Source organism: Clostridium sp. CAG:221 (assembly GCA_000435835.1).
Taxonomy (GTDB): Bacteria; Bacillota; Clostridia; order Clostridiales; family Clostridiaceae; genus Clostridium.
Genome location: FR883428.1, coordinates 53288 through 107884, shown reverse-complemented (window position 1 = coordinate 107884; position 54597 = coordinate 53288). Strand labels below are relative to the sequence as shown.

The 54597-nt window shown below is 30.0% G+C and carries 82 protein-coding genes (1 of these 82 running past the window's edge); 3 read left to right on the top strand and 79 right to left on the bottom strand.

Annotated elements, in window-relative coordinates; all coding sequences use genetic code 11:
• Nucleotides 1-117, bottom strand: partial view of a hypothetical protein gene (locus tag Q5O44_RS14340; RefSeq protein ID WP_022169141.1) — the 5' portion only. It extends 66 nt beyond the left edge of the window; the window shows 117 of its 183 coding nt (coding positions 1-117); the start codon lies at nucleotides 115-117; the stop codon falls past the left edge of the window.
• Nucleotides 118-126: 9 nt separating this feature from the next.
• A complete protein-coding gene (locus Q5O44_RS14335; RefSeq protein WP_022169140.1) occupies nucleotides 127-249 on the bottom strand; it encodes a hypothetical protein in 123 nt (40 codons plus the stop codon).
• Nucleotides 250-381: 132 nt separating this feature from the next.
• On the opposite strand from Q5O44_RS14335, the gene Q5O44_RS14330 reads away from it, so the two are divergent.
• Nucleotides 382-585: a helix-turn-helix transcriptional regulator gene (locus tag Q5O44_RS14330; protein WP_022169139.1), complete on the top strand. Its 204-nt coding sequence runs from the start codon at nucleotides 382-384 to the stop codon at nucleotides 583-585.
• Nucleotides 586-606: 21 nt separating this feature from the next.
• Here the strand turns inward: Q5O44_RS14330 and Q5O44_RS14325 are convergent, their stop codons facing one another.
• The 77 genes from Q5O44_RS14325 to Q5O44_RS13945 form a co-directional block, all read right to left on the bottom strand.
• Nucleotides 607-1569: an N-acetylmuramoyl-L-alanine amidase family protein gene (locus tag Q5O44_RS14325; RefSeq protein ID WP_022169138.1), complete on the bottom strand. Its 963-nt coding sequence runs from the start codon at nucleotides 1567-1569 to the stop codon at nucleotides 607-609.
• A 49-nt stretch (nucleotides 1570-1618) separates the two neighbouring features.
• Nucleotides 1619-1861 (bottom strand): phage holin, encoded by a 243-nt coding sequence (locus tag Q5O44_RS14320; protein ID WP_022169137.1) that lies wholly within the window; start codon nucleotides 1859-1861, stop codon nucleotides 1619-1621.
• 17 nt (nucleotides 1862-1878) lie between these two features.
• Complete coding sequence (locus Q5O44_RS14315; protein WP_022169136.1) at nucleotides 1879-2118, bottom strand: hemolysin XhlA family protein; 240 nt, start codon at nucleotides 2116-2118, stop codon at nucleotides 1879-1881.
• Nucleotides 2119-2247: 129 nt separating this feature from the next.
• Nucleotides 2248-2430, bottom strand: a complete 183-nt coding sequence (locus Q5O44_RS14310; protein WP_022169135.1) for a hypothetical protein — start codon at nucleotides 2428-2430, stop codon at nucleotides 2248-2250.
• 41 nt (nucleotides 2431-2471) lie between these two features.
• On the bottom strand, nucleotides 2472-2780 hold the full coding sequence (locus Q5O44_RS14305; RefSeq protein ID WP_022169134.1) for a hypothetical protein: 309 nt from the start codon (nucleotides 2778-2780) through the stop codon (nucleotides 2472-2474).
• 13 nt (nucleotides 2781-2793) lie between these two features.
• A complete protein-coding gene (locus Q5O44_RS14300) occupies nucleotides 2794-9519 on the bottom strand; it encodes a CotH kinase family protein (protein WP_022169133.1) in 6726 nt (2241 codons plus the stop codon).
• 59 nt (nucleotides 9520-9578) lie between these two features.
• Nucleotides 9579-12029 carry a metallophosphoesterase gene (locus Q5O44_RS14295; protein ID WP_022169132.1) on the bottom strand — a complete coding sequence of 817 codons (2451 nt, stop codon included), beginning with the start codon at nucleotides 12027-12029 and terminating at the stop codon, nucleotides 9579-9581.
• A gap of 4 nt (nucleotides 12030-12033) precedes the next feature.
• A complete protein-coding gene (locus Q5O44_RS14290) occupies nucleotides 12034-12756 on the bottom strand; it encodes a hypothetical protein (RefSeq protein ID WP_022169131.1) in 723 nt (240 codons plus the stop codon).
• 8 nt (nucleotides 12757-12764) lie between these two features.
• Entirely contained in the window at nucleotides 12765-13916 is a 1152-nt protein-coding gene (locus Q5O44_RS14285) for a hypothetical protein (protein WP_022169130.1), read from the bottom strand.
• Nucleotides 13913-14299, bottom strand: coding sequence for a hypothetical protein (locus Q5O44_RS14280; RefSeq protein WP_022169129.1), 387 nt, complete (start codon nucleotides 14297-14299; stop codon nucleotides 13913-13915). The genes Q5O44_RS14285 and Q5O44_RS14280 overlap by 4 nt, the downstream gene beginning before the upstream one ends.
• A 125-nt stretch (nucleotides 14300-14424) precedes the next feature.
• Nucleotides 14425-14820: a putative ABC transporter permease gene (locus tag Q5O44_RS14275; RefSeq protein WP_370545580.1), complete on the bottom strand. Its 396-nt coding sequence runs from the start codon at nucleotides 14818-14820 to the stop codon at nucleotides 14425-14427.
• Nucleotides 14795-15340 (bottom strand): hypothetical protein, encoded by a 546-nt coding sequence (locus tag Q5O44_RS14270; protein ID WP_022169127.1) that lies wholly within the window; start codon nucleotides 15338-15340, stop codon nucleotides 14795-14797. The genes Q5O44_RS14275 and Q5O44_RS14270 overlap by 26 nt, the downstream gene beginning before the upstream one ends.
• A gap of 10 nt (nucleotides 15341-15350) precedes the next feature.
• Nucleotides 15351-16268 carry a hypothetical protein gene (locus Q5O44_RS14265; protein WP_022169126.1) on the bottom strand — a complete coding sequence of 306 codons (918 nt, stop codon included), beginning with the start codon at nucleotides 16266-16268 and terminating at the stop codon, nucleotides 15351-15353.
• Nucleotides 16269-16280: 12 nt separating this feature from the next.
• The gene (locus Q5O44_RS14260; protein WP_022169125.1) at nucleotides 16281-17336 is read right to left on the bottom strand and encodes a hypothetical protein; all 1056 of its coding nucleotides are present in this window, start codon (nucleotides 17334-17336) and stop codon (nucleotides 16281-16283) included.
• A gap of 2 nt (nucleotides 17337-17338) precedes the next feature.
• Nucleotides 17339-18154 carry a hypothetical protein gene (locus tag Q5O44_RS14255; RefSeq protein ID WP_022169124.1) on the bottom strand — a complete coding sequence of 272 codons (816 nt, stop codon included), beginning with the start codon at nucleotides 18152-18154 and terminating at the stop codon, nucleotides 17339-17341.
• A gap of 14 nt (nucleotides 18155-18168) precedes the next feature.
• A complete protein-coding gene (locus Q5O44_RS14250) occupies nucleotides 18169-21465 on the bottom strand; it encodes a phage tail tape measure protein (protein WP_022169123.1) in 3297 nt (1098 codons plus the stop codon).
• A 75-nt stretch (nucleotides 21466-21540) separates the two neighbouring features.
• Nucleotides 21541-22146, bottom strand: a complete 606-nt coding sequence (locus tag Q5O44_RS14245; protein WP_022169122.1) for a hypothetical protein — start codon at nucleotides 22144-22146, stop codon at nucleotides 21541-21543.
• A gap of 62 nt (nucleotides 22147-22208) precedes the next feature.
• Entirely contained in the window at nucleotides 22209-22430 is a 222-nt protein-coding gene (locus Q5O44_RS14240; protein WP_022169121.1) for a hypothetical protein, read from the bottom strand.
• Between the two features lie 19 nt (nucleotides 22431-22449).
• Nucleotides 22450-22866, bottom strand: coding sequence for a hypothetical protein (locus tag Q5O44_RS14235; protein ID WP_022169120.1), 417 nt, complete (start codon nucleotides 22864-22866; stop codon nucleotides 22450-22452).
• Between the two features lie 14 nt (nucleotides 22867-22880).
• Nucleotides 22881-23435, bottom strand: coding sequence for a hypothetical protein (locus Q5O44_RS14230; RefSeq protein ID WP_022169119.1), 555 nt, complete (start codon nucleotides 23433-23435; stop codon nucleotides 22881-22883).
• An 11-nt stretch (nucleotides 23436-23446) separates the two neighbouring features.
• Nucleotides 23447-23785: a hypothetical protein gene (locus Q5O44_RS14225; protein ID WP_022169118.1), complete on the bottom strand. Its 339-nt coding sequence runs from the start codon at nucleotides 23783-23785 to the stop codon at nucleotides 23447-23449.
• Nucleotides 23782-24123, bottom strand: coding sequence for a hypothetical protein (locus Q5O44_RS14220; RefSeq protein WP_022169117.1), 342 nt, complete (start codon nucleotides 24121-24123; stop codon nucleotides 23782-23784). Before Q5O44_RS14220 ends, Q5O44_RS14225 begins: the two co-directional genes overlap by 4 nt.
• The gene (locus tag Q5O44_RS14215; protein ID WP_022169116.1) at nucleotides 24120-24542 is read right to left on the bottom strand and encodes a hypothetical protein; all 423 of its coding nucleotides are present in this window, start codon (nucleotides 24540-24542) and stop codon (nucleotides 24120-24122) included. Before Q5O44_RS14215 ends, Q5O44_RS14220 begins: the two co-directional genes overlap by 4 nt.
• Before the next feature lies 1 nt (nucleotide 24543).
• Nucleotides 24544-24849: a hypothetical protein gene (locus Q5O44_RS14210; protein ID WP_022169115.1), complete on the bottom strand. Its 306-nt coding sequence runs from the start codon at nucleotides 24847-24849 to the stop codon at nucleotides 24544-24546.
• A 42-nt stretch (nucleotides 24850-24891) separates the two neighbouring features.
• Nucleotides 24892-25947 carry a major capsid protein gene (locus Q5O44_RS14205; protein ID WP_022169114.1) on the bottom strand — a complete coding sequence of 352 codons (1056 nt, stop codon included), beginning with the start codon at nucleotides 25945-25947 and terminating at the stop codon, nucleotides 24892-24894.
• An 18-nt stretch (nucleotides 25948-25965) separates the two neighbouring features.
• On the bottom strand, nucleotides 25966-26334 hold the full coding sequence (locus Q5O44_RS14200; RefSeq protein WP_022169113.1) for a hypothetical protein: 369 nt from the start codon (nucleotides 26332-26334) through the stop codon (nucleotides 25966-25968).
• A 12-nt stretch (nucleotides 26335-26346) separates the two neighbouring features.
• Entirely contained in the window at nucleotides 26347-26955 is a 609-nt protein-coding gene (locus Q5O44_RS14195; RefSeq protein ID WP_022169112.1) for a phage scaffolding protein, read from the bottom strand.
• A 108-nt stretch (nucleotides 26956-27063) separates the two neighbouring features.
• Nucleotides 27064-27255: a hypothetical protein gene (locus Q5O44_RS14190; protein ID WP_022169111.1), complete on the bottom strand. Its 192-nt coding sequence runs from the start codon at nucleotides 27253-27255 to the stop codon at nucleotides 27064-27066.
• Nucleotides 27256-27272: 17 nt separating this feature from the next.
• Nucleotides 27273-27584 carry a hypothetical protein gene (locus Q5O44_RS14185; RefSeq protein ID WP_022169110.1) on the bottom strand — a complete coding sequence of 104 codons (312 nt, stop codon included), beginning with the start codon at nucleotides 27582-27584 and terminating at the stop codon, nucleotides 27273-27275.
• Nucleotides 27584-28528: a hypothetical protein gene (locus Q5O44_RS14180; RefSeq protein ID WP_302638232.1), complete on the bottom strand. Its 945-nt coding sequence runs from the start codon at nucleotides 28526-28528 to the stop codon at nucleotides 27584-27586. The genes Q5O44_RS14185 and Q5O44_RS14180 overlap by 1 nt, the downstream gene beginning before the upstream one ends.
• Nucleotides 28521-30071, bottom strand: coding sequence for a phage portal protein (locus Q5O44_RS14175; RefSeq protein WP_022169108.1), 1551 nt, complete (start codon nucleotides 30069-30071; stop codon nucleotides 28521-28523). The genes Q5O44_RS14180 and Q5O44_RS14175 overlap by 8 nt, the downstream gene beginning before the upstream one ends.
• Nucleotides 30071-31411 (bottom strand): PBSX family phage terminase large subunit, encoded by a 1341-nt coding sequence (locus tag Q5O44_RS14170; protein ID WP_022169107.1) that lies wholly within the window; start codon nucleotides 31409-31411, stop codon nucleotides 30071-30073. The genes Q5O44_RS14175 and Q5O44_RS14170 overlap by 1 nt, the downstream gene beginning before the upstream one ends.
• 2 nt (nucleotides 31412-31413) lie before the next feature.
• Nucleotides 31414-32283: a terminase small subunit gene (locus Q5O44_RS14165; RefSeq protein WP_022169106.1), complete on the bottom strand. Its 870-nt coding sequence runs from the start codon at nucleotides 32281-32283 to the stop codon at nucleotides 31414-31416.
• Nucleotides 32284-32439: 156 nt separating this feature from the next.
• The gene (locus tag Q5O44_RS14160; protein ID WP_022169104.1) at nucleotides 32440-32649 is read right to left on the bottom strand and encodes a hypothetical protein; all 210 of its coding nucleotides are present in this window, start codon (nucleotides 32647-32649) and stop codon (nucleotides 32440-32442) included.
• 257 nt (nucleotides 32650-32906) lie between these two features.
• Nucleotides 32907-33482, bottom strand: a complete 576-nt coding sequence (locus tag Q5O44_RS14155) for a sigma-70 family RNA polymerase sigma factor (protein ID WP_022169103.1) — start codon at nucleotides 33480-33482, stop codon at nucleotides 32907-32909.
• Nucleotides 33466-33618 (bottom strand): hypothetical protein, encoded by a 153-nt coding sequence (locus tag Q5O44_RS14150; RefSeq protein ID WP_022169102.1) that lies wholly within the window; start codon nucleotides 33616-33618, stop codon nucleotides 33466-33468. The genes Q5O44_RS14155 and Q5O44_RS14150 overlap by 17 nt, the downstream gene beginning before the upstream one ends.
• Nucleotides 33619-33647: 29 nt before the next feature.
• Complete coding sequence (locus tag Q5O44_RS14145; protein WP_022169101.1) at nucleotides 33648-33968, bottom strand: hypothetical protein; 321 nt, start codon at nucleotides 33966-33968, stop codon at nucleotides 33648-33650.
• 43 nt (nucleotides 33969-34011) lie between these two features.
• Nucleotides 34012-34329 (bottom strand): hypothetical protein, encoded by a 318-nt coding sequence (locus Q5O44_RS14140; RefSeq protein WP_022169100.1) that lies wholly within the window; start codon nucleotides 34327-34329, stop codon nucleotides 34012-34014.
• Complete coding sequence (locus Q5O44_RS14135; RefSeq protein ID WP_022169099.1) at nucleotides 34329-34772, bottom strand: single-stranded DNA-binding protein; 444 nt, start codon at nucleotides 34770-34772, stop codon at nucleotides 34329-34331. The genes Q5O44_RS14140 and Q5O44_RS14135 overlap by 1 nt, the downstream gene beginning before the upstream one ends.
• 22 nt (nucleotides 34773-34794) lie before the next feature.
• Nucleotides 34795-34932 (bottom strand): hypothetical protein, encoded by a 138-nt coding sequence (locus Q5O44_RS14130; protein WP_022169098.1) that lies wholly within the window; start codon nucleotides 34930-34932, stop codon nucleotides 34795-34797.
• Between the two features lie 39 nt (nucleotides 34933-34971).
• Nucleotides 34972-35241, bottom strand: coding sequence for a hypothetical protein (locus Q5O44_RS14125; protein ID WP_022169097.1), 270 nt, complete (start codon nucleotides 35239-35241; stop codon nucleotides 34972-34974).
• A gap of 50 nt (nucleotides 35242-35291) precedes the next feature.
• Nucleotides 35292-35465 carry a hypothetical protein gene (locus tag Q5O44_RS14120; protein WP_022169096.1) on the bottom strand — a complete coding sequence of 58 codons (174 nt, stop codon included), beginning with the start codon at nucleotides 35463-35465 and terminating at the stop codon, nucleotides 35292-35294.
• Nucleotides 35466-35505: 40 nt separating this feature from the next.
• Nucleotides 35506-35688, bottom strand: a complete 183-nt coding sequence (locus tag Q5O44_RS14115) for a hypothetical protein (protein WP_022169095.1) — start codon at nucleotides 35686-35688, stop codon at nucleotides 35506-35508.
• A gap of 37 nt (nucleotides 35689-35725) precedes the next feature.
• Entirely contained in the window at nucleotides 35726-35881 is a 156-nt protein-coding gene (locus Q5O44_RS14110; RefSeq protein ID WP_022169094.1) for a hypothetical protein, read from the bottom strand.
• Nucleotides 35882-35907: 26 nt separating this feature from the next.
• On the bottom strand, nucleotides 35908-36168 hold the full coding sequence (locus Q5O44_RS14105) for a DUF1653 domain-containing protein (protein WP_022169093.1): 261 nt from the start codon (nucleotides 36166-36168) through the stop codon (nucleotides 35908-35910).
• 1 nt (nucleotide 36169) lies between these two features.
• Nucleotides 36170-36790: an HNH endonuclease signature motif containing protein gene (locus tag Q5O44_RS14100; protein WP_022169092.1), complete on the bottom strand. Its 621-nt coding sequence runs from the start codon at nucleotides 36788-36790 to the stop codon at nucleotides 36170-36172.
• Between the two features lie 5 nt (nucleotides 36791-36795).
• Entirely contained in the window at nucleotides 36796-37026 is a 231-nt protein-coding gene (locus Q5O44_RS14095; RefSeq protein ID WP_022169091.1) for a phage protein, read from the bottom strand.
• 21 nt (nucleotides 37027-37047) lie between these two features.
• Nucleotides 37048-37797 (bottom strand): Rha family transcriptional regulator, encoded by a 750-nt coding sequence (locus Q5O44_RS14090; RefSeq protein ID WP_022169090.1) that lies wholly within the window; start codon nucleotides 37795-37797, stop codon nucleotides 37048-37050.
• A 12-nt stretch (nucleotides 37798-37809) separates the two neighbouring features.
• The gene (locus tag Q5O44_RS14085; protein WP_022169089.1) at nucleotides 37810-37995 is read right to left on the bottom strand and encodes a hypothetical protein; all 186 of its coding nucleotides are present in this window, start codon (nucleotides 37993-37995) and stop codon (nucleotides 37810-37812) included.
• Between the two features lie 14 nt (nucleotides 37996-38009).
• Nucleotides 38010-38282, bottom strand: coding sequence for a hypothetical protein (locus Q5O44_RS14080; protein ID WP_022169088.1), 273 nt, complete (start codon nucleotides 38280-38282; stop codon nucleotides 38010-38012).
• A gap of 95 nt (nucleotides 38283-38377) precedes the next feature.
• Entirely contained in the window at nucleotides 38378-38728 is a 351-nt protein-coding gene (locus Q5O44_RS14075; protein WP_022169087.1) for a hypothetical protein, read from the bottom strand.
• A 95-nt stretch (nucleotides 38729-38823) separates the two neighbouring features.
• Nucleotides 38824-39210, bottom strand: a complete 387-nt coding sequence (locus Q5O44_RS14070) for a hypothetical protein (protein ID WP_022169086.1) — start codon at nucleotides 39208-39210, stop codon at nucleotides 38824-38826.
• A 133-nt stretch (nucleotides 39211-39343) separates the two neighbouring features.
• Nucleotides 39344-39517: a hypothetical protein gene (locus Q5O44_RS14065; RefSeq protein WP_022169085.1), complete on the bottom strand. Its 174-nt coding sequence runs from the start codon at nucleotides 39515-39517 to the stop codon at nucleotides 39344-39346.
• Between the two features lie 31 nt (nucleotides 39518-39548).
• The gene (locus Q5O44_RS14060) at nucleotides 39549-39686 is read right to left on the bottom strand and encodes a hypothetical protein (protein WP_022169084.1); all 138 of its coding nucleotides are present in this window, start codon (nucleotides 39684-39686) and stop codon (nucleotides 39549-39551) included.
• Nucleotides 39686-40534, bottom strand: a complete 849-nt coding sequence (locus Q5O44_RS14055) for a DUF3310 domain-containing protein (protein WP_022169083.1) — start codon at nucleotides 40532-40534, stop codon at nucleotides 39686-39688. Before Q5O44_RS14055 ends, Q5O44_RS14060 begins: the two co-directional genes overlap by 1 nt.
• Nucleotides 40524-40772, bottom strand: a complete 249-nt coding sequence (locus Q5O44_RS14050) for a hypothetical protein (RefSeq protein ID WP_022169082.1) — start codon at nucleotides 40770-40772, stop codon at nucleotides 40524-40526. The genes Q5O44_RS14055 and Q5O44_RS14050 overlap by 11 nt, the downstream gene beginning before the upstream one ends.
• Nucleotides 40773-40834: 62 nt before the next feature.
• A complete protein-coding gene (locus Q5O44_RS14045; RefSeq protein WP_022169081.1) occupies nucleotides 40835-41776 on the bottom strand; it encodes a hypothetical protein in 942 nt (313 codons plus the stop codon).
• 113 nt (nucleotides 41777-41889) lie between these two features.
• Nucleotides 41890-42399, bottom strand: a complete 510-nt coding sequence (locus tag Q5O44_RS14040; protein WP_022169079.1) for a hypothetical protein — start codon at nucleotides 42397-42399, stop codon at nucleotides 41890-41892.
• Nucleotides 42396-42524 (bottom strand): hypothetical protein, encoded by a 129-nt coding sequence (locus Q5O44_RS14035; protein ID WP_022169078.1) that lies wholly within the window; start codon nucleotides 42522-42524, stop codon nucleotides 42396-42398. Before Q5O44_RS14035 ends, Q5O44_RS14040 begins: the two co-directional genes overlap by 4 nt.
• Before the next feature lie 2 nt (nucleotides 42525-42526).
• Entirely contained in the window at nucleotides 42527-42814 is a 288-nt protein-coding gene (locus Q5O44_RS14030; protein ID WP_022169077.1) for an AbrB/MazE/SpoVT family DNA-binding domain-containing protein, read from the bottom strand.
• 2 nt (nucleotides 42815-42816) lie between these two features.
• A complete protein-coding gene (locus Q5O44_RS14025) occupies nucleotides 42817-43671 on the bottom strand; it encodes an alpha-amylase family glycosyl hydrolase (RefSeq protein ID WP_022169076.1) in 855 nt (284 codons plus the stop codon).
• A gap of 11 nt (nucleotides 43672-43682) precedes the next feature.
• Complete coding sequence (locus Q5O44_RS14020; protein ID WP_022169075.1) at nucleotides 43683-43868, bottom strand: hypothetical protein; 186 nt, start codon at nucleotides 43866-43868, stop codon at nucleotides 43683-43685.
• Nucleotides 43869-43904: 36 nt separating this feature from the next.
• Nucleotides 43905-44228: a Spo0E family sporulation regulatory protein-aspartic acid phosphatase gene (locus tag Q5O44_RS14015; RefSeq protein ID WP_022169074.1), complete on the bottom strand. Its 324-nt coding sequence runs from the start codon at nucleotides 44226-44228 to the stop codon at nucleotides 43905-43907.
• 121 nt (nucleotides 44229-44349) lie between these two features.
• A complete protein-coding gene (locus Q5O44_RS14010; protein ID WP_302638217.1) occupies nucleotides 44350-44532 on the bottom strand; it encodes a hypothetical protein in 183 nt (60 codons plus the stop codon).
• A 24-nt stretch (nucleotides 44533-44556) separates the two neighbouring features.
• Nucleotides 44557-45297: an ATP-binding protein gene (locus Q5O44_RS14005; protein ID WP_022169072.1), complete on the bottom strand. Its 741-nt coding sequence runs from the start codon at nucleotides 45295-45297 to the stop codon at nucleotides 44557-44559.
• Entirely contained in the window at nucleotides 45269-46147 is an 879-nt protein-coding gene (locus tag Q5O44_RS14000) for a replication initiation protein (RefSeq protein ID WP_022169071.1), read from the bottom strand. Before Q5O44_RS14000 ends, Q5O44_RS14005 begins: the two co-directional genes overlap by 29 nt.
• Before the next feature lie 44 nt (nucleotides 46148-46191).
• Nucleotides 46192-47091 carry a recombinase RecT gene (locus tag Q5O44_RS13995; RefSeq protein ID WP_022169070.1) on the bottom strand — a complete coding sequence of 300 codons (900 nt, stop codon included), beginning with the start codon at nucleotides 47089-47091 and terminating at the stop codon, nucleotides 46192-46194.
• Between the two features lie 14 nt (nucleotides 47092-47105).
• On the bottom strand, nucleotides 47106-48155 hold the full coding sequence (locus tag Q5O44_RS13990) for a YqaJ viral recombinase family protein (RefSeq protein ID WP_022169069.1): 1050 nt from the start codon (nucleotides 48153-48155) through the stop codon (nucleotides 47106-47108).
• On the bottom strand, nucleotides 48156-48641 hold the full coding sequence (locus Q5O44_RS13985; protein ID WP_022169068.1) for a helix-turn-helix transcriptional regulator: 486 nt from the start codon (nucleotides 48639-48641) through the stop codon (nucleotides 48156-48158).
• A complete protein-coding gene (locus Q5O44_RS13980) occupies nucleotides 48641-50290 on the bottom strand; it encodes an AAA family ATPase (protein WP_022169067.1) in 1650 nt (549 codons plus the stop codon). Before Q5O44_RS13980 ends, Q5O44_RS13985 begins: the two co-directional genes overlap by 1 nt.
• A gap of 3 nt (nucleotides 50291-50293) precedes the next feature.
• Nucleotides 50294-50485, bottom strand: a complete 192-nt coding sequence (locus Q5O44_RS13975; protein WP_022169066.1) for a hypothetical protein — start codon at nucleotides 50483-50485, stop codon at nucleotides 50294-50296.
• A 3-nt stretch (nucleotides 50486-50488) separates the two neighbouring features.
• Nucleotides 50489-50698 (bottom strand): helix-turn-helix domain-containing protein, encoded by a 210-nt coding sequence (locus tag Q5O44_RS13970; RefSeq protein WP_022169065.1) that lies wholly within the window; start codon nucleotides 50696-50698, stop codon nucleotides 50489-50491.
• A complete protein-coding gene (locus Q5O44_RS13965; RefSeq protein ID WP_022169064.1) occupies nucleotides 50688-51254 on the bottom strand; it encodes a helix-turn-helix domain-containing protein in 567 nt (188 codons plus the stop codon). Before Q5O44_RS13965 ends, Q5O44_RS13970 begins: the two co-directional genes overlap by 11 nt.
• Nucleotides 51255-51265: 11 nt before the next feature.
• The gene (locus tag Q5O44_RS13960) at nucleotides 51266-51445 is read right to left on the bottom strand and encodes a hypothetical protein (protein ID WP_022169063.1); all 180 of its coding nucleotides are present in this window, start codon (nucleotides 51443-51445) and stop codon (nucleotides 51266-51268) included.
• A 101-nt stretch (nucleotides 51446-51546) separates the two neighbouring features.
• Entirely contained in the window at nucleotides 51547-51858 is a 312-nt protein-coding gene (locus tag Q5O44_RS13955; RefSeq protein WP_022169062.1) for a hypothetical protein, read from the bottom strand.
• A 1-nt stretch (nucleotide 51859) separates the two neighbouring features.
• Complete coding sequence (locus Q5O44_RS13950) at nucleotides 51860-52087, bottom strand: helix-turn-helix domain-containing protein (RefSeq protein ID WP_022169061.1); 228 nt, start codon at nucleotides 52085-52087, stop codon at nucleotides 51860-51862.
• A 27-nt stretch (nucleotides 52088-52114) separates the two neighbouring features.
• Nucleotides 52115-52348 carry a helix-turn-helix transcriptional regulator gene (locus Q5O44_RS13945; protein ID WP_022169060.1) on the bottom strand — a complete coding sequence of 78 codons (234 nt, stop codon included), beginning with the start codon at nucleotides 52346-52348 and terminating at the stop codon, nucleotides 52115-52117.
• Nucleotides 52349-52498: 150 nt separating this feature from the next.
• On the opposite strand from Q5O44_RS13945, the gene Q5O44_RS13940 reads away from it, so the two are divergent.
• Complete coding sequence (locus tag Q5O44_RS13940) at nucleotides 52499-52888, top strand: helix-turn-helix domain-containing protein (RefSeq protein WP_022169059.1); 390 nt, start codon at nucleotides 52499-52501, stop codon at nucleotides 52886-52888.
• 453 nt (nucleotides 52889-53341) lie between these two features.
• A complete protein-coding gene (locus tag Q5O44_RS13935; protein ID WP_022169058.1) occupies nucleotides 53342-54433 on the top strand; it encodes a site-specific integrase in 1092 nt (363 codons plus the stop codon).
• The last annotated feature ends 164 nt before the right edge of the window (nucleotides 54434-54597 follow it).

Sequence of the window (54597 nt, the reverse complement as noted above, 5' to 3'; positions counted from 1 at the left end):
TTTATCAAAGTCATTAGTGTCTGTCTTAATTACATTCTTTAATGCTTTGATAGTCCTTTCAATCTTAGCAATATCATCTGGAACGCATACTTTTAATTTACCATTCTTATTTTTCATAACATCCTCCTAATATCTTAACTCTAATCTTTTTTTACTTCTTATATTAATCACAACCATATCATCTTTAGTTTTATAGATTAATTTGTAATCCACTGGATTAAGTCCATAAAATCTTAATACCCTTTCCATTTATCCACCTTCTAATTAAATTATTTAATTGTATTTTACAATTATTTATTTGTTAAGTCAATATTTATACAAATATTTATTTGTATAAATTAATGTTTTATTTTATAATATCAATTAAAAGGGGGCGGTATATTGGATATTGCTAAAGAAATAAAAAAGATATTAATAGATAAAGATATGACATTAACAGATCTTGCCGAAAAATTAGGTGTTACTCAGCAAAATGTTAGTGCAAAATTGAAAAAAAATGATATGAGAATATCTGAAATTGAAAAAATAGCATCTTTACTTGATTACGATGTTGATATTAAATTTAAGCAAAAAAATAAAGGCTAAGGAATTACCCTTAGCCTTTTTTTATCCTAATCTAATTTTTAATGCATTAAGTGGTGCACCTTGAGTATTTTGACATTGTGCAACTCCATAATTAGTTTTACAAGCATTTTCCCACCATTTATAACCAGAAACATCTCCTGGAGAAGATACCCAGTAATATACTTTTTTATTATCATGCTTAATTTTAATTGCAGTTATTGGAGAATCAAAAATTATTTTGCCACTTCCCTTTTTAGTTATCCATTCTCCAGCTGATTGAACTGACCATGTTAAAGGCTCATCTGTATATATTTCAACTCCATAGATATTTTTATAATCATTAGTAGTACTTTCATCCATGTTATACCATTCACTTGTCACTGATGCCTTACCATCTCTATACATTGTTCTTAAATTAATTTTACCTTTCATATCATACACCCCTTCAATATATTCAATATTTTCTTGCATTTCTTTATAAGTACCATTGTAGTATTCAATTACCCACTCTTTAAATTGCTTCCAATTCTCTTCACCTTTAACATATGGATTATTAGGTGACATATCCAAAGGACATTGTTTATAAGTAGCATCGTAATGTCTTACAACTCTTTCAATTGGAACATTATATTGTTTCATATAGTAAGCTACTATTTCGGCAGTATTTTTTTTAGTTTTTTCTGACACATTTAAAGATTCATCACAACAACACATTTCAATATTTAATGAATTATAATTAGTTATTCCATTAGGATATACTCCATAACCTTGATTATCTCCAACTGCCCATGCTCCATGGCAATGATCTATTGATAAATACCATTCAGAATCATTTACAAATTCATGTGCTGAACCAGCTTTTGATAAATCATTATTTTTTTGATTTAATGCAAAGTTCTTTATTGGTGCAAAATAACCTGTATAGTGAACAACTATATATTTAACTTCATTAGAATTAGGATAAAAATTCTTATTAGTCTTTAAACTATCATTCCTTAGTAACATTTAAATTCTCCTTTCTGCATAAAAAAAGACTTAGATATAAACCTAAGTCTTACTCTTTATTAATTAATTTATCACTTACACCAGGAATGTAAGCTTTAGTGTTCTCTGTAGGATCGTTTAGTAATCCAAGCAAGATTAATATGCTGCATATAGTTTGTACAATTCCGATAATCTTATCAGAATCTATATCAAATCCAAACTGACATAATAAACTAACAATTAATGCAGTCAATGAAATAATTGTACCTTTATTATTTAATCTTATTGCAATTGATTTTAATACTTTTGACATTTTACATCTCTCCCTTATCATTTAAATAATGAAACTAGCATTGTTATTACTGCGCCTATAATTGCACATACAAACCATTTCTGGTTGCTTTCTAAGTCTGATATTCTGTTATTTGCCACTTTTAATTTTTCTTCGAATGTCTCCATCTTTAAGTCACTTCTCATACTTATATTTTCAAGCATCCCCTTCATTTCAATTATGTTCTCACGAATTTCTTGGATTACATCTGCTTCATTCAATGTTGCACCTACCTTCATTGATTTTTTTGTATTAAAAAAGGATCACAGCATTTTGTAATCCTTGTGAATAAAATTTTTAATTATGTCTATACTTAAAATAAATATTAATCATATTTAGCATTATTCTACTTTTAGACCAGGTAAAAATTAAGCCTGGTCTTTTTCAGCTTCTTTTAAATCAAGCAATTCTACAAGTTCTTTATATTCATCAGCCGTTATTCTGTTTCCCATTAGAAATACATCTAATATTTCCATCATAGCTTCTTTGCTTTCATATCTTCCTCCTTCTATTATTTTTTTTGCTTGAGTATAAGTTTTTGTGTTTGGCATTTTGCATCTTCCTTTCTTTTTGTGAATTTATTTAAGAATAACTAAGCTAGTCCTAATTCTAGCATTGTTATTCTTAAATCATTATCTAAAAGATAATCCCCATGTTCTTTTTCAACTTCAAGGAGTTTATCTTTTAATTCTGCTTTTTCTTCCTCTAAGGTTTTTATTTTAGCAGTTAATTCTTCAACCTTATTTTTAGGAATTTCATCATCTAAAAAAAGCCCCCAAATTTCGTAAGGGACTTCTTCATAATCATTTGGATTATAATTATCTGGGACATAAATAAAATCATTAAAAAAAGTTCTATTTTTATCTGTTATCTTATTTCCTTCTTTAGCCTTTAATTTCATCTAATCCTCCTTTTTAATTACCAGCGTAAAGAGTATATCCCTTAGCTGTTAATTGATTTGCATATGTTTCAGGGATGTAATCTATTTTAGTACCTACACATATTTTTTTTGCTATTCCAGTTGATGAATTATCAGGGAATATACTTACAAAACTTTCCCAAGTTGAATCTGATAATTTGGAAGTATTACACCCTGCAAAAATCACATAATTATTAAGATCGTCCCCAAAATAAACTGTTCCTTTAAATTCAATATTAAGTAATTTATTTAATGCGCTGAACCATTTCCACCCATAAGTACGCCAAAAATCATTTGTTATATAATTTGAATTAAAATCTTTAAACGATTGAGTAAATGATACGTTGAAATTTTCAATGTTTGATAAATTAATACATCCACTTATAGAAGACACAGACGCAGAAGAATAAGGAACATTATTTGTTCCTGTTTTATACCATGATTCGTTTATTGATGGAACATAAAATTCTTCAACGCTAGAACAGTTTGTAATGTATTGAACAAAATATGCAGCATTTGGGAAAGCTAATAGTGGTATTTCCCTCAAAGAAGAACAACCATAAAATAATCCAGAAGGTTGAATTATTTTTGAAGTGTCCCAAGTATTTATTCCTACTATCTCTATCAACTTACCACAATTTTTAAAAAAGTCATATATATACTTGTTATTTGCAACATCTGCATTGGTAACATCTATTGAGGTTACATTAATATAACCAGAAAAAGCATTTGCATATCCAGAATGAAAATCAGAAATTTTTATAAAACCACCACTTGAGTTGGTCGTGTATTTACTTACATTTAATACTTTTGTTACTATAGTTTTTAATAAATTGCTATTTCCAGGTATAAAAGATTTATACTTAATTTTATATTCCCCGTCTGTATTATACGTATGAGAAAGCTCAGCATTAACTGTTCCGTCTCCCCAATTTATTAGAACGTTTTTACCATAAGTATTGGTATCAGAATAGAGATTTACAGATAAGCCATCTTGTAATGACGTATCTATAATCATTATTGTTGTATAATCTTTCTCAAAACCATATCCACCCCAATCAATAGGTACTTCATCAAGTCCATCACAAGTATAATTATCACATTTAACAATATTAATACTACCTGCGTAACAATTTGTCGTAGTCAAATAATTAATATATCTTTGTTTCCAATTGGAAGAAATCTCTAGCATATTACTACAATTATTAAAACATTCAACAACATCACTAGACACAAGTGGCAATGTAAAATCTTTTATTAACGATGAATTTTTAAACGCTTTTGTAAATATAACCTTTTTGCCCCATATAACATTATCTAAAATAATCTCATTTATTTTGATATTTTCAAACCAACTTGTAAAATCAGTGAAAGCACTTAAATCACTATTAGTTAAATCTAAAATAAAATTATTACCGCCATTAAATATACCTGGCTTTATAAAATTAGGACTAGTTATAATAGAGTTTGCTAAATTCAGCATAAGTCCTGCTTTTGTACCAGTTATAAAGTTATTGTAAGTGCAAGTACTAGAACCTACAGTACCTATCATTTTTAATTCAGTTAAACTTGTAGCTCCGTAACATAAATTATCCATTGCATTACAGTTACTTAAATTACTTTTACTTAAGTCTAGCAATGTTAATAAAGCACAATTCTTAATTAATGATTTAATTGAAATTGGATTTCCTAATGTTAATTTTTCTAGTGTAGTTAATTTACTACATCCTTCAACTAGACTATCAACTATTTTACTATTTACTGTTGCTTCAAGTGTTGTTAACTTACTACAATTCTTTAATAATCCAGTAGCATTTTGAGAATTAACAACTAAGTTAATTACTGAAACTAGATTATTATTATCGGACAACATTCCCTCACAACTTGATGTTGTAGCTGGAATATTAAGATTTTTTACTGTAGTAATATTAGGACATTTAGCAAATGTATATCTCATACTGCAATTAGAACCAAGTCTTATATTATTAAGTATGCTTGTATCTGACACTATAGTGCTATAGAAACAATAATCTAAGTTTATAACTCCGTTAAGTCGTTCTGTTATTGGTAATACACACCTTGGATCACTAAAGAAAGCATTATAGAAACAATAACTTAAATCTTTTTGAGTTAAATCATTATTAACTATAATTTCTAATATATCTAAATCCACTCCATTGAAGAATTTTGCAAGACTTCCAGTATAATTACTTAAGTCAAGTGTTCCTACTGGCTGTAAATAACTATAATTAATACCATCTCTATTTATATTAAAATTTGGATTAACAGTTGTAGGAGATAAGTCAAAGTTTATAGCAGCAGGAACATTAACCAATGCCCCTAAATCTATATCTTTCATTTTCATTCCCTGTAAGTCTATTCCTACAAAGTCTTTATCCTCATATCTAATAGCAACTGGTAATACTCCTTCTGTATTTATTTCACAACATCTACTACTCCAAATATTTTTTATACTAGAAAATCCTGTACCATATTCACTAGTGAAATATAAATGCTCTACTGATAAAGGTAAAACTATAGTTTCCAATCCATGAATAACACAATTACTGGAAAGACTATTTAAATTTGTTGCTCCTGTTAAATTTAATAAAGCTCCATTAGCGAATGTAATTTCATAATCATTACTAGAGCAATTCATTGTAATATCAGTAAGTGCTGGACAATAAGATATTCCCATATATTGAAGAGTTGAAGTTCCTCCAACTTCTAACATATCATCAAAACCTAAAGATTTTAATTTGAACATATTTTCTAGCTTTAATACTTTTAATCTTTGGAAACCATCTAAAGATATTTCTTCAAAATCTAAAGCATTTCTAATAGTTAAGTTTTGACAATATTTCATACTTATCCATGTTTTACTAATAGCTGAATTATTACTTGTATTCAATTTTTTTATGCTTGGACATTCTTGTATATCTACTGTATACAATGAAGTTGGAATTTCAGCTCCACTATTACCATAAGGTAACCCAACAACTTCTAATAAAGTTTGCTTTATTAATTGGACCTCTTGAATTGATTTAGGGTAATATATTTCTTTTAATGAACCCCCACTTGTATTCAATAGCACACCAGTTAAAGCTGTATCATAAATATTTAAATAGCTTAAATACTTACATTTAGAAACATCAAGAACTGAACCAGTTGCAGTTACAGTACCAAGAGTAGAACATCCACTTAAATCTAATTTTCTTAGATATTTATTATTTGATACATTAACATTGTAGAGCTTATCTGAATGTATCTCTACATTATTTAACTTAGTTGCATTGGCTAAGATACAGGAACTAGGCCTTAGATTACTTATGCCTTCTAATTCTTTGATGTATTGAGCATGATAAATTATTACTTCCTGATCCGTTGCAGTTGTTGAGGTATAGTAGAAGGTTTTTGTTTCTCCTCTTTTCAATTTAAATGTTTGAGTTCCACCATCTGCATTACTCCATTTAACTGAAAAATACAACGGAATATAAGGTGTAACGCTAAACTCAACATATCCAGTTTTATTCATACGAATAGTAACTTGGTCATCTTGAGATGTAAAGTAGCCCATCATTGAATCCACATATGCAATTCTTTCTCTAAGCCATCTTTTTACTAGAAGTTCCTTACTACCATGACAACAATAAGTGTAAAGACTTCCAAAGTCTAAGTATTTAACTTGAGCGTCATCATTATAATATTTAGCAGGAATAACTTCTATTTGATTTTGAACTACATATTTTAATAAGTTATCTAAAGTAAATCTTCCTTGTCTCATTAAAGCCCATTCTTCTTTAAGTTCCGAAGCAAAGTAATTCATTACCTTAGTCCATAAGTTAGAGTTGCTTGTATTAAAAGAACCTTCCTCTATTTCTACATCAGGCTCGATAGTAAGATACCCTGAATTGTCAATTCCTAGACAAGTATCCAAATCATAGAAAGTAGGATACCAAACTTTTCCATCAAAAGTAGTAATCTTCATATTTTTACCAAGTGAGTCAACCCCACCAATCATCAATACTGTTAATAAGTATCTGAACAGGTATTCTTTATTAAAATGTTCACTTATTGTTTCTCTAAATAGGTCCTGCTCTGCAACAGAAACCCATTCAACTAATGTTTTGACTTCACTAAAAGTATCGCTATCGCTTGTCCTATTACCATATATTAGATTAAAATCTCTTGCATAGTAATCTCTTTCATTAATGTTAGCTGAACTTTCTGTATTATCTCCATAACGATAGAATGCTCCAGCTGAAGTATTACTGTTTGAATTAATTTCATATACCAGCATATTAGGATATTTTTTATAATCATATCCATAAGATTCAGTTGAATATCTATCATGGTTAAAATTGTATACTCCAAGATATTCTCCGTTCATATATACAACAATTGGGAAACCTGCGATAGTAGTTCTCATAGCTGGATTTTCTAACTGTGGTGGCAACTTAGTATCATAAACATTATCATTAATAAAGTTAGCCATTCCAGTATTGTTACCATGAGAAGATTCAATATAATCCGCTTTAAGACAGAATACCGAATCTGGCATTGCATTTCCTTCACCATAGGGATTGTACATCATTGGATTTCCGTATTCGTCCTTTAAATAGATTGTATAATTATGGCGTACATATTGGAGTGATGATGTTCCTTGTATCTTAACTGGATTATTTTGAATACCAGTATTGAAACTTGCTCCATACTTTTCTTCATTAGGTGAAGTATATTGTATTCTCATATCAACGGTTTGATATGGTGTCATATTGGTAATGTCACCCCATAAATCCATTCTAGGTAAAGTAGTATTATTATAGTTAAAATTATAAGCTTCTTCTTGTTTTTCTAAATCTGTAATAGTTGCTAAGTGAGTTTTCAAAACTTCATCTGATGTTAAAGCATGACCCCACACTCTAAATCTTTTAATATTATTTGTTCCACAGTTTTCACCTTTAGTGGAGTTTAAATATATATAATTTGTATGTGAAAAATCTTCAAAGGTAGCATTATTACCACTTCCACTATCTGACAAAAACATGATACGTGATAAGATACCATTTATATAAGTTTTGCAGAACTTATTTTCTCTATCTATAACCCAAGTTAAATGTATCTGACCACTATTTTCATCTAAAGATACTTTTCCAGAACTTGCACCACTATTAGATGATGACACTATTGCTTGTCTTATATCTGCAAATACTCCTTTAAATGGCTTAATTTCTCCTTCTGCCATTTCGTCAGTAATAAATGTATAATCTAAAACTCTAGCATCTTCATTACCTGAATTTATTGGAGTATAAATTAAATCTATAGTTGATCCTTTCTTAGCATTAGTTTCCCAAGGGCTATAAGGAATTTCTATATAAGCATTATTATCACAGACTACTGTATCATCAATGAAACCATTGGTACTAAAGTTAAAATTAATCATTTTAGCATGTCTATCATTACCACTGCTATCTAACCATAATCCGCTGTTACTATCTTGATTAGATTTACCAACTGCATTTAAATCCATCCATAAATCATCTGTTATATCTTCAATAGGAGTATACTCACCTTTAATTATTGAAAAATACATATCAATAGATTTATTTTCAGCACCATCTTTACTTACAACTCTTACAGTTACTTTATGTTCTCCAACTGCAGCTTTATTTAATGTCCAATAATAACTACCAACTGTTAATTCTTGTGTTTTCTCTAATACATCATCTAAGAATATATATACATCAAATAATTCTGTACTTTTTTTAGAAAGTCTATAATTAATAGAAATTGGAACTCCATAAGTATATTCACTTCCATCAACAAATGTAGTGGAAAGATATAACTCAGTAGTTGAAGTTATAACTAAGTTAAATGCTATAGTTGATGATGTATATTTATCAACCGTAGCGTACATAGAAACAGTATGAGTACCTAATGTTGAGACATATTTTCCTAAGTCCAATTGATTATATCCATTTTTAGAAGGTATATTATATTCCGTTCCATCTATAGTAAGATGTAAAATTATATCTCCATTAATACCAGTTTCAATATTATAAGGCATTACTATACTATCTGTTATTCCATAGTCAACCTCGTAGTCAAATGTAGTAGTTACAGTAATACCACCTGCTATAACATTCCATTCTAATTGATTTGAAACAAGGCCTGCCCTATCTTTAACATATATAGCCACCTTATTATCAGTTTGAGTTAGATATTTCCCAGCAATTTTTAAATTGTTATTTCCTTGTTTAACACTAAGATAATCAACTTCCATATTATTAACTAATATATAAGCTGTTCCTGTACCTCCTGAAGGTGAACTAAAGAATATTGGAATAGTTAAATCTTGTCCTTTTTCTATAGCACAATTTGTAAATGTTGATGTAATGGTAGGAACTATAGAACCACCGCCTCCACCACCACCTCCATTGGCTTCAATATACTCAACTCTTTCCTCTAAATCATTATAATTTTTACTTAAATTATTAATAGAAGTAGTATGAGATTCTATTTTTTTAGTATTTGTAGTTACCTGCTGCTTTAACTCTAATATACCTTCATTATTAGATAACTTTTGTGAAATTTCTCTTAATGCAGCTTCTACATTTTTATTTTCAAAGTTATCTTCTAAATCAAGTAATGCTATATCTTTTGCTTGGATAGGAACCCATATAAATTGTCCAGTTACTGGATCTTTAACTTTTATCTTCATACTGTCCTCCTTTAAACAAATTAAAAAATAAGCTCTAGGAAATCCTAGAACTTATTTTTTTATGCTCTATCTGATAAATTTATTGTAATTTCATCAATTAGTTCTCTTGTTACATCTGTTTCACCTAATGCTGGAGAATACTCATACTCAGTTCCATTAATTATTTTAGTAGCTTTAGCTCCCGTTATTTGCCATGACTTAACAGTTATACTGTCTTTAGTAATTTTAATAGTGCAGTAATTAGGTTTTTTAACTGTATTAGCAACTTTACACCACCATGCTAAACCATTCGATGCGCCATTAGAATTAAAATCATATCCATCAACGGCCTCTGTTGGGTATTTAGTTATAGTAGTTTCTTTCCCACTATTTTTCCATCCACTAGATGAGCATTGAATATAAACAGTACCATTTGCTTTATCCTCAGTATGGTTTATTCCTGTACCACCTGTTAAAGCATTAGGAAGTTGAGTTTCATCTACATAAGCTGTAGTAGCCTTTTTAGTAAAATTATAATAATCATTATAACTTTGTATTCCCCCTGCTTCAGTAACTGCTTGCATTCCAGTATAAAGAGAATAACTTCTCGTATAGCAATGATTATGTCCACAACAAACTAAATCTACTTTATGTTTTTCAAATATAGGAGTAAATACTTGAACTCTCTTAGTTCTTACACAAGTAAAAGGTGATAAATGCATAAATACAATTGTAAAATCTGGTTTATTACCACCTGAATTTAATGACGTTAAATATTCATCTAACCACTTTGCTTGATCCAGTAAAAATGCATCAGTAGATTGATAATTTCCTAATGCGCCATAACCTGATACATAATCATAATCAGTGTTGCTATTAAGACATATAAATTCTGTATTTCCTTGTCTAAAATGATAAACAGAATTTGCCCATTGATTTTCATTGGTAAAGAAGTTAGCAAAACATTGACCATACTTCTTTTCTAATAAATCATTGTTACCCATTGTAGCCATTATAGGAACTCTTTTATTCATACCTTGTAAACTATCAAAGTACCAAGTATACTCTGGTCTCCTACGCCCATTCTGACTTATATCACCTGTTTCTAATATCCAATCAAAAGTAGGCTTTCCACTTTCATCAATTTCCCATTCATTAATTATCCTATCAAATACATTTGCAAATGCATTCATTTCTTCTTTAATCCAGCTTTGTTCATCAGAACACCATAAAATATTAATTTCATCACCATTTGCAGTGTTATAAGTTTTTACTTCAAACTTTTCTTCTTCACTCCAATATCCCTCATTGCCAACTTTATAAATATATTCACCATCATCTAAGTTTTTAATAATGCATGAATGTTTAGATACTGCACAATCAGGATGTTGTAAGAATGTAGTTTCAGCTTTTACAGTTTTAAAATCAACATCTCCAACTTTTTTATATTTTACATATCCATCTTTCATTATTTGAGACTGCCATGTAAAAGTTCTTGTATTAACTTCTTCACCAAATCCTAAAACAAATGCATTAGCTGTGTTCCAATTATACTGCTCTGCTGAAACAAACATATCCCAGTGTCCTTCCTTAGAACTTCTAGGTCTATATTTTTCTACTTCACAAGTAGAGTAGTCTATAATTTCACAATCACTTGCATTATCTCCTGTACCATTTGAGTAACCTGATATATCTAATGCAGTTCCCCCGTTATAAAAATCTATTCTTCTGCAAGCACAATTTTTAGACATTCCGAATCTATAATTAGTTTCATATGCTGCTACTGTATGTGTAGATGTATCAGTTCCCCCACAACCCATAAGGTCAACATATGCTGGTTGTTTTTGTGATACCCCTAAATTATCTACAATAGCTCTTAATGGATTTACTGCAGGTGTTTCATTTCCTATTGAAATATATACACTCATACCATTACTAGAAAACTTTTTAGGATTTCCATTAGTATCAAGGAAAAGTTGGTCATAATCCTCTATCTTAAGACGGCAATCATCTTTATAAATAGAATTGTGTTCAGCTCCTCTAATTAAAAAACTTGAATATGGGGGAATAATCCCTTGTAGTTCTAAACTTTCCCAAGCACTTGTTCCAGACTTATACCATAAATATAAACCTTTTAAATTTAATTCTTCTTTATTTAAATTATAAAGTTCTATAAAACTATGTGATACAGCAGTCCCGGTTAAATTCTCTCCACCTCCCCACATTTGATTTATGATTAAAGCTTGATATTTCCCTTCAAGATTGTTATCAACACTTGGTGGATTAGCTGTAAATGCTTCACTTTTTATAGCCTTGGCTTTACCTTCACTATCTACATAAACCCTATATAAATTACCATCTAATCCATTAAGCTCAACATATTCACCTGTTAAATTATCAGCGCCCTTTAATAAGCTAACTTCAACTAATTTAGCTTCAGTCCCGTCTATAACCATTATTTTATCTGTACTATTTACACTAGCTTTTTGAGATAATTCAGTTATTTTAGTACCTGTAACATTTGTAGCCACTTTATCACTCCTTTATTTCTCCATTGTTATATAATAAATAATCACCATTATTTAGCAGTAAAGGTGAGTTGTTATCTAGTAAAATAGCACCTTTTATTTCCACTGTTCCAGCTGTAGATTCAGTTGTTACTTTTCCATTCTCATACAATAAAACTGCACCATCATTTAATAAAAGTGGAGTTCCATCATCTAATAAAATAGCTCCAGTAACAGAAATATTATCTTCGCCTATACCTCCAGCAGATGAAATGCTACCATTTCCATAAAGCATATAGGATTCATCATTAAACAATAAAGGCGTTCCATCTGGTAATAATACAGCACCGGTAATAGTAACGACTTCTTCATCTGGGTCCGGAACAACTATTTGCCCTTGTTTTAATGCTTCAATTTCAGCTTTTAATATAATATTATCAGCTTCTAATGCATCTATTTTCCCTTTAAGAAATTTAAACATAGCTTGTATTTCTTCTAATACAGTTCCTGAAATATTGTTATTAGCTTCACCAATATCATCATTAGTATCTATATACACAACTACATTTTCATCTTCAGGTTCTTCATTTCCTGCATAAACAGTAGAAGTACATTCACCACTTCCTGGTTCTAAATTTTCAAGATAGGTTTCAAGATCACTTCCATCTTTCATCTCAACATCACATGCATCAATTAATTTGAAAGTTCCACCATTTTTCTGTTTAATCTTATCAATTAATTCAATAGCCATTTAATCACCTACCCTACTACTACTGTTGTATTTCCTAGGTTGCTATTAGTAGATTTCCAAATATCATAACTTTCAGAATATCCGAACTTATTAACAAAACTTATAGTATTAATCTTATTAAAACCTCCACTAAATCCCCCTACAGTAAAAGTAGGTGTTCCAAATCTAGTAGGAATAGCAAAGAATATATATTGCCCTGGCCCACAATTAACTGTAAAATTACATGCTCTGCTATTGGTTAAAGTTTTATTTAAAGACAAAATAAAATCACTATCATAAGTTTCAGAATTAGAAACTCCATAATAGCGACCATTATAAAAGTTTATACTTGTAGTTTTATTTACAGTAGTTTTTCCATCACTTACTTCTAGTTTGAAAGAAGTATTTGAGGAAATTTCCTTTTCAATTGTATATTTTCTTAATTCAGTATCAATTAAGACATTATCTAACTTTTGATAAGTAGGTGTTTTATTATAACTCCAATTTAGTATTAATCCAATTAGTTTTTCTCCTAACTCTGCTGTAGATTTAGAAATTGAAAAATTATTAATTGTAATAGCTTTATAAAGCAATTCATCTAACATTTGTGTATGTTCATATATTGCAGCTTCAATTCTATTTAACTTATCGGCGGTAATTAAATCACCTGTTTTCCATTCTTCATATCCTAATTCTACCTCTGCATAGGTAATTGAATTACCTGCAACTACAGACCTTCCTACAACAGCATACCCAACTCTTGCAATATCTTCCTCTAGATCTTCATCAAATAAAGCTATCGGCTCTGCTACTTCATATTCAAATGGTGGAGTATGTAAAATCTCCTTGCTACCATCTTCTTGAAATTCAATGATTACTAATTGTAATTGGAATACGCCAATATCTTTTGTATAATTCGAGTTTAGCTTAAACACTACTCTATTATCAGCAATAATAGTGCCAGATTTTTTTTCATTACCTGCAAGTATGTATACTTTAACCTTCTCACTATCTACTGGAAGCATCCCATTAATAACTTCCTGCGAGTCTATCTCACTAATCATTGAACTTGATATTGAAAAGCTTAGATTTAAGCAATCACCCTTATAGAATCTTAATTTTTTATCAAGCTTGACTTTATAGCCATTCGCATCAATTCCAACTTTGCTTATAATACTCATTCTGACTCACCTATTGGATTTTCAATTGAATAGGTTGCAGGTGGAATGTGGAATTTACAATCATCTGAATCATAGCAAATAATCTGAAAGCTATATTCTCCAGTTTCAGTTGTATGCTCAGGAAGTATTTTAAACTGGACTCTATTATCTACTATTTTAGTACTTTCTAATGTTGGAGTTCCATTAGGTGTTACAAGCCTAAGTTTCACAGTTTCTAACTGATCTATAGGAAGTGTTTCTTCAGCTTCAACTCCATTTATAGAACTTATTATACTATTAAGCAATGTGAACTCCACAAAAACGCTATCCCCTTTATATAATTGCAATTTTGGTGATAACTTTGATTTATAACCATTTATAGTTAATGTTGTCTTAATAATCATTTGCTCACTTCCCCCCTTTTTTATAAATAAAAAAGAGCTTTGCACTCTCGCAAAACTCTTATTATTTATCTATTAATATTCTAACATATAAAATACCAACATAATATTCTAATTTTATTCTTTTTTTATTCAGATTTAAAAAGCTTTTCTCTTAAGAAATCATCTAAATATATACAAAACACAGATAGTATAAACCATATTATAGTAAATGGTAGGCATATTTGACCTAAAAAATTAAATGGAACATTTGAATAGTCCCAAATATTCCATCCTAGCAATATATTTACTATGTATCCTATTATAAATTCTAATATAGTTACTATTAAGGCGCCATATATGCCTTGTTTCAATACACTGATAGTTTTATTTTTTTCATTCAACAAGCCAATAATAACACCACATAACCCACCTAGAAAAAACATACTCCAATGGCTATATCCTCTATATAGAACTTCAATTATATAATACATAAAACCATAAATAAAAAATAATATACTACTCATCATAGTTTTCTTCATCATTGCTAACACCAACTTTTGCATAATCTATCTCAATCATTTCAACTTCTTCTTTATTTTTACATTCCATTATTTTAACTTCTATATCTTGTTGATAGCGTATAAATGGGTATACATATGATTGCATCTGAAATGATAAAATTGTTAATTCATCAATAGTCCATTCCTCACATGGTTGTCCCATACTATTCCACATACACTTATATTTAGTATTACTTTGAATTGATAAATTATAAAGTGAAAGAGTTTGAACCAACTGATTTTGTTTATCTTTAGTACAGGTATAATATTTTTCAACATTATTTTTTACCGAACTTAGTAAAGGATGTTCATTTAAATAAGTTTCTAATAGCGACTTACTTTCTTTAATTTTATCCCCTTGTATTTCTATCAAAGTTTTCTTTTTGCCAGCTTCTTTGTAATATTCTTGTTCACAATCACTTGTAATAACTTTATTAAATAATTCATATTCTTTATCAGGATCTTCTACAATAGACCCTTCATAAAATCTTACTATATTCATAAATATCCCCTTAATATTTTTCCGCAATGCAAATAGTAAAATCTATTCCTATGGTAGTTTCGTTTGGAAATTTATTCTCTATAAAAGCATAACATCCACTACTTCCTATTCCTCCAATCCCATATTGGCCTATCTTAGAACTACCTTGATTTAACCAAACCCATTTATTTAATCCAATAAAATTAATTGTAGCATCTATTACATTGCTTGTGTTTACAGCATCATAAAAAGGAATCCAAATACCTCCATTGTTGTTATTGGTTCCAGCGTTTAGGTTTTCCCACGCTGACTTCCACTCTGCAGCAGTAAGACTACACTTTAAATATTGCCTTTTAATTTTAGCTTCTTTATTTGTTTCTATTGTTATTGATTTAACTACCCCACTGCCTGAGTATTCTCTTCTTGTAGATTTATTTGCTTCCAAATCTGATACTTTATTTTCTAGTTGATGTATTGAAGTATCTAAAGACTCAACTTTATACTGACCAGAAGTAGAAAATCTTAAGTCAGTAATATTATTAGCTTGAATTGAGCTTACATTACTTCCTACTAAAACCTTTGCTAAAACTATCTGGTTACTTCCAGCAGTTGGAGTTGTTGGATTAGCACTAGCCGAACCAGTTACTACTTTAATACTTCCAGTTGATGATAAATCTGCTACTATTAGATCATAACGGTTGTAGTTTGTAGTATTAGCACTAATAGTTACATTTACTGTAGTTGTGCTATTTAAGAATTTACCATTATATGAACATTGACCACTTGCAACATTTACACTTAAATTTGGACTTGCTTTAGCACTCACACTTAATCCATTTGAATATATTGTTTTTTCTTTTAGATTCTTACCATTAATTGCAATATGATCTGTTGTGTAATATTTAATCTCGCCAGTAGAATCAGCATATGGAAAAAGCTTTATAGCCATTTAATCATCCCCTTAAAATCTATATTTTTGCACGCTATTTTCTCTGAAATAACAATTACCTAAAGTAACTATCATTGTTTCTTTAGTAGGTTTTATTTTATAATCTAATACCTTTATAGAGGTATCCATTTTTAAACTACTTAATTTAAGTGTTACAACATCACCTTTTTTTACATTGAAAATATTAAAAGTCCCACTATTACTTACTTCTAAAGTAAGTGATAAAATAGGACTACTGCATTTTTCCAACTCCCTTTTTACATACTCATCAAGTGTTGCCTGTATGTGAATATCATTAACACTTAATTCCTTGCTATGAAGGCCATAAAGGGCTATACTATCTTCATCTTTGGCTTCGCTTATTAATGTTACTTCTACATCGCTATCATCTTCAGTATAGGTATTTTTAGCAATAACATGATTATATATCTCTCCACTGGTACTTATATTAATTGTATCTACTACATTTACTTCATCATTTATCTCATAGTAAGTTTTGTTACTCCCTATGCTTGTACTAAGATTAAGCTCTCTTTTTTCATTTATATCCCAATAATAATTACTATCTGTAGTAAACTCATCTAACTTATCATAAAAATTATCATTCCAATTGATAATTCTTTCTGTTTCTAGAGTATTTGATTGAGCTTCTCCTTGTCTTATACCAGTGTCCATATATGAGTTTATATTAGATAACATGGAGTAAATTACTTTATCATACGTGCCTCTTAGTGTTGTAGAGCCTTGAGTAATATATTGAGTGAACATTCTGTCTTGTACTTTTCTTCCATACCCATAACATTCAACTTCTAAATCACTTCCATTTGGAATTGAATTATAAATTACACCATACCACTCTAAAATTTCTTTATTATCTTCGATTCTATAAATTTCTACATCATTTCCGATTCTATAATTTCTGTCATTAGTTTTATCAGCATAGTACGGAACATTTATAATAGCTTTTCCTATGCCATTTACAGTAAATCCATACTCTATATCTGAAATCTCATAAACTTCATCTAGAATACAATGCGAAGAATCATATAACTTTATAAAAAACTCCATAGTTAATAACTCTCCTTCCACTTAATTTTTACTTCTGCAGTACCTTCATAACTTACGTTAAGTACATTTTCTCCATTAATAAGTGAAATCCAAACCCCATTTTTACATGATAATAAATCAACCTTTTTCCCTAATGAATTTATCTTATATACGCCTCTTGATTCTTTTCTACAATCAATATATATAACTTCTTCAGTGTTTAAATCAGTATTGATATTAAATACTTCGTTTGTGGTTAAATTAGATACAGTTATACTATTTGTTTCACCTTTTATTTCTATCAATGGATACACAGTTTTATAACCTTCATTAATTACTACACCTTCATTCCCTTTAACAACTTCATTGAAAGTATATCCTTCTACTGGAAAGCTGTATCCTAAAGGTGATAAACTATATCCACCTTCATATTGCATCTCTAAAGTTAATTCGTTAAAATCTCTTTTTTCTATGTTTGAACTACATATTTTACAGATGATACTACAATTGCCAAAGTCGTCATAAGCTACACTTTCTTTGAGGATTTTACAAGAAAATATATCATTAAACTCATCTATTTTGAACTCTAAATCTATTTCTCCTTGATCCAAGATATAATTTAATTGAAGTAATGCTTTAAAATTATCCTTAAGCTTATAAACATTTATGGTTATTGTTTTTGCGTTTCTTTTTATTAAGCCAGGCTTTTCACCATCAGTTATAAGGTTGCTTGTATTATTTGTATTTTCGCTATCAAATAATCCCTTTATATCTGCACTATAATTTTCAGATGGCATAATCTGCAAACCACCTAAAATAATTTTATCGAAAGTAAACACTACTATGCCACCTCCTATTTAACACTTTCAAATGTTCTTTTTATCATATTTAAATTAGCTTTTTTTGAACCTTGATCTACAAAATTCATAACATCTGCATGAATTGACCTTCCAGTTTCTAACTTATCAATCTTTTTAACTAAAACATCTAATTTAGCATTAGTATTATTTATTGCATTTACAACATCATCATTAGATGAACTATCCATGCCTCTTAAAATATCACTAGTTTGCCTTGCATTATAAATAGTTTCTCCACCTTCTAATCCAACTACTGACCTTGAAGTATATAAACTTGCACTATCATTCCCTAATACTAACTCTGGCCCATATTCTGCAACTGAAGATATACCAGGCATTGCATTTTCAGTTCCAGTTGCATAGTTGTTTTTTTCTTCTTCTATTGATACTGGCCCACCTAAAGGCGTATTGCCATTTTGATAAACATTGATTGATATATCTTTTCTACTAGGTAAACTATTAACTCTATTTTGTATGTCTCCAAGAATAGTTATTGCTCCATCGCCATCCACATTAACTCTATAAGTTCTACCATCTAAATCAATAAGAGCTGATTTTGTACCATTAGCGTTATCTGTTACATTTCTAAGTGAGCCAATTACATCACCATTAGCATTAACAATTCTACCAGTTGAGTCAACCCATGCTTGCCCCATTGCTATTGCTACCGCTACCGTTGAATCTTGTAAATTATACCATTCCCTAGCTTCATTAGTTAATGATTCAGCTATTTCTTCTGTCATAGCTTTTACTTTCCCCGTCTGAATATCGTATATCCCTACTAATTGACCTGTTGTTTCATCTACTTTTGCATATACCATATCCCATGTTCCAGTAGTAGTATTATATAAAGTTGTAAGTCCAGTTTCTGTTATAGCTTGTGTATTAGCATAGTATTGTAAATCTTTATTTAATAATTCTTCATAATGTCTATCTTTTCTGCTTTTTACATTTCCTGAATATAAATCTATTTGGTCAACCAAATCTCCATAATGTTCTCTTACATAATCAATATCTTTACTATAATACTCACGATTAACTTCAAGTTCTTTATCTCTATCTTTTTCTAATTGTTCTATTTGAGCTTCTGCTGCAATTCTAGTTTCATAATCCATTTCTCCTAAATGGTTTTTTAAATACTCAATTTGAGTATTATAATTAGCTAAAACATCTTTATTTTGTTCATCATATTTCTCACGCCTGTTCTTAACTAACTCTGAAAGCCCTTCTAAATCTAAATCATTAGATTCTAAAATAAATTCTTGTTGAGCTCTTATTCTTTCATATTCATTATCAGCTAGACAATCTAATTCAATTTGCTTTATTTTTGCATATCTATTCTGAATTTGATTAATTTCTTGCTCAGTAAGTTCTCCTCCATTAGCAGTCCTATTTGCAATTATTTGATTAATTTCTTCTTGAAGTTGAGAAGCTTTAGCTGTCATTTGATCCTGCTGTGTTTGATACCAAGTTAATATTTTGCTTTCATTTTCATTTATAACACCATCTACTGAGAACATTTCACTCATAGCATCTTGTGTGGCACCATACTTTTCTTCAATAGCTTCAAGGCAACTCTGGAAAGCACCATCTACCCTGCTAACTAAATTATTTGCTTCTTCCTGAGTAAATGTATTATCTAATGTGGTATCATGCAATACCATTTTAAAATCAGCTAAATCTCTTTTACTTTCATAAATTGCATCTTGTAAGTCTTTATTAACATCTGTTATATCATCAAATGTATAACCTAATTCTTGCAATTCTTCTTTCGTATAAACTGTTTCTCCTTGTAGTGAAGCTAAAGCTCTTTCAAATAATCCCATATTTTCTTTTGAATCAAGCACAGTGCCATTCATCAAATCTTGGTTTTTCTTCCATAAAAGTACTCCAGCTGCTACTGTTCCAACAACAACACCCAACGGAGTAAGCACACTTGACATTGCAACTACTGCTCCACTTGCTGCACTAAATATATTAACTAATGCACCAATACCAGTAACTAATTTTCCAATTACACTTATTACTGGTCCGGCCGCAGCTGCTATAAGACCAAACTTAACAATTGATTTTTGAGTTCCTTCATCTAACTTATTGAAAGATGAAACAGTATTAGTTATACCTTTAACTATATCAGTTAAAGCAGGCATCAATTTTTCACCAATAGCAATTCCAGCACCTTCTAATGCAGATTTTAATTGTGTTATTTTACCTTTTAAGTTATCTTGCATAGTTTCAGCCATTTTTGCAGTTGCACCATCACAATTATTAATTGCATTTGTTAATTTATTATAATCTTCTTCACTGGTATTAATAATTGCCAAATATCCTGACATAGCTTCTGTACCAAATATTTGTGCAGCTAATTGAGATTTCTGAGCTTCATCTAAACCACTAAATGCACTTCTTAAAGTATCCATTGTTTCTGTTAATGTTTTAGATGTTCCATCAGTATTCATTATTGCTAAGTTTAAATCTTCTAGTCCTTCCTCGGACCTATCAACCCACAATCCAATTTTGCTTAATGCAGCAACAACAGTGTCACTAGGTTTTAATAACTGAGCAAGTCCAGATCTTAAAGTTGTACCTGCTTGACTAGCTTTAATTCCGTTATTTGCAAGTATTCCTAGTGCAACGGCCGTCTCTTCAATAGAGTAATTCATTGAACCAGCAACTGGTGCTATGTATTTAAATGATTCTCCAAGCATACTTACATTAGTATTTGCATTACTACTTGCAGCTGCTAATACATCAGCAAAATGTCCACTATCACTTGCACTTAATCCAAATGCTGTTAAAGCATCAGTCACAATGTCTGATACGACTCCAAGATTTTCACCACTTGCAGCTGCTAAATCCATTATTCCTGTTATACCAGCAAGCATATCTGTCGTTTTCCATCCAGCCATAGCCATATAACTAAATGCTTCACTTGCTTCTGTTGCACTAAACTTAGTGTTTGCCCCTAACTCTTTAGCTTTTGCACTTAAGAGTTCCATATCTTCCCCAGTAGCACCTGAAATAGCTTGTACTTGTGACATTCCTTCTTCAAAGTCAGCAGCAACTTTAACACTTGCAGCACCGATTGCTGTTACTGCTGGTGTAAGTGTTTTTGTCAATGTTCCTCCAACACTTGTACTTGCTCCACCTAAAGCTTCTATTCTATCTCCAGAGCTTTGAGTGTTATCCATAAATGTATTAAGCTGTTGTGTAGCAGTTTGTATGCCTTGTGTAAATCCATTGTAATTAAGATTTAAATAAGCTTCTGCTGTACCAACATTAATACTCATTCTTCTCACCTCTTTTCTTGATAGAACAAAAAAAGAGCCTTCTTACGAAAGCTCTTTTTAAATTTATATATTTAATTATCTATTAACTTTTACTTTAAATTCCTTATTCTCATCAGTCATTCTTGAGAAACTTATATAAACATATTCTGTATTAACATCTCTCAACTTCCAAGTATATGTTTTAATTACCTTTTCGCCCTTAGCTACATCAACATCATAATTAGTCATATCATTATCCCAGCCAGTAGACATTACCTCTAAAATGTAATTACTATCATCTTTTACCTTTAGATCTCTAGCCTCAATTGCTACGCAACCTGTTTCTACTTCATTACCACTACTGTCTAATGCTCTCCCATTAAATGAAATGTTATCTATCTCGAAGGTAATTTTCAATCTTTGATCATTATTAGTATCCCCAGAATGAACTCCTAAATACTCAGCACTTAAAACAGTAAATTCATATTGACCTTTTTCTGTGTCAGCTAGGAATTTTTCTCCTTCATTAAGATACTCAGTTTCTACAATTTCATTTGAAGTAGTATTTTCATCAGTACTTGTTTCAACATTATCTTGAGAATCAATAGTTACTGTTTTATCTGCAGTTTCGTTTTTATTTGCTGTATTTCCACAACCTACAAGACTAATTCCCATTAGTAAAATAATTAATAATTTTTTCATTCATTAAACCCCTTTATTTAATTTATCATTAATAATTATTCTACATTTTATGAAATTTTCCTTTATTTTTTATACTTCTTCAAATTTTCTTGCATTGCTGCAATTAATTCAGAGTTATTTGTTCTCTTTTCTTCAATTACATCATTCCATTTAGGCTTGTTAATCCAGTATTCTTCTATATATTGTTTTCCATTTCGAGTTACTTCCCTAGTAGATTTATTAGACAGTATATACATACATGCTTCATCAAATTTAAATGCTTCTGCTGTATTTTCTATCCCCATAACCTTACTAGGTCTTTCATTATACTTTTCGCTTATTCTCAGTATTCTTAATATTTGACTGCTTTGTACGAAAGGATATAAGCCCATTTAACCCCACTTGTGTAAAGTTAAATATTTGCATTAATTGTAAATCTGTCAACTCTAAACCTATTTCCTGTAATTCTTCAAAAGTAGGCTCCACCATGGCAGCTTTTGCAACAATAGTGAATAATTCATTTCTTTCTTTTAAGCTAACAACATCTCTTTTATCACTAGATCCATTAAAAACAATATAAGCTGCATTTAATAATTCATTTGGTATTTGTCCATTTCCTGCTAAATTTAATAAGCTTGGCCTTTTTAATTTGCAAATAAACGGCGTTTCATCCCAACCTGGTAACTCTACCTCAATTCCTTTTGATAACTTCTTTAATTCCTCTATTTTTGTAACTGCCATGTGTTACCCTCCTTCTATTCTGGTAATCCTTCTAAAATTGTTAAGTCATAAGGTGCTCTCCCAGATGGTGTTCTTGATGAAATTGTATATGATGGTGTCATAAACTCTCCATCTTTAAATGAGAATGACGCTGGTTTTCCTTTGCATGAAGGGAAACTAAATTTTGCATATTTCTTAGTTTCTCCATCTATATCCTTTTCTTCAGAATAGATGTTAAGAGTAAATAATGTTCTTTTAACCGGCTTACCAACTACCGGAGGATTGTATCCAGTAACTTTATTCTCACTCTTTACCAGCGTACCACCATCTACAATTGCAAGTACTTCTGGAATAAAGTTTGCATTCTTCATATTAATATCTGATCCATACTGAATATCTTCAGTTCTATTAACAGCATGAATTACATTCTTTGTTCTATGAATAGTTTCTTGCCCTTCACTTGTTACAGCAGTATATGTAGCTTCATCTGCTGTATCAAATCTATATGTTTTTGAAACCTCTTCCTCTGTAATTATTTCAGCTCTTACGATATTTACTAAAGGAATTTCTGTTAAATTTTCAACTGACATAATATCACCTCTTATACTAATTTTCTTTTAACTTCATACATAACTGAAAATGTTAATGCTTTCTTATCATTATCAGTTATAATTGATGTTTCACTTCCTGTATATTTAATAGATTTACAATCTTTTAATATACTGATAACCTGCTTTTTGAAGTCATTACACTTCATGAATTCATTTTCTGGTACAAAAAAAATGATGTCTATATAGCTAGTACCATTAATACCATTATCGCTATTAGTTCCATCATCTTTTAATACAACATATTTTCTTAAGCATTCACCTTTATGCTGTCCTATAAAATAAGTATCAATCCCATTAGCACTTAGTAAATCAAATACCTTTATAATCATTTAATTATACTCACCCACCCTCTCACAATCTCAGGTCCTAACTTCTTTATAGTAGGATTTAAAATTGCATATTTCTTTTCATGGGCTAGCTCTAACCATTTAAAATGAGGTGTGTGCCCTGCAATAGTAATTTTCTGATTATTGCCATGTGAATTAACTGTAGAATCTATAGTCTGCCTTGAATTACCAGTAATATCATGCCACTTAGCATTACTCTTTGCATAATTAACCATCTTTTCACCTGATACTTCTGCATATTTTCTAGTTCCTACTTTAACTTTCATTTCAAAATTTCCTAAGCCTTTAAAAATATCTGAACAATCTAATTTAAAACTCATACTACTTCATACTCACTATTATTTTTAGTGATAATTAAATCTTTAATAGACATACCATCTTGCTTTTCTAATTTCATCAGGCAATATATTTTCATATTCTCTCCTGGATCTATTACTTTGTAGCAAATATCATCTATAAAAATATAATCTTTTTGTTCTATAGCTGCAGTTTTTTCATTATAGACTGCTATAAAGTTTTTATAAGACTTAGGAAGTTCAAGCCCATTATTAGTTAATTCAATTGTAGATTTTGTATTACTTTCATCACTATATAAAACACCTTCTATTTCACAAATTTTACTGTAAGCTTCTAACTCTTTATACTTGCTGTATTTTTCCCTTACAACAATACCTACAGATGGCATTTGCTTTATAGCTTGTGCAACTTTCTTTTTAACATAATCCTTATTTATGGCCACACTAACACCTTCTCATCCTAGTTTTATATCCAGTTGTAGAAGATGAATTACCACTTGCATTTAATTTCTTTGATTTTTCAAGATATTGTACTGCTAACTGTACCCAAAAAGCACTACCAGGTGATTCTATTTCAATAGGCCCTACTTTTACAGATGTATCACCATCAGCTTTTAAATAGCATAACTCACTAGCCGTTTTATAAACATCATTATTATTTTCCTTTAAAAACTCTTCCAATGTATCTTCATCAAAGTATGGATACTTATCTTCTAAAAGTAGTATCTTTAATTTTTCTATTTGGTCCATATTCCCCTCCTAAAATAGATAGAGGGAATTGCTCCCCTCTTATTAATATACCTTTGCAATTAACATTCCTTTAGGATTGTCTAGTTGTGGCATACCTATCATAGATACTTTTGTATCAACTGTTACTGGATCCTCATTTACCATAGTTGTTATTGCTATTGCTGTTTTAACAACTGATGTATCAATCTTTTTAGAACCATATATTTTATCATACTCTTCTGGAGTGAATGAGTACTTTGATTTCCCTAAAGTACCTTCTGGGATAAATGAAATTCTTCCATCTTCATAGAAGTTTTGTGATTCACCATCTTCATTAATGAATGAACCATCTACAAACGCAACTGATAAACCAAATCTGCTCTTTAAGTAATTTAAAAATTCAATTTGAGTAATAATTAAGTTTGAAGTAGGAGTAACTGCAATCATTCTATTTGCCATATCATTTTTAATAGCTGTATTAATCATTATTGTATTTTCAAAAGTTTCCTCTGTCATAATAAGACGAGTAGGCTTTTTTCTACCAGCCTTAACAAATATTTTTTGCCATTTAAGGATATCTCCTATAATATCAGCAGATGCAACATTCCATTTTTTATCGCTATTTAATGTAATCTTTTGATTTGCAGGAATGTTGAAATCTACTACAACATCACCTTCATCTGTTACAAGGTTAATTGCACCAAATTGAATTACTTGAGCTCTCATTCTTCTCATTTGATTAATACCACCATCAACCAAATTCGCATAGTTATCAAATACTTTCTTCATTAGATGTTCAATAATCGTTTGATTCCCACTATTTTTGGCTTGAATAATATCTCTTCTTGTCTTTTCGTTGATACCTATTGATTCTTTGAAAAATGGCATTTCATGCTTTTTAATGTCTACACTTGCATTCAATGCTCTCTTTTTAGCAGCCACATCGAATTGAGATACCTTTAATACTTGTACTCTTTCATCTTCTGCTTCAGCTTGTTCAATTTCCATGCTTAACTGTTTATCATCTGGGAATAATACACTATCTAACGTGCTTTCTGCTGGTAATTTATTAATATATAATGCAATGTTCTCTGAGTTTAAAAATTCTTTTAAATCCATTTATATCACCTCTTACTTTTATAAAAATTTGATCATATTTAATGCAGCTTTTTCATATTCGCTTACTGTTCCTGAAGTATATTCATTTATCCTTGCTTCACTTAAAAATCCAAAGATACATACTGAACCTATCTCAGTACCTGTAGAATTGTTAAAATCTACATCATTCACTAATACTCCATAAGCTGTTGAAGCAGCACTTGAGCTTCCTTCAGTTGCTATAGAACCATCCTTAGCAATTCTTGTACCTGCTGGTAATATTCCATTTACTAATTTTGAATTTACTGTTGTTTTGGTTAATTTAATATTTACATTCATAAAATTAGAACCAGCAACAGCAAATATATCCTTTTGTTTAGTTCCTACTGAATAACTTGATTGTCTCACTTAAAACACTCCTTATTTAAAAAACTTATCTACTTCATGTGCTGTATTTATCTCAGCTGTCTTTGTCTCAACCATTCTATCAACAAAAGTTTTATTTTCACCTTTATTGTCATGGCTACCTTTTCCTCCACCTGTTGTAAAGTCCGGTGCTCCAGGCACTTCCTTTTCAAACAAGAATGAATTTTCTTCTTTAATAGTCTTTAGTTGCTCATCTAATCCTACTATCTTACCATCTTCATACTTGATCTTCTCCATATCTAATAAAGCTTTAACTAGCTTAGTGTTTTTAGACTTAGAACCTTTTAAGGCATCTTCTAAAGCATAGTTAAAATCTTTTTCTGTTAAGGCCTTTTCATAATTGGCCTTAGTAGTTTCAAACTTAGATATTTCATCTTTAAGCTTTGTATTATCAATTTCTAAAGCTTTTAAGTTTTTAATAGTATCATTAGCACTAGTTAATTGAGTTTCTAAATCCTCTTTTTTCTCTTTCAACTTAGCATAGCGAGTATCAATATTCTCTTCGCTAGTTGTATAGATTTTGTTTTCTTTCATAGATTTAGTAATAGCCTTTATTTGGTCATCACTAAGCCCTTGAGCTTTTAATAATTCTTTAAAATCCATATTGTACCTCCCTACGATTTTTACATCTTTTCTGATGAATAGTTGGTATTAGAATTGTTCTTTTACATCTGCAACTCTAAAAAAGATATAATAAAAAGCCTTAGTTTCCTAAGACTTTACCGATAATTTCAAAGCACTTTTGTCAAAATTCATATTTTTAATAGACTTAATACAATGCTTGAAAATTTTATCTCTTGTTTTTGCATTTTTACATTTACCGCCCCAAATAGCTATAGAGTGTATTTTTCTAAACTCTGGTGCAAATTTATATAAATCAAATTCCACAACAAAATTAGCCATGATTTATCACTCTCACTTTATTTCTCAAAAAATTTTATAAATCTAGCATTTAATTCAATATTTCTATTCTTTAAATCTTCTGCCTTTTTATTTATCTCTTCAAGATCCTGAAATGTAAGTTCTTTCTTTTTCGATTCTTCATAAAGTCTTTGAATCTCTTTAGCATTATCTTGCATTTCTCTATTTTGATATGCAATTAAATACTCATGCTTACACTTAGGACATTTAAAGTACATCTTTGATATATCCTCTGTAACCTTAACTGTCTTTATTTTATTTTGAGTTAACTTAAACTCTTTTTCACATAAATCACATACTATTTTCTTCATCATGCCACCAACTTATCTAATTTAGAATTACTTGCCCCATGTATCCAATCATTTATTTCACTTGCTATATCTTCTAAATCCTTTGTAATAACACTGGTCATATAGCACATACAGTTAGGATGTTGAAGAGGTACATTACTCTTTTTAAATACTCCTTGACCTAAACCATAATCATTCTGATTTGCATATTCATCACATATATCACCATAAGGCATTCTGCTACCATGAGCATTTGATAAATTCCACTTAATACCTTCAACATAAGGATTTCTTTTTGCTTTACTTATAAACTCAGCTTGATAAACTTGACTGATAGTTGTCCTTATAAGTCTAAGTGAAGAATTTTCAATCTTACCATATGTCTTAGTTATATCTCCTACTTTAGAATTAACTCTTTTTCTAGGATTAACATATTGTTCTAATCTTTTCGCTATTTCTTTATAGCTATTCTTCTCCACAATGCCCTCTAGTAAGATTTCTCTTATGTTGTTGTATGTTTTATCACTATAACCCCAAATACGCTCAGATAAGCTCCTATTATCTTTATAGAATGAACCTCTTATTATTCTGTTTATTATTTTAATGTCACTTGAATAAATTATATCTAGAAGCTCCTTATCAATATCAAGGTTGTATTTGCCATTTATGAAGCTAAAAAAGTCTCCATCTATTTCAGCAGCTAACTTTGATGATTCATTGATAGAATTTTTAGAAAGATTGATTAACTCATTGTTTAATGAATTTATTTCACTTTTCAAATACTTTTCATAGTCACTTAACCATGCTCTGGTAGCTGCTCCATTAGTCTTAGGAATCTTACTTATTATGTTATTAGCGCATTTAATATAGAGCTTCCTTATTTCTCTTATACTTTCATCAGTAAGATTATTTCTTTTCTTTATACTTTCAATAACTAGCTGTTCATAAATTTTTTGACTACTCATCATCTAAATCACGAACCTTTTCATCTTCCTCTTCCATATTCTTAATTCCATCTTTTTTAGTGTCACTATCATCATCAGAATAATTTGCAGTAGCAAACTCTGACATTTCAGTACCTGCAAATTCACTTTGCTCTTTAAGTATTTCTTGGTAAGCTCCAACAAAATCATCTTCATTACTAAATTCTTTAAGATAAGATTTAACTGATCTAACTTTATTACTTACTTCAGAAATAGCCATTGTCTTTTTCTCTTCTTCATCTGAAGGAATAGGATAATTATGATTAAAAATAAGAGTAAACTCTAAATCATTCCACTTAGGATTAAATCCTGGAAGTTTAGCTTCTTGTGCTATTGAAATAATATATCTTATTACTTCTTCAAGTACAGGGCCCCAATCATTCCACTTTTCTTCACATCTTGCTATCAAGTCATTATAAAGATACCTCATAGCCTTGGCTGATGGAATATTATTCATATCATCTAAACTAGGCATATCTAAGATAAAATTCATATCTTTTTCAGCTCTATCTAAATATGTCTCAACTGCATTAATTCCAGTTAAACTATATTCTGACTTGCTTATAGTTGCCTGCTTACCTTCTGTTAAAGCTTGTGCATCAGTATGTATAGCTCTTAATGCTCCTGGTGCAACTTCAAACTTATTTACATCATCTTCATTACCATCTACTACATTTTCAGTTCCAAATAAACCGAATTTAATTGCATCTGCTGCATCTGATATTGTTTTATTATATTGATTTTGAATAGGCTTTAAATCATGTAAATCAGTTTCCCCAAATTCTTCTCCAAGTTCTCCACCATTCTTAATTAACCATACTGGTATCTTATTTATATCAAACCCTATCTCTTGTTCTTGCTCTTCAATTGGATTTAATAAATCACTTCCATTAAATTTTTGCTTGCAATATACAGCTTTTTCAGGCTCATTTTCTTCGACTTTTTTATAGTAGAATTTATGAATATAATATATTTTTTTATCCTCTTCATTCTCATGGTAGACATTATTTAAATCTTCCTGAAAAAATCTAGCCTCCATTACTTGGCCATCAATTTCCTTATATGAAAAGTTTTCAATATCTTCATATCTTAGATTAAGCTTACCTTTTCCAGCAGCTGCTCTAAGCATTACTCTTTTCTTAATTGTAGACATCAAGAAAGCTTGTCTTGTCTTTTTCCAAAATAGATTCTTTCTAAGTGTATCATCTATGAACTTTCTAAGTTCCTCAGCTGTTTCTTTTTGTTTTTTATCAGCTGGAATAATAAGAATATCTGGCTCCTTACTAAACATCCATCTAGCTTGCTTTCTTAGAAGAGGCTTGACCTTATTTCTTATATCTTGAGTAGGTATGTAATCTACATCATCTTTCTCTTCCCAGTTTTGTCCCCAGTATGAAGGTTTCTTAAGTGCAATATCTCTATCTTCACATGCCCCTCTGTAAAAATAATAATCAAATTCTACTTTTCTTCTTTCTGATTTCTCCCTTGAATCTAAGTTTAAAAGTGTTTCTTTAATCGTACTCATTAGAAAATAACACCTCCTCTTTTATTTCTAGTATTGTTTTTAATGACATTTCTACCCTTCTTATATAGCTTGTCATCATATTTTTGCTCTTTTAAATTTGATACTTCATAACCATCTAATCCGTACCAAATAGCACTAAAAGTATGTGGATCTATATTGAATTCATCCTCAATTATTTCTCCATCTTTATTTTCAGCAAATGTTAAATCTTCAAGTTCATTTATAGTATTGGTACAATTGCTAGAACAAACTATTTTTTTAAATCTTTTGACTTTCTTAGTGTTTTGAAGTCTTGAGCCTGGGAATTTCTTAGCTCCAAGCATGTTAAAACCTTCTTGCCTGTAAAAGCTAATGGTTTTAGGTTCTGCACTATCTGCCCTTATTAATTCCTTACTTTCTTTAAATTCAGCAATTTCTATAGCTGTCTTATCATCTGTCATTTGATTTTTATAATATTCCCAATAAATATATAAAATCTTTTCTTCATCATCTATAGCCATTCTAATTAACGCATTATATGAAGTTTCAAATCCAAAGTCCATTCCAACTCTTTTAATACATTTATTAATTTTCTTAATACTTGTAATAACTTCATGATGAGGACGTACTTCAAATTGTGGTAAAACTCTTTTCCCATTAATTCCAAATTGGCCTTTTCTAGCTATTCTATATAAGTCCGGATCATATACTTTAAGTTCTTCCAATTGCTCTATATAACTTACTGGTAAAAATAAATTATCGTCAGCAGTTGAATGATGATAATACGTATCTTTTATAACTATAGTCTTTTCTTTATATAATTGCTTATCATCTAGTATGAAAACACCATTCTTTGAATCATTAAAAAAGTGTTTATAACACCAATTACTTTTAGAAACTGGATTAGTTGAAAGTATCATATGTAGTTTTAATGTGGGATGCCTTAATCTTCCCAGTAATTCCTTAAATCCTGCATATTTAACCTCAGAACACTCTTCTATCCATATCAAAGAGACATTATTAATTGATTTAAGCTTTGCTGGTTTATCCATACCTTTAAAAATAATCTTACTACCATTTGGAAATCTTATTTGCATAGGAGATGTAATACATCTTACTCTATCATCAATTCCTAAATCTATTATTATTTCCTCTAGTAATGAATAGCACGAATCTCTTATAGTATCATAGACCTCTCGAACTACTAATGCTGTTCGCTTTTCTTCTAACAATTTAAGTATTATCTTAGTTGCTATATGGTAGCTCTTAGAAGAACCATAACCACCAACTAAAAAATAGTTTTTATAATTCCAATCAAATATAAAATCTTCAAAACGTGGATTAACTTCTTTTTCAATCATTACTAATCCCTCTCTTTTCTCTTGATTAATATTTCTATTGGTTTATCCTTATCTGTATTAACTAGCTTATCAACTTCACCTTTAAGTTTATCTATTCTTAACTTTTGTTCAAGTGTTCCTTCTCCATAGTGTTTATCAATCCATTCTAAAGCTTTCATTTTATCATGGAGTTTTACTTTTACACCATCTTTACCCTCTGATATCTCACTTATAATTGTTGTATCAACATCTTTACTTTTATTCAAATTAACCACATTATACTTTCTAGTCTTTTGTTCTCCTGTTTCAGGATCAATTACTGGTTGATAGCTACCATCTTCATTCATTTTCCAAATCTTTTGCTCTTCATGTCCAAAGCTTAAATAATCTCCTATATCAGCAAATGCAATTCTCATGTAAGTTTCAAATAATCTTTTATTTAACAGTTTAGCCTCTACTTCCTGCTCCTCTAAACACTCTTTAGTAAGTCTATCTATTTCTTTTTTAATGTTAGGTTTTTTTAGGTTTTTACATCCTTCTACTTTAGCTGTAGCATAACTACAATCATAAGCTTTCTTATATGCCTTAGTAGCATTAAAATCTTCAATATAATAAATGCAAAAAAGCCTTTGCCTATCATTTAATTCAGTATTCTCTATTACCTCCTTAACCTCATCTGCAATTGGCTCTCTCTTTATACTTTTATTATTAACTTTTTTATTCGAACGTTCATTATTATTTTGCGAACGTTCGCTATCCCATCCGTATGTTTTCTTCCATCTACGGACAGTCCCATCTGGTATATCTAGCTCTCTAGATATCTCTATAAGCTTATACCCTTTTTTATATAACTCATAAGCTTCGCTTACTTTTTCATTAGGTGCCCTTGCCATTACATCTACACCACCCGCTCCTGGAATTAAACTATATATTATACATTCATTAAGTAATACCCATTATGAGTAGTCTTTACCTTCTTACCTAATTTCCTTAATTTCTTTGCTTCAATCTTACTAATCTTTTTCATATTATGTTTACCTACCTTATATCTATTTAATTTGCTTTAATGCACCTTTTTCTCTTTTATATACTGCATGTTCCATACATTCTCTTGCATCATCTGTACTTCCAACTACATTTACTTTTTTACTACTACAATGAGAACATACTAAGAACCCATTTAAATCAACCTGTCTAAACAAAACTATTGTAGTCTTTTTGCACTTATTACATTTTAAAATTAAATATTCCTTTTCCATACGCCCTCACCCCCTCATAAAAAGCATAATAAAAAGCACCTGCTTACTTGCAGATGCTCTTTACTCGTATCAATTGTATTGGCTAGAATAATAATGATAAAATCATCTATAAATATTTTACCATATTTTTTAAACTACATTACCCTTATTTTATGCACTTTTTATGCAGTTATTTAATTAATTCTTTCATAATACTTTCACTTCCAAATATTCCTTGTACCGAAGCAGTACCACAAAGTACCGTATTTTAGTACCGCTTATTTGGTCCTCTTCCAATCTTCCCATCTATTTATATCAGCTATTATCTTCTGTTTAATCCTGTTTACTTGACTCTGACTTATGTTAAGTTCCTCTGAAATCTGTTGCTCTTTCTTTTTAAACTTATACTTTAATTCTATTAGCTTGTACCATTCTGAATTAAGTGATTGAATATTATATTCTAATATAGCATTATCTAATTCTATCTTGTCTATTAGCCCCAACAGTTCTTCTTTCTCTAATTCTTTTTCATGCTTTCTCTTTATCTTTAAGTCAGTAATTCTCATTACTTCTCTTTCAGCATAACTCATTCCATCACTTGAAGTTTGCACTCTTTCATCAAATGAAGGGCTTGAGCTTTCTTCCTCTAATGTTATATTGCAGGTCCTTAAATCATTGTCTATCTTTTCTATCTGCTTATCTAATATTTTTATCTGATGTTTTAAAGCATCTATTCTCTTTTCTTTATTAAAATAATTATAAAGCATCTCTTCTATTTTTTTAAATTCTTTATTCCCTTTATCCCCATTTCTATTATCCATATTCTCACCCTTTGCATTATTTATTAAATTCAAACTTCTCTCCAGTTCTCTTATTCACAAATATAAACACCTCTGGAGTATCTCTTTCTGCTAAGAACTCTCTTGGATCCATACCATTCTCTATAACTATTTTCTTTTGTTCTCTAGTGAGCTTTTTTAACTTCTTCATAAATCCTCCTATTTTCTATGAATTATGAACTAATATCCTAATCTATTGTCATACTCAATGCTTGCTTTTAATATATCTTTTCTATCATCTTCTGTTACTTCAATAACTTTCTCATAAGTTTTTTCAAATATGTCTGGTTTACATGGATAAAATTCACCATTAATACCTTTTATTACGTAATCCCCAACTTTAGCTTCCATAACTCCTTCTAATGTTTTTATATATAATTTATTACAAGCCCTACCTATTTCCCCACTTTTTAATTGAGGTAATAACCATTCAACACTTTCGTCAGTTCCATCAAATTTAACAGCTTCTATTTCAACTGGTTTTTTTCTATATTTACTCATTTTTACACCTCTATAATTTAATTCTCATTTTAAACAATTACTGTTATAACTCTATAAAGCTTAATTGATAGGGTTTTAAACTACTCTTATCTTCATCTTTTAAAAAGTCATCTATCTCTAATTGATTGCCTTTTATCTCTTCTATATTATCCTCTTTACTCTCTTGCTCAATAGATAATTTCATCTGCCCATTATCTTGAAAATTCTTTTTGCATTTATAATTAGTTCTCTGCTTATAAGTTCCTGTTACCCTACATTTACCCCTACACAGCTTTTTACCACTGTTGCTTATCTTTTGCTGATAGTGAATACAAAAGTTACATGTATTCCTATCAGTCAAAGTTTTTCTTGATGTATCCATTAGAATGGCATATCTCCATCATCTACTGGTGTCATATCACTATCAAATCCCATATCTCCAAATGCATCATTATTATCATTACCTGGATTGCTATTTCCTGTGCTTGAATTATTTCCATTACCTTTTGATAAAAAGCTTACTCCATTAATCATATCTGCAACTACTTCTGTAACATATCTCTTAGTACCATCTTTTGCATCATAAGATCTAGTTGTAATTCTACCACTTATAGCAATTTGACTACCTTTTATCATATATTGAGCTGTATTCTCAGCTTGTTTTCCCCATATTACTACTGGTATAAAATCTGCTCCTTTCTCACCAGTTTTGCTATTATAATTATCAACTGCTAAAGTTAATGTTGTTACTGCTGTTCCATTACCTGGAGTATATCTAAGCTCCGGATCCTTTGTTAATCTTCCAATTAAAATTACCTTATTCATGTTTCTACCTCTTTTCTTATTTTTATTTTTCACATCTAACTACAAACTCAGTATGGCCATGGCTTATATTCCCACGTATTTTCCTTATTAATTTTTTATCATTTGATGCATAGCTTGTCTTTATCAAACAGTTATCAACCACTTTGTAAATTCTGTACATCCTACATCCCCCTATTTCTTAATTTTATTGAATTGTTCGTTATTTAAATTTACACCCTTCACAATATGATATATCATCTACTCCATCACCTAGGTTGTAATTTATACAAATTCTACAATTTAGTTCTTTTAAATCTTTCCCACAAAATGGGCAATAATATATTTTTATTGGTTTTGTAACCGCCATTCCAGATAAATATGCTATTCTTATCTTCAATATATTCCTATTTTCTTCATCTAGTATTAAAGATAAATCTTCATCACCTATACTTGTCATCAACTTTTTATTTTCTTCGCAAAACTTACACATTGTATTTCCTCCATAACTTCACATTTTATTCAAATTGTTTATTAAAATAGTTATTTTATTCTAACTATTGCTCTTACAGTTTCTTTACTTTCTTTACGAATACAAGGTACAATCTTTTCAATTGTAAATTTATCAACCCTACCAGTTCTATATACTTTACGAACTTCAATATCTAAATTTTCATCAAATTCACTAAGCTCTCTTATTAAGTCTTTTATTTTCATTTTCTATATCCCTTTCCTTGCAATATTAATGAATTGTGAATTAATCTAAATCTCTACCATTAAGAAAATCACCTTTCTTTTCCCAATAATAAAATCTAGTTGTTTTCTTTGTAGGCTCACCTAAAGCAAGTAATACCTTAGGTGGAATTGTATATATCTGTTTTACTCCCACTTTAAATCTAGTCCAATTTTCTTTGTTTTTAGTAAACAACGTCATTTCCACTTCTCTTCTCTCCTTCGCAATATATTCAAATTGTTCGCTACTCAATTTCTCTTGCTAACAATTCACAATCATCATAATCTACCATAGTTGCTTCAAATAATAGTTTTCTACCATTATTAAATATAATAACTATGCTTTTCTCATTAACTCTTTTAATTTTATAAACATCTTTCCCTCTAATTCCTTTAGCCATTTTTAATATCCTTTCATATTAGCATTTTAATCGCCTACTAACTCCAATCTATATACTTGCTTTGCATCAGGATATTTTTCTCTATCAACTTCACTTAAGAACATCTTTATTGGTCTTACATAAGTTTCACATGTTCCATATAACGCTTTATATAAAACCATAGTTTCTAATGTTTCAGTATGAATTACTGTTCCTAATACTAGATATTCCTTACCTTTAAAATGTCTTACCTTTCTCCCTATTAACTCATCAATTCTTAATGCTTCCACTACATCTAATTCTTCCATATTAATCCTCTCCATTCTTTTTTATTTCTTTATCTTTTTCATTTATCTTAATTAATAAGTCTGCTAATATAATTCCACTCTTAGTTAATTCAGGATCATCTTTAATTAAATCATTTTGATTTAATGTCCTTAGCTGATTTCGTGAAATTAATATTAAATTATTAATATCAAAATTACTTTTATCCCTATCTAAAAACATAACTACATATCCCTTTGGAATTTCTCCATAATGTTCTTCGTATATTATCCTATGTTTAAATTTCCAAACATTAGGATCCTTAACTTTTATTTCTGTATATCCATCTTCAGTTATTCTTTCAGTGCCAACTGGCTTATAACTCTGTGGTATATTACCCTTTTTGTAAGATGTCTTATTAGCTTTCATAAGCCCCTTAGTCCCTTTGTTAAAAGGAATATTACCTTTGGGAAAGTGTCCAGTAAATCCTGTATTTAATTTATGTCTAGCTATAGCTGCTTTTATTTGCCCTATATTAAATTCATACTCAAACTTTGCATTCATTAATTCTACTATTTCTTTATAATGCCTTCCTGATGTTATTTCTCTTAAATAATCCTTTTCTTCATCGCTCCATTTGTGAGCAACTCTTAGTGTCCTTGCCATATACTTTACCCTTCTAACATTGGTGGTAATTTTTTATCTTCACCTATATAGTCCTTCTTTAATTTTTGAGCTTTTAATACTAGTTGCCCGTTATTTATTATTTGTGCTGCTACTCCTGCTATAGCCTTAGCTCTATCTATTTCTTGATATAATTCAGCCTCAGTAATCTCTTCATCATTTAATCTTTCCAGTGCCATAAATAAGTGATCATTTAAATCTGTTAACTTATTTTTCATTTTATACCCTCCAATACATTATTAATTATTAAACTGAATTTGATTATTTGCTCCAATAATCATATATCCTAATTCCTTATTTGGCTCCCACTTCTTTATATAATCTATTGCTGCTTCATAATCTTTTTTAGCTGTATCCTTATAACTTGCAACATGAAAAACTTGCTTATATCTTTTCCATAGATTACTGAATACTTTCTTACTAAGCTCTTTATATGCTGGAGTATCTTTTCCTCCTAAAACATCAACCAATCTTTCTTTTGCAATTCTTTGAATAACTTCTTGTTGGCCATAATCAATAGTCATTGTATTCTCTAAATTAGTTACTTTCTTATCAACTTCTAGTAACTTTTTATCGTGATCCTTTAGAACTTCAAATTGAAGTTCTAACATCTGCATAGGAGTTAATTGTTTCTGTTCTTTTAGTGTAGCCTCCATCTTATTAAAAGCTTCTATATACCTTAGCTTCCAATCCAATGCTTCTGAACCATTGAACCCCATTACTAATAAACTGAAACCATCTCTTGTTAATAAATACTCTTTATAATTTTTACCAGTACCTGCTTTATAGCTGCTTTCTATAAACATTTTGGTCACAGCTGAATTTTCAGCTTTGATATTTTCAATAGCTTGAACAACATTTTTATGTTGCTTCCCAAAATTTTCTGCAATTTGTCTGCTACTAACTACTAATTCTCCATCAAATTGATTTACTACTATTTCCCCGTTATTATTTTCTATTACTTCATCGCCAATAATTATTTTAGCCATCTGTATTTCCTCCTATAAAACTTCCTTCAATACTTTTCTTAATAGCTCATTTTCCTTTTGCAACTCATCATTCTTACTCTCTATCTGCTGCATCCATTCTGCTAACTCTCTATTTCTTATGATAAGCTCATTAGTTTTCTTTTCTGCTTCCTTATATCTAGCTTCATACTCCACAATTAAATTAGCTTGATTTTTCATATTTCTTTATCCTCCTATCTGGTTACAGCTTTTAATATGTTCCCATCAAGATCTACAATCTCTCCAGTAAGCATATTAAGTTTAGCTTTTACCTTTTTACCATTTTGTTTATAAGAACAGCTTGTCCAGTTCTGCTTGTCCTCTACTTCCTTGTTTATTTCTAATGCCTTACCTGCATATTCTTCAAATTTTTTGGTATTTCCATTAAGCAATTGAACTATGCTCCTCATGCAATAACTTGCGCATTCTTTTGTAACACCTTTGTTTAATAAACTCTCATTAACCATTTATGATTCCCCCTAAAAATACACTTTTAATAATTCCTTTACAACATTATGTAAAGTTTATCTTTTGTGCTTTAATATTTTCATCCTAATGAGTATTAACTGTTTAGATAATTAGCTCTGTCGTAAGCTATCAAACTTCTTAATGCCTCACACTGCATCCTTTCATTCTTTAGCTTGTCCTTACATACTTCCCACTCTATTACTGATATATCCCTCTGGTATCTAAGTTTAGAAACCTCTTCATCGCCTCTAGCCATATCAGCTATCATACTAGCCGGATAATTATTCCCTCTAGTTTTAAAACTTAGCTCCTTCTTTGCTAAAGCCATTCTATATATTCTTTCATTTTGAGCCTTCATATAAGCTCTTTTCCTTAATTCATCTGTAAGCTTGTCTAAAGTTTCTTTAGTTTTTTCTAAAAGCTTTAACTTTTCACCTATATCCATATATAAACCTCTCTATATAAAACTTAACTGTCCATTGTCTTTTTCTATCTTCAATATTGCCTCCACTACTGTTCACAATTTAAATGAATTGCGAACTACTGCTCCTTATCTACTTCTATTATTTCTTCACTTACAACAGTATAGAAATTAGGTTTGTAATTATATTTTTCTTGCCAAGAATAAAAAACTTCATTTAATTTATCTTGTAATTCTTCTTTATGCTCTTTAGTTACATCATCTAAATAATATTCAGCAACTTCCCCTACATCTTCATATGTTTCTTCAGCAATTCTCTCTAATACTTCATCTGCATCTATACCATAATTAAACACATCTTCACATATCCCAATTTTGAATTTCTTAATACCATCTATTAAAGCTTCATTTGTAGCTTCTCTTATAGCTTCTTCTCTGCTATCGTAAATACCACCGCTCCATATATCACTCATTGTATTTAATTCATAAGTCCATTTTTTACTCATTTCTCATTCCTCCATCTCCTTCGCAATAATTTCAAATTATTCTTAAAACATTTGTTTTAATTAACAATATTAATGAATTGTTCGCTGTTCTTCTCCCCCCTTTTGGTACCGACATTAATGTCGCTCGCATTCATCAACATTGTAAAAGTGATAGCATATAATCTATTAATTCATCTTGTTTTTTAATTATCTTTTCTTGACCTTCTGCTATCTCTTTAATATCTTTTTCTGAAAATGCTTCTTCATTCTTTATTAGCTCTACTTCAACAACCATTGTCTTTAACTTTTTTACCTGTTCAATTGTCAAAAATATTCACTTCCTTCGCAATATAATCAGATTATGCTCTAATTCTTAATTTAAATCTCAACGCCTTATTCTCTTCTGCTAAATTAAAGTAGGCTTTCTTTAGCTTCATGATGTAGTTTAGAAGGACTATTATAGTCCAAACTAAACATACTATTACTAAACTACTCATTATTCCACTCCAGTGGTTCCATAGCCACCACGATTTTCATTCCCTAGTATTTCTACTTCTACAAGATCATCTTTTTTTATCCATACTGGTGAAATATCAAATTGTAATAGCCTATCGTTATAACTTACTTTCCCATCTCTTAATGCTATAAACATTCCTTTCCATTCATCTTCATCGCCATTGTAGCTATTATCTATCTGACCTACGCTATTAGTAAGTATTAAGCCATAGTTTTTAAACAGACTACTCCTTGGATAAACATTTGCTTTAAATCCTTTTGGAAGTTCCATAGCTACTCCAAATCCGAAAGTTATCACATCACCTGCACTATAAGGAACACTTCCTATATTTTTTAAAATACTTCTATCATATTTAATATCATTAATTTGCATTGAAGATACTCTTAAATCTATCAGATCCCCTTTTTCTGTTTTCTCTAACTTAGTTATATCCTTATCTAAATATTTAACCTTAATCATTTTCTTTCTCCTCTCAATTTCTTCATCAATATACTTAATTGCTAGAATAAATTGCCCCCAATATATAGCCCCTAAAGCTTTAGTTAACGTATCATTAAGTTTCCAATCTTTTGAAACTTTGTATGGTTCATATTTTCTATCTGCGTCTCCTACCATAACGCCTATGTTAGTTTCCATAACTCTATTTAAATACCACTTAGCTTTTTCTAACTCTTGTATTTCATCATCTTTTGCCCCTAGCCTTGATATATACTTTACTGCACTACCAACGCTAAACCCTAAGTTCCAGTTTTCAATAACCTCAATGGCTTCAATACTCCCTCGGTTATAATGTTTTGGATGATTAACCATTTCTTTATTATTTTCCACTTATATCACCTAACCTTTTTACATTCTTAGTTCTTATCCTACCGCTCTTAGTTTCCTTAATAATTCTATTAAGCTTTCTGATAAGCAACTGCTTAGGTGTTATTTGCTTCCTAACAACAATAATTTCTTTAACTTCATCAGTTTCACTCTTCATACAAGTATTTTCTTCATCAATAACATTTTCTCTAATCTTGCTATTGAAAAGTTTTGATATATTTTTCTTTATAAATTCAAACACTTTTTACCCTCCTACCTCTTTTTATTAGAGCTAGTCCATTCTCATGGACCAGCATCTGAAAATTATTTTGCTAAATAGCTTTTTACTACCTCAATAGTTTCATTTTTACTGCTATTTAAAAATTCAATCTGTTGCTTATGAGCTGCTATCTCATTCTCTAAAGTTCTTATTTTTTCTTCTGTGGTATCTATGTGATCTTTAGCCCAAGCTTCTACTTCATCAGTATTTTTAAATACATTTGTTCCCATTTGTACCTTTCCATCTTCTATGCGATATAATCCAAACTCTCCCTGTACATCCATAGAAATAATCTTTGTAACCTTATTAACTATCTTAAGTTTACTTTTTGATTTTTTAGATTTTGCCTCTATTTCTTTTACCTTATTAATTGCAACTTCTATTCTTTCTGCTTCTTCATCATTTTTTTCTTCCACTACTGGATCATCAGCTTTAACTTCAGTTTCTTCAACTTCTTCTGAACAGTCATCAACATTTTCACCCATAATTGATAGAATTTTCTTTACTGCAAGATACTCTTCTTCTTTTTCTGCATTTTCTAAGCATTTTTTATAAGCCACATTAATTTCTGCTGTTGTTAATCCAGTACCTTTAAATTCTTCTCTTATAGCTTTAACTATAGGTCCTCTTTCTTTACCTTCTTTTATCATTTCATTTATTCTTTTTGTTACATCTTCTTGAATACTTGCTAATGTTTTCATTCTATTCTCAAACCCCTTTATACTATTTTCATATCTTATACGGCCGTAAAACTCTCCAACCGTAACATTAATGTCAAATATTTCTTTTAAACTTAAATCTGTTTTTTCAACCAATGCTGCAGTTATAATTGTATCTAGATTACTTACAATTTCTGTTTCTATTGTTGCCCTAGCATCAGCCAGAGCATCATTTATAAATTCTTTTTGCCAAGGTCTTAGACTTTCAGCCCACTGCATTTTTTTCTTATAGATTTTTTCTTGATTTCTCTTCTCTGCTCTATTCATAATTATTCCTCTACTGGTTCAAATCCATCTTCTAATAAGCTAGTGTATTTAACCTCGATACTATTATCCTTTTCATTAACTCCTAATATTTCAAAATTTACTCCTGTTTCCATTTATAATACCACCATATTTTCATTATTTTTAATATACATATCATGGTAAGTTATCCCTACTGCATAAGCTTGCCAGATGTCTTTCTTAAATCCATAAAACCAACCTTGTTCTTTCTTTGAGCCTTTACCCTTATTAGGTGTATTAGGTGCAAATCTATCTATTAAAGCTTGTACAATATTGCTATCTTTTGCTTTCATACTCCCACATAGGTTCATCTTTTCATCTTTTCTATATATGAACTTAATTTCTGCATCTGGGAATACTGTTTTACACGCTTCTAAGAATCTTCCTATCCATACACAAGTTTCAAATACTGTTACTCCAACTGCCATTCCATAGCTTGCTACCATCTCAATAGCTATATCTGTTATATTCATGCCCTTGCTTTTTTTAATTCTCTTTAGCAAATCCTCATTTGTAACTTTTTCCGCTATTAATGGTTTTAAACTTCCTCCATCAATAACTACATATCCACTTTCAATGTTTCCTGGATCTATTGCTAATATCATCTTTTGCTTACCTCAATTTCTGCTTTAACTTCAGCTATCATCTTAGCAATTAACTCTTGTCCTCTTTTTGTGCTTGCAGCATTATATTCCTTTTCTAATCTCTCAACATCAAATCTTGTATACATAATTAACAATCCCCTTTCAAAATTTCTTTTGCACTTTCATATGCTTTTTTAATACATTTACTGCATAATCTTTCACCCATAAACTCTTTAAGTTCTCTAATTTCTCCGCAGCATTTACACCCAGGTTCATATTTTCTTAATACAATCTCATCACCATTTAGAACTATTTCTATTTGGCTACCCACCCTTTCTTTAGTTTTGGAGTTTAATCCTAAAATCCTACACATTTCTTTTGGTATTACAACCCTATTTAATTGATCTAAATTTCTTACAATTTCAATTGTTTTCATACTTACATCTCCCCATATTTAAAATTAATTTCTCTTATTTCTTTGCTTTTCCATAATGTTTCAAATGGTTTGCAATAATAAAGTAAATCTGCCTTATAATTTTTAGCTAAGAATCTATACTCTTTTATGAATAAATCATCTGGTAAAGATTTAACCCATCCATTTAAAATATCATCGTGACTTTGGACCCAAATAACATAATTTTTATCCTCTCTATTTATTTGTGAATTTGTCGCTAGTTTGCATGCACCTTTATATTGCTCTAATTGCTCTTTAGATACGTTTATTACTTCACCAAAAGAATTTATCGAATACTTCTCTAACTCTTTTCTAAAGCTCTTATTTAAATGTTTAAATGCATCATATCTAAATCCATCTACTCCTAACCATTTGTAATAATCAAGCATCTTAAATATTTGCTCTCTTATATAGAAATCCTCAAGGTTTATTGCTGGTAATCCTGCTAAACTATATCTCTCACATTGTTCTGGATCGTTATAGTTTTTAATATCTATAAAGCTTGTATCATAAAATTTACATAATCTATCATCTACAAGAGGATGTACATCATTGCCTCTTAAATTTGCAACATGATGCAATACTACATCTACCACAACTTTAACTCTGCACTCATGAGCTTTCCTACATAATCTTTCTAAATCTCCTGCATCACCTAAGACATTGCCTACTTCAAATCTTGTAGGTTGATATAATAACCACCAGTCAGTTAATTCTTGCTTTAGTGGTTGAAGTGGACTAACTAAGATAGTTGTAAATCCTTGCTCTCTAACATTTTCAACCTCGTTATAGATATCTTTTAAATTCCAATTAAACATATGCAATATTCTTTCTCTCATAAACTTTCCACCTACTCTTCACTTTGCACTACTTCTAATATGTCAACTGCATCATAGTTATCTGCAATCCATCTACCAAGTGTCTCGTAGCTGTAAAATTTATAAACTTTTTTCTTGTTTTCTAGCTTATCTGTGAAAGTAACTTCTAATTCTGTCAAGTTTTCTGCAAATCTTTTGACTTCTTCTTGCCTACTCATACATATATCCCCTTCACTTCTAAATTATTATGGAAACTAAACTTGCCTTAAATTTTCTTTTTCAGCCATTCTCTGTACATTTTGTATTGCTTTTCTAGCATTTATACCTACTTCATACATCATTTGTGCTAACTCAGAAAGTTCTAATACCCTTCTCTTTAATGCAGTGATTTCATTCTCTTTATTTTTAACTTCACACTCTTTTGCTTTAATAACTTGCTTAAGATATATATTTTCAACCTTTGGATCCTTAAGCATCTCCTCTAATATTTCCTTATCTAACTCTTCACTTGCAATTAGTGCTTCCTTACTACTTATTCCATATTCATCTATAACTGCATATAATCTACACTTTGTCATTTCAACGCCCTCCATATACTACTTATTTGCCTTTCTAAGCTTTTTAAATTTATCATCGATTAATTCATCGAATTATAGGTTTGTCCATTTTTAAAGCATCTATATTGATTTATAAACTTGATTAAAATTTATATCTGTTTACTCTTCTATTATTAGAACTTTTTGTTCTATTATATTTCATATGGTAATTATGAGCTGCATAAGCCTTGCTTTCTCTCTCCTTTAGTTTCTCTCTTCTTATTTTTCTTTCTTCAAGTGCCTTTACTGTTAATAACATCTTTTCATGAGCTGTTAGCTTTTCCATTTCCCAATCCCCATTATTCATTTTTTATAATGCCTTTCTTATATTCCTTAATCTATAGTTATACTCGCTACCTTTAAATACTGTAATGTTTTCACCGCAGCTTTCTATTATTCTTCCAGCTAATGCCTCATCTAAGTTAAGTAGCATATTTATGTCACATTCAGTGCTGAAAATAGTTGGCAATTTATTGTTATATCTGTAATTTAGTATTGGATATATATGCTTCATATCAGCTTCAGTAAGATCACCAGTAAGCTTTCCACTCTTAACCTTATCCTTAAACAAATCATCTATTACAAGAACCTCAGCCATCTTATATCTATTTACTAATTTGAAATAATACTCATCATCCATTGAGTTAGCTTTAAGTTCTCTCATAGCTTCTAGGTAAGGCATATATATAACTTTATGATTCTTATTTAAAAGTGCAGCTCCAATTGCTATGCTTACATGTGATTTTCCTGCACCTGATTGTCCAAGTATTCCAAACCCATTTTCTCTAGTTGCATAAATTTCATCAAACTGGAGAATATAATTACTAGCTTTAGTTTTTAATGAATTGGTTAAGGCATTAAATGGTTTATATTCATTTAATTTCTTAACCTCTTCAGGTTTTATCCCATAGTTTTCCCAGAGTCTTCTTGTATAATCAGCTTGATAGCATTCACATCTTGCAATTACTTTCCCCTCTGAGTTAAATATCCACGTTGTATCATTGCATTTACTACATTTATATTTAGAACTCTGTTTCGATATCTTGCCCATCCCATTCTTGTGAGTTATCTGAGAATCTACTTGTGTCGTATTCGTCCTTGCCTGCGAAATTATCCTTTGGAGAATTTCCTCTAGTGCCATCACTATCACTCCTTCCCTTTGACATCCAATTTTGTAATATTCCTAGTACATATTTGTAATTATTAATCTTACCTCTCTGTACTGCTTCACTAGCTGCATCCATAAGCCATTTAGCTGAATAAATTTCTATATCTGCTGCTATTTGTTCTATTAACATTCCAGTAACTATAAATCCACATTTCTCAAAATGTTTAAATACTTGTGTATTATTTATAGGTTTATATGAATCTTTATAAGGAGGACTACTACAAATAACATCATCTCTATTCTTCTCTATACTAGTCTCTTCTTCTCTATTCTTATCTAGTCTATTCTTATCTAGTCTATTCTGGGTATCCCTTTTGCCTACCGTTGGTATACCATCTGGTATACCGTTTGTAGACGAGCTTATTAATGGTGTACAATCATTGTTTTCTGAAAGTAGAGAATATGCTTTATTCTTAGATATTCCTAATTGTGATTTTTCTTCAATGTAGTTTGTTTCTTTATAACGATCTGTGCGTATATAGTTGTGTATTCTCCAATGCTTTATAACAACTATTCCACTTTCAAACGGTATTAAAAATTTCTTAGCCATTAGAAGCTTTAAATCATCATCACCACATCCTATAAGTCTCTGTATCTTCTTAGGATTATTTACAAATCCATCATCATCTGCCCGCATCGAAAGGTGAAAGTATAAAGCCTGACTCGATAAAGGCATATCTAAAAAAGCATCTGAATCTATTATTGTTTTTGAGAACATTCTCTTCTCTGCCATATATATTCCTCCTGTATTTTGCCAGGAGCTATAAGCTCCAAGCACTAATTATCAAATGGTGTTCCATTAAACATATTTTCTTGTGTCACCTGGTTTTCATCTACTATAAATGTTGTATCTATTGCAGCATCATGTTCTTCTACATGTACAGTTGCAGCATCAACATCAACATAGCCAAAGTTACTTATTTTCTCTTCTTTAGCTTCACTCTTATAATCAAGATCTAAAGCTTTTGCCATCTCAACGCTCTTTGGAGCATATTTAAGAACATCTATTAAAACTGTTTTCTTAGCCATACTATCAAAATTCTTTGCCCAAACTGAGTTTTTATTTACTTGGCCTTTAAACATATAGTTTTTACTAAAATCTCTAGCATGTTGTTCAACTCTTTCTCTGGACCACACTACAAAATCAAATCCACCATTTTTTAATTTATAAACTGCATAGTAATGAGTAACTTTTGTAGAAGGTATATCTGCGGGCTTATGAATTAAATTCTTATTTAATCCATATTCATAACTAAACTCATCATTATCTCTTACTTCATGTGCATATATAGCTTCATACTCTCCAGTATTAAGAGCCATTTTTAAGATACCTTTATATCCGACTTGAAAATTTACTTCTGTAATACCTTGCTTAGTATTTTTGTAAGGTATTACATATGCTTCACCAAGTACTGTATTTGGTTCTAATCCACATTGAGCACTCTGCATTAATGCACTTAAGAAACTAGTAGGTGAAGCTTCCCAAAACTGTGGATTCCCATTAAACAAGCTAAGTGCAATCCTTGAAAATCTTTCAGGTGTCATTGTTTTCCCTACAGCCTTTTTAATCTCTGGTAACATCTTTTGTAGCATTCCTGCCATTTGCTTTTGCGGTGTTAATTCCTTAACTTCTGCTTTTTTAGAATTACTAACCAGTCCTCCATTTATATTTGCCATTATCAAATCCTCCCTTATTTACATTTTGTAACTCTCATGTTTACATATTCAGTTGTTCCGTTAAGCACTGCTGCATAAGTTAACGGATATTTATCTTTAAGTGTTTTATTATCTATCTTATCTCTAGTAACAACATATCTGCTTAATTTGTAACTTCCATCTGTAGCTTTTTTAGAATTCCCCATTTCTAAGAATATTTCTTGTTTGATTCTTTCTCTTTCTTTTTCAAGTTCTTTAATCTGTTCTGATATTTCATTGTATTTAGTTAACTTTTTATCTGTTATGTCAATTTCTTCTGCATCATCTAATACTTGCTGCTCTAGGATCTCATCTGTTTCCTTTTTAATACCTGTAGGTTCTGGTGGAATTTTAGGTATTATATGATTTTCCCAGAAGTCTACGCCTATTTCTCTAAGTGCTTTTATATCATCTTCATTTCTTGGAACTACTTTCCACTTAACTTCTTTTCCAAGAAGGTATATTATTAAGAAGTAGTTAAGTCCTGTAACTCCCATATACCATTGGCATTGGCAATAATAGCTATCTGGAATCTCTTCTCCTGCCCACATTTTTTTTAAAAACTCTGAGCCTGTTTTAATTTCTAATCCAAACATTTCACCTTTAGGAATAAACTTTATTTCAGCTGTATCTCTATTTTCCCAGTAGATATAATCCTCTTCTACAATTCCTATTCCATCAATATTTGCTGAAAAAAATTCTTTTTCTTTATCTAGCATCATATATGGATACTCATAAGTAGTAAGCTTAATTCCTGTCTCTTTAACAAAATCCTCTTGAACCCATTCTCTAATCATCGGCTCCATTCTTGTACCAAATAGTGTGTGAATATTTCCCTTAAACTTCTCTACAAGTCCAAGCTTTTCATTGTATACAGTTAGTGCACTCCCATAAGAGCTGAACCCTGCAATAGCACCAATCTCACTTCCTCCAATGGAGTTACCTCTCATTGATAGCCAATTTGTTCTCTCTTCACTATCTTCTCTGGTGTCAAAAACAACTTTAGCTGTTTTAAATAGTTCTCTATCTTCTATAAACTCAACCATTTAGATCACTTCTCCTATAAACTTAAATTCATTAATATTTAGATAGACTAATGTACCATCTTTCTTTTCAATCAACCCATAATAAATCTCGCTTTCAATATCTGAATTGATTTCTTTATCTTTTTTCCACCCGTGAAAACATCCTATTTCCCACTCTACAGTACTTTTATTTAACATACCATTAGTACTATTTGATGAATAACCATAAACTAGGTATTTTACTTTTCGTCCTCCTTCTAATGCATTCATTTTTCTCTCTCTTATTTTGAACCCTTCTTCATTATCATTAATACCAGCGTTTAGTATTTCTTCAAACGATTTATCTAATATTTCTGCTAATTTCTTAAGCTGTTCAATAGTAAAAATATTTATATTATTTTCTCTTTCTAATTTACCTATCTTTAAAGTGCTAGATTTTAACATTCTAACTAATTCTGATTGAGTTAATCCTTTTTCAATTCTCCATACTTTAAATGTTAAACTCACTATACCATCTCCCCTATCTTTACGACTTCAACCTTTCTACTTGCTGTATCCATTACTTCAGTTACGAAATATTGATATTCATCTGTTGTCATTTCTGCTAGTAACTTATTTTGAGAATCTATGTCTAAACTTTCCCACTTATCCATACAAATTAGCTTTAATTCCCCACATTGAGCTTTTGCAACTTTCATTGCCAATTCAAGCTTTTCACCATCTGAAAGACCATCTATTAAAGTACCATTTATTCTTACTCTTCCTTCTACATCAACTGATATACCATCAATAGGCATTTTAGCAGTCTTAAGTAGCTCTCCTGGTAAGTTTCTAGCCTTATCTATCTTAGATGTAAGTTCATTTGCATATGCTTGCTTAGAAGATAATGAGCCATCTCTAATTTCAGCTATTCTATCCCAATCTCTTAAATATCCAACCATTTCAGTAACTCTATCTGCTTCAGCTTGTAATGGTTCAATATCAATTAAAGTATTTTCTTTTAGATAAGATGCAGCTTTTCCTATTCTTATTTTTTCCTTCTCAATTTCACTATTAACTTTTTCATCAACGGCTAATTTTTCAGATTCTTCTTTCTCATCTAACCCTCTAAGTTCTTGTTCTTTAGCTGATATCTTATTATTATTTATCGCAATAATTTCTTTTTGCTCCTCAACTGCAGTTAATATATCTCTCTTCTTTTGGTCCTTTAACATTGCATATTTCTGCAATAAGTCTTGATATTCAGATTCAAGTTGATTATCTAACTTGCTTAATTCAACTTCCAAAGTGTTATTAGAATTAGCTATAAAGTTATTAGCTCTTTCTATCTTATTTTTAGCTAATGCTATGATGTCATTAATGTCTTCCTTATTCTCTTTAAAGGTTAAAGTAATATTAGCTTTCTGCTTTTCACCCTTAGCTTTAATAGTTTCAACAGTATTATTAAAGTTTTCCTGGATGCTCTTAGCCATCTCAATCAATTTATTTATCTCTTGAGCTTCCGAAACTTTTTTATAGTATTCCTGGATCTTAACGCTTCTCCATTCTTCACCATTATATTCAGGTGGTAATTCTTCATATAGTGCATCTATTCTACCCTTTAATTCCTTTACTTCCCTGTTGACTTCTTCCCTTGTTTTGTAGTATTTTTGTTCTATACTCTTAAGAATAAGTAGTATATGTTGTGAGTAGTCGATATCATCTACCAGGTCGCCAAACCAATTTATGATATCCTGCTCGCTCCAATCAATTTCTAACATACTCAAAAGTGATTTCGTCTGCTCTTTAACACTTAAGTTAACCCAGTCAAGTGGCCTAAATATATGCCCATTTACTAATGTTCTTAGGAATTTTTCAGTGCTTGGAACTCCTTCATCTGCCTTCCTTACTTTAAGATAGTCACCTTTTTCACTTCTAAGCCTTCTATCGACTTCCATTCCATCATCAAGCTCAACGAATAATGTTGCTTCCTCTTCACCATGCTTAATAATCTCTGTTCTCCTGCTCTTATTTGTGAATGTTTTCTCAATTGCTTCTATAACAGAAGTTTTTCCAGTCCCTTTAGGTCCTTTGAAAATATTAACCTTTCCTGGTTCTAATTCAAGTTCATCAACGCCTAAAAAATTGTTGACTTTCAAAAATGATATTTTTGACATTTACTATTCCTCCAAATTAATCTTTATTAACCTAATATATAGATCTTCACCTATTTTCACTCGTGTTTTTCTTGCTATGCAGCTACTAACATACCTAGATGTTTTACCAACTCTATTTGCCAACTTCATTGGACTATCTTCGACTGCAAATGGTAATTCATACTTATCTGCTGATACCGCTAAATATAAAATCATTCATTAATCTCCATTAATATTTTTTGTAATCTCTGATTGCCTATCAATCCACTTTATAAGCTTTGCTTTATTGATATACCATCTACGATCTATTTTATAGCTTGGGAAATCTTCACTATGCAGCAATTCATACATTTTGCTTTTCCCAATTCTTAATATTTCCATAACCTCTGCAGGTACTAGAACAATATCTGTATTTTCGTCATTTTTCATACACTTCACCTCGAATTATACTAAGTGCAAGACTTAATCCATCATATACTCCTTTGTTATATTCAATATTATTTGTATCTCCAAAAGTAATAAGTTTATCAGCATATTTCAATTTCTCATCTTGAATAAGTTTTTCAATGTTTTCATTATTTTCTTTGTTTAATATGTCAATTTCAGGCTCAATACTATTCATGCATTTTAACGCTTCAAAATAAGTTTCATATGTCATTTTTCTTTCACCACTTTCATACTTTTGTATTAATGATGTTGATAAATTAAGTTTTTCTGCCAAATCCTTTTGAGTCATATTATTTAATTTTCTCAACTTCTTAAGATGCTCAATACTCCCAAAGTTTTCATCCCCAAATAGGCATAGTTTATATAAACTAACTCCTAAAATACTAGAAATTTTCTGCAGTGTACTAATTTTTATGTTTATTTCACCACTTTCATATTTCTGATAAGTGCGAATATCACAACCAATCATTTCAGCTAAATCTTTCTGTGTTAATGATTTACTTTTTCTAAAATACTTAATACTCTCTCCATAACTCATATTTACTCACCTTAATATTTAAAATCATCATCATATTCATCTTGTTCTTTTTCAGCTTTTAATATTTCAAACTTAACTAATATTAAGTAAACTGCTGTAAATATTAATAATTCTACTGCTACATATGGCAACAACATTACAAACCATTTAACTAAAACCCTCATACATTCAATAAACAATTCCCTTGTCATTTTATTCCTCCTACAAAATACGCACCCTCTTATCTTAATCATTTGTACGCCATTGTAATTCCTCACCTTAGCCACTAACGGTGTGTGGTTTCTGCTAGTGCTTAACTAATATTGAAATTTAATATCTTTGAACTTTCCGAGAAAATATTATTTATTATTTGTTTAAGTTGTAAATTTTCATCTTCAAGATTTTTTAATCTATCTTCTAATATTTTTCTCTCTACTGGTGAAAACTTACTTACATCTTTTATACCTTCAATTTTCTCTATTTCTTCTACCCTGTATCTCGGAGTAGGTATCCCCTTTACTCTTTGAATTATTTGTTCATTTTCCCAGTTAGCGATTGTCTTAACATCTACGCTCCATCTTTTTGCTAATTCTGCTCGAGTTAATAAAACCTTCATCCCCTGCATATTATTGTTCTCCTACAAAATTTCTCTTAACTGTATCTATAATTTCACTCCAACCTAATAAATCATTAGGTGTTACTCCAAGAGCTAGACTTAAACGTATAATCTTACTCTCAGTAGCTTCATATTTACCTTTTTCAAGTTCGCTAAGATAACTAGTACTGATGCTTGATATTTGGCTTAATCTAGCTAAAGTTATTTTTCTGTCTTTTCTTATGTCTTTTAATTTCATTTTGAAAACTCCTTTTCTTGTGTATTTTCATATCGTGAAGTTATCCTCAAAAAAAATTGAATTGATTGTTAGTGATGGATCATACTCTTTTAAGACATTAGTATAAATCTCCATCTCAGATTTCGTAAAATCTGTTTCTCCTTTTTCTTTTCTTGTAAGAGTAGGTCTCGATATATTTAATTTAGAAGTTATTTCTTCCTGATTAATTCCAAAACCTCGTCTTAAAAATAATGCTTTTGTAATTCCTTTTTTAGTTTTCATTGTTCTCACCACCTTTCGTTTCGTTTCTATGTATTAATAATACTTCACATAATGAAAAGTGTCAATGCTTTTTTAAAAAATATTTTTCATTTTGTGAATTTTTTTATTTTTTTGTACACATTTTGTTATACTAATTACGAGGTGTAAGATATGGATATAAATAAATTGGATACCTTTGGGAAAAGAGTTGAATTTCTTTTAGATCTAAAGGAAATTCAAAAACAAGATTTAGCAACAGCAATCAATGTGTCTCCAACTACAATCAGTAATTATATAAATGATAATAGAAAGCCTGATTTAAACACTCTAGCTAAAATAGCCGATTATTTAAATGTTAATAGTGACTTTCTATTAATGAGAACAAATGATTATCAGACATATATATCTAAGGAAATTGATGGGAATATAGTTGAGATAACATTTGATGATGAAAAACTTCATTTAACAGAAAATCAAATAAATGATTTTTTTGCACATTTAAAACAAGTTGGATTTAATCCAAAAGTTTTCTTTGAGAATCCAAAGAATAAGAATAAATAAATATAAAAAACAAATATTTTGGGAGAATGTAATTTAAAGTAGGTGGTTTGAAATCGAACCATCACATGTAGAGTAGGTGGTTTGAAATCGAACCATCACATATAGCATGATAATAAGTAATGGTATTTTTTTAAAAAGTAATATAAATAAATAAGTGTATATATTTGTATATGTTTGTATATATTTATTTTATATTAAAAAAATATCTTGTGCCAATTTCGACATTCTACTTTATTTGTTTTCCAAATGAGGAAATGTTGACTTTGTTAATATTTCCATATTTTTTGCACCAAAAACAAACATTAGTTCTTTTTCGGGATACCGAAATTTTACATGTATTACAAATGAATTAATAAATGGGAAAGACGGGAGGATGAAGATGACTGAATTAATAAAAAAGATAAATAAAATAGTAATAAACAGTCAGGTCATATATACCAAGGAGGAGCACGTATGCAATACAACATTACTTACAGAGAAAAAGATGGAGGATGGCAATATATCATTTCCTATAAAACTGGAAGCATAAAGAGGTGGATGCAAAAATCAAAACAAGGCTTTAAGACCAAACGTGATGCAAAACGTGCAGCAGATGAAGCATTAGAAAAGTTAAAAGATGATATAACTAGAGATAACACGTTAAATGGAGATTATACAGATATCACTCTAAAAGAACTATGTGATATTCATATTAAGAATATTACTTACACTTCTTCTGAATCCACCAGAAAGAATTTACACTATGCAATACAAACTTTTAAAGTTTTGCATGATAAAAAAATTATTGATATAACTACTGAGGACATTCAAAAATGTATAAATGAACTTTATGCACTTAATAGAAAGCAAAGTACCATTGATAGTAAACTACGTTATCTTAAAATATTACTAAACAGTGCTATTAGCTATTATAAAATAATTAATCATAATCCTGCAGATAATGTTAAGATGAGAAAAGTTAGTGAAAGCATAAGTAGAACTGCTCTTACGGATGAAGAGGCAGAAAATTTGTTACATGATTTGAAAAATACTAGATATTACATTGTAGCACTATTAGCATTAAAAACTGGGATGAGAATAGGTGAAATTCTTGGATTAACTGGAGATGTACTTGATTTTAATAAAAATTGCATAACAGTTAATAAGCAATTTAAGTTAATAGATGGAGAATTAAACTTATGGGGACTTGGCAATTTGAAAAGTAATAATTCATATAGAGTAATCCCGGTAACTAAAGATACCATGAATATACTTTGGCATTATACAGAAATGAATGATCCTGCTATTGATGGAAGGATTTTCGATTTTGGAAATAAAAAAAGTTTCCAAACATGTATGAATAGAAAAATAAAAGATTTAGGTTATGATGTATGCCTGCATGAATTAAGGCATACATATGCAACTAAATTAATAGCTAGCGGTGTAGATTTTAAAACTGCTGCCTATTTACTTGGCCATAAAGTAGAGCAAACCATGAATACCTACAGCCATGTTACTAATGACATGCTATCTAGTGCAAGAAATATAATAAATCAGAATTTTTAAGCGGAGCTAGTATAAGCTCCACTTTTATTTTTATAAATTTAATTTTTGACGAATTTTTGACGATTGCTATATTTAAAAGCTTAAACCTTATAAAATCAAGGGTTTATACTTCAAAGTGGCATTATTGGCGTTAATGCCATGATACATCCCTCCTTAATCATTTT

Excerpts from the sequence above, each read along its gene's own strand:
- Q5O44_RS14310 (WP_022169135.1), bottom strand. The coding sequence starts at position 2,430 with ATGCCAAACACAAAAACTTATACTCAAGCAAAAAAAATAATAGAAGGA.
- Q5O44_RS14170 (WP_022169107.1), bottom strand. The coding sequence starts at position 31,411 with ATGATTGAAAAAGAAGTTAATCCACGTTTTGAAGATTTTATATTTGAT.
- Q5O44_RS14150 (WP_022169102.1), bottom strand. The coding sequence starts at position 33,618 with ATGAAGAAGTTAAAAAAGCTCACTAGAGAACAAAAGAAAATAGTTATA.
- Q5O44_RS14335 (WP_022169140.1), bottom strand. The coding sequence starts at position 249 with ATGGAAAGGGTATTAAGATTTTATGGACTTAATCCAGTGGATTACAAA.
- Q5O44_RS14185 (WP_022169110.1), bottom strand. The coding sequence starts at position 27,584 with ATGAAGAAAATAGTATGTGATTTATGTGAAAAAGAGTTTAAGTTAACT.
- Q5O44_RS14045 (WP_022169081.1), bottom strand. The coding sequence starts at position 41,776 with ATGAATAGAGCAGAGAAGAGAAATCAAGAAAAAATCTATAAGAAAAAA.
- Q5O44_RS13965 (WP_022169064.1), bottom strand. The coding sequence starts at position 51,254 with ATGAGTTATGGAGAGAGTATTAAGTATTTTAGAAAAAGTAAATCATTA.
- Q5O44_RS14180 (WP_302638232.1), bottom strand. The coding sequence starts at position 28,528 with ATGAGTAGTCAAAAAATTTATGAACAGCTAGTTATTGAAAGTATAAAG.
- Q5O44_RS14205 (WP_022169114.1), bottom strand. The coding sequence starts at position 25,947 with ATGGATTTAAAAGAATTTTTAAACTCAGAGAACATTGCATTATATATT.
- Q5O44_RS14010 (WP_302638217.1), bottom strand. The coding sequence starts at position 44,532 with ATGGAAAAGCTAACAGCTCATGAAAAGATGTTATTAACAGTAAAGGCA.
- Q5O44_RS13970 (WP_022169065.1), bottom strand. The coding sequence starts at position 50,698 with ATGAAAAATGACGAAAATACAGATATTGTTCTAGTACCTGCAGAGGTT.
- Q5O44_RS14080 (WP_022169088.1), bottom strand. The coding sequence starts at position 38,282 with ATGGTTAATGAGAGTTTATTAAACAAAGGTGTTACAAAAGAATGCGCA.
- Q5O44_RS14245 (WP_022169122.1), bottom strand. The coding sequence starts at position 22,146 with ATGAAAAAATTATTAATTATTTTACTAATGGGAATTAGTCTTGTAGGT.
- Q5O44_RS13945 (WP_022169060.1), bottom strand. The coding sequence starts at position 52,348 with ATGAAAACTAAAAAAGGAATTACAAAAGCATTATTTTTAAGACGAGGT.
- Q5O44_RS13975 (WP_022169066.1), bottom strand. The coding sequence starts at position 50,485 with ATGATTTTATATTTAGCGGTATCAGCAGATAAGTATGAATTACCATTT.
- Q5O44_RS14040 (WP_022169079.1), bottom strand. The coding sequence starts at position 42,399 with ATGATATTAGCAATAGATCCAGGAAACATTGAAAGTGGATATGTAGTT.
- Q5O44_RS14005 (WP_022169072.1), bottom strand. The coding sequence starts at position 45,297 with ATGGGCAAGATATCGAAACAGAGTTCTAAATATAAATGTAGTAAATGC.
- Q5O44_RS14145 (WP_022169101.1), bottom strand. The coding sequence starts at position 33,968 with ATGAGTAAATATAGAAAAAAACCAGTTGAAATAGAAGCTGTTAAATTT.
- Q5O44_RS14270 (WP_022169127.1), bottom strand. The coding sequence starts at position 15,340 with ATGAATATAGTAAGATTTTATGAAGGGTCTATTGTAGAAGATCCTGAT.
- Q5O44_RS14235 (WP_022169120.1), bottom strand. The coding sequence starts at position 22,866 with ATGGCAGTTACAAAAATAGAGGAATTAAAGAAGTTATCAAAAGGAATT.
- Q5O44_RS14160 (WP_022169104.1), bottom strand. The coding sequence starts at position 32,649 with ATGGAAAAGGAATATTTAATTTTAAAATGTAATAAGTGCAAAAAGACT.
- Q5O44_RS14195 (WP_022169112.1), bottom strand. The coding sequence starts at position 26,955 with ATGGATTTTAAAGAATTATTAAAAGCTCAAGGGCTTAGTGATGACCAA.
- Q5O44_RS14210 (WP_022169115.1), bottom strand. The coding sequence starts at position 24,849 with ATGGACCAAATAGAAAAATTAAAGATACTACTTTTAGAAGATAAGTAT.
- Q5O44_RS14095 (WP_022169091.1), bottom strand. The coding sequence starts at position 37,026 with ATGAAAAATAAGTTAACAGATTTAAATGATCACTTATTTATGGCACTG.
- Q5O44_RS13980 (WP_022169067.1), bottom strand. The coding sequence starts at position 50,290 with ATGTCAAAAATATCATTTTTGAAAGTCAACAATTTTTTAGGCGTTGAT.
- Q5O44_RS14320 (WP_022169137.1), bottom strand. The coding sequence starts at position 1,861 with ATGTCAAAAGTATTAAAATCAATTGCAATAAGATTAAATAATAAAGGT.
- Q5O44_RS14015 (WP_022169074.1), bottom strand. The coding sequence starts at position 44,228 with ATGACAAAGTGTAGATTATATGCAGTTATAGATGAATATGGAATAAGT.
- Q5O44_RS13995 (WP_022169070.1), bottom strand. The coding sequence starts at position 47,091 with ATGGCAAATATAAATGGAGGACTGGTTAGTAATTCTAAAAAAGCAGAA.
- Q5O44_RS14100 (WP_022169092.1), bottom strand. The coding sequence starts at position 36,790 with ATGGCAAGGACACTAAGAGTTGCTCACAAATGGAGCGATGAAGAAAAG.
- Q5O44_RS14190 (WP_022169111.1), bottom strand. The coding sequence starts at position 27,255 with ATGGCTAATTTTGTTGTGGAATTTGATTTATATAAATTTGCACCAGAG.
- Q5O44_RS13950 (WP_022169061.1), bottom strand. The coding sequence starts at position 52,087 with ATGAAATTAAAAGACATAAGAAAAGACAGAAAAATAACTTTAGCTAGA.
- Q5O44_RS13960 (WP_022169063.1), bottom strand. The coding sequence starts at position 51,445 with ATGACAAGGGAATTGTTTATTGAATGTATGAGGGTTTTAGTTAAATGG.
- Q5O44_RS14325 (WP_022169138.1), bottom strand. The coding sequence starts at position 1,569 with ATGTTACTAAGGAATGATAGTTTAAAGACTAATAAGAATTTTTATCCT.
- Q5O44_RS14280 (WP_022169129.1), bottom strand. The coding sequence starts at position 14,299 with ATGATTATTAAGACAACATTAACTATAAATGGTTATAAATCAAAGTTA.
- Q5O44_RS14090 (WP_022169090.1), bottom strand. The coding sequence starts at position 37,797 with ATGGCTAAAATAATTATTGGCGATGAAGTAATAGAAAATAATAACGGG.
- Q5O44_RS14300 (WP_022169133.1), bottom strand. The coding sequence starts at position 9,519 with ATGAAGATAAAAGTTAAAGATCCAGTAACTGGACAATTTATATGGGTT.
- Q5O44_RS14175 (WP_022169108.1), bottom strand. The coding sequence starts at position 30,071 with ATGAGTACGATTAAAGAAACACTTTTAAACTTAGATTCAAGGGAGAAA.
- Q5O44_RS14020 (WP_022169075.1), bottom strand. The coding sequence starts at position 43,868 with ATGAGTAGGCAAGAAGAAGTCAAAAGATTTGCAGAAAACTTGACAGAA.
- Q5O44_RS14105 (WP_022169093.1), bottom strand. The coding sequence starts at position 36,168 with ATGGAAGAATTAGATGTAGTGGAAGCATTAAGAATTGATGAGTTAATA.
- Q5O44_RS14025 (WP_022169076.1), bottom strand. The coding sequence starts at position 43,671 with ATGAGAGAAAGAATATTGCATATGTTTAATTGGAATTTAAAAGATATC.
- Q5O44_RS14230 (WP_022169119.1), bottom strand. The coding sequence starts at position 23,435 with ATGTCAGTTGAAAATTTAACAGAAATTCCTTTAGTAAATATCGTAAGA.
- Q5O44_RS14285 (WP_022169130.1), bottom strand. The coding sequence starts at position 13,916 with ATGAGTATTATAAGCAAAGTTGGAATTGATGCGAATGGCTATAAAGTC.
- Q5O44_RS14130 (WP_022169098.1), bottom strand. The coding sequence starts at position 34,932 with ATGTACAGAATTTACAAAGTGGTTGATAACTGTTTGATAAAGACAAGC.
- Q5O44_RS14085 (WP_022169089.1), bottom strand. The coding sequence starts at position 37,995 with ATGAAAAATCAAGCTAATTTAATTGTGGAGTATGAAGCTAGATATAAG.
- Q5O44_RS14140 (WP_022169100.1), bottom strand. The coding sequence starts at position 34,329 with ATGGATACATCAAGAAAAACTTTGACTGATAGGAATACATGTAACTTT.
- Q5O44_RS14110 (WP_022169094.1), bottom strand. The coding sequence starts at position 35,881 with ATGGCTAAAGGAATTAGAGGGAAAGATGTTTATAAAATTAAAAGAGTT.
- Q5O44_RS14290 (WP_022169131.1), bottom strand. The coding sequence starts at position 12,756 with ATGGCTATTGAATTAATTGATAAGATTAAACAGAAAAATGGTGGAACT.
- Q5O44_RS14120 (WP_022169096.1), bottom strand. The coding sequence starts at position 35,465 with ATGAAAATAAAAGACTTAATAAGAGAGCTTAGTGAATTTGATGAAAAT.
- Q5O44_RS14275 (WP_370545580.1), bottom strand. The coding sequence starts at position 14,820 with ATGATGAAGAAAACTATGATGAGTAGTATATTATTTTTTATTTATGGT.
- Q5O44_RS14125 (WP_022169097.1), bottom strand. The coding sequence starts at position 35,241 with ATGTGTAAGTTTTGCGAAGAAAATAAAAAGTTGATGACAAGTATAGGT.
- Q5O44_RS14220 (WP_022169117.1), bottom strand. The coding sequence starts at position 24,123 with ATGAGTTTTAAATTAGATTGTTCAGATATTTTTAAAGGCTTAGGAAAT.
- Q5O44_RS14315 (WP_022169136.1), bottom strand. The coding sequence starts at position 2,118 with ATGAAGGTAGGTGCAACATTGAATGAAGCAGATGTAATCCAAGAAATT.
- Q5O44_RS14265 (WP_022169126.1), bottom strand. The coding sequence starts at position 16,268 with ATGGCTATAAAGCTTTTTCCATATGCTGATTCTACTGGCGAGATTAAA.
- Q5O44_RS14135 (WP_022169099.1), bottom strand. The coding sequence starts at position 34,772 with ATGAATAAGGTAATTTTAATTGGAAGATTAACAAAGGATCCGGAGCTT.
- Q5O44_RS14075 (WP_022169087.1), bottom strand. The coding sequence starts at position 38,728 with ATGGATATAGGTGAAAAGTTAAAGCTTTTAGAAAAAACTAAAGAAACT.
- Q5O44_RS13990 (WP_022169069.1), bottom strand. The coding sequence starts at position 48,155 with ATGGTTGAGTTTATAGAAGATAGAGAACTATTTAAAACAGCTAAAGTT.
- Q5O44_RS13940 (WP_022169059.1), top strand. The coding sequence starts at position 52,499 with ATGGATATAAATAAATTGGATACCTTTGGGAAAAGAGTTGAATTTCTT.
- Q5O44_RS14260 (WP_022169125.1), bottom strand. The coding sequence starts at position 17,336 with ATGGAGTTTTTTATAAAGTTATATGATTCTTCGCATTGTATTCTAGAT.
- Q5O44_RS14000 (WP_022169071.1), bottom strand. The coding sequence starts at position 46,147 with ATGGCAGAGAAGAGAATGTTCTCAAAAACAATAATAGATTCAGATGCT.
- Q5O44_RS14305 (WP_022169134.1), bottom strand. The coding sequence starts at position 2,780 with ATGAAATTAAAGGCTAAAGAAGGAAATAAGATAACAGATAAAAATAGA.
- Q5O44_RS13955 (WP_022169062.1), bottom strand. The coding sequence starts at position 51,858 with ATGCAGGGGATGAAGGTTTTATTAACTCGAGCAGAATTAGCAAAAAGA.
- Q5O44_RS14060 (WP_022169084.1), bottom strand. The coding sequence starts at position 39,686 with ATGAGTAGTTTAGTAATAGTATGTTTAGTTTGGACTATAATAGTCCTT.
- Q5O44_RS14165 (WP_022169106.1), bottom strand. The coding sequence starts at position 32,283 with ATGGCAAGGGCACCTAATGAAAAAGTAAGCGAAGCTTATGAGTTATAT.
- Q5O44_RS14250 (WP_022169123.1), bottom strand. The coding sequence starts at position 21,465 with ATGAGTATTAATGTTGGTACAGCAGAAGCTTATTTAAATCTTAATTAC.
- Q5O44_RS14240 (WP_022169121.1), bottom strand. The coding sequence starts at position 22,430 with ATGGGGATAGAAAATACAGCAGAAGCATTTAAATTTGATGAAGCATGT.
- Q5O44_RS14035 (WP_022169078.1), bottom strand. The coding sequence starts at position 42,524 with ATGTATACAAGATTTGATGTTGAGAGATTAGAAAAGGAATATAATGCT.
- Q5O44_RS14030 (WP_022169077.1), bottom strand. The coding sequence starts at position 42,814 with ATGAAAACAATTGAAATTGTAAGAAATTTAGATCAATTAAATAGGGTT.
- Q5O44_RS14225 (WP_022169118.1), bottom strand. The coding sequence starts at position 23,785 with ATGATTATAAAGGTATTTGATTTACTAAGTGCTAATGGGATTGATACT.
- Q5O44_RS14070 (WP_022169086.1), bottom strand. The coding sequence starts at position 39,210 with ATGAGTAAAAAATGGACTTATGAATTAAATACAATGAGTGATATATGG.
- Q5O44_RS13935 (WP_022169058.1), top strand. The coding sequence starts at position 53,342 with ATGCAATACAACATTACTTACAGAGAAAAAGATGGAGGATGGCAATAT.